Source organism: Nioella nitratireducens (assembly GCF_001879715.1).
Lineage (GTDB): Bacteria > Pseudomonadota > Alphaproteobacteria > Rhodobacterales > Rhodobacteraceae > Nioella > Nioella nitratireducens.
Window position 1 is genome coordinate 1 of the sequence record NZ_MNBW01000005.1, and the last position, 57,671, is coordinate 57,671.

49 protein-coding genes and 1 pseudogene (1 of these 50 running past the window's edge) are annotated in these 57,671 nt (G+C 64.8%); 20 read left to right on the forward strand and 30 right to left on the reverse strand.

Annotated elements, in window-relative coordinates; all coding sequences use genetic code 11:
• Positions 1-235 precede the first annotated feature (235 nt).
• Genes BKY27_RS05580 through BKY27_RS05615 form a run of 9 tightly spaced genes read right to left on the reverse strand, consistent with a single transcriptional unit; the run spans position 236 to position 7,050 of the window.
• Entirely contained in the window at positions 236-628 is a 393-nt protein-coding gene (locus tag BKY27_RS05580; RefSeq protein ID WP_071673471.1) for a CBS domain-containing protein, read from the reverse strand.
• A complete protein-coding gene (locus BKY27_RS20110) occupies positions 625-801 on the reverse strand; it encodes a hypothetical protein (protein ID WP_158514964.1) in 177 nt (58 codons plus the stop codon). The genes BKY27_RS05580 and BKY27_RS20110 overlap by 4 nt, the downstream gene beginning before the upstream one ends.
• Positions 798-1,775 carry an FAD:protein FMN transferase gene (locus BKY27_RS05585; RefSeq protein ID WP_084667869.1) on the reverse strand — a complete coding sequence of 326 codons (978 nt, stop codon included), beginning with the start codon at positions 1,773-1,775 and terminating at the stop codon, positions 798-800. Before BKY27_RS05585 ends, BKY27_RS20110 begins: the two co-directional genes overlap by 4 nt.
• A 3-nt stretch (positions 1,776-1,778) precedes the next feature.
• The gene (gene nqrF / locus BKY27_RS05590) at positions 1,779-3,002 is read right to left on the reverse strand and encodes an NADH:ubiquinone reductase (Na(+)-transporting) subunit F (RefSeq protein ID WP_071673472.1); all 1,224 of its coding nucleotides are present in this window, start codon (positions 3,000-3,002) and stop codon (positions 1,779-1,781) included.
• Entirely contained in the window at positions 2,999-3,610 is a 612-nt protein-coding gene (nqrE, locus tag BKY27_RS05595; protein WP_071673473.1) for an NADH:ubiquinone reductase (Na(+)-transporting) subunit E, read from the reverse strand. The genes nqrF and nqrE overlap by 4 nt, the downstream gene beginning before the upstream one ends.
• On the reverse strand, positions 3,607-4,272 hold the full coding sequence (locus BKY27_RS05600; protein ID WP_071673474.1) for an NADH:ubiquinone reductase (Na(+)-transporting) subunit D: 666 nt from the start codon (positions 4,270-4,272) through the stop codon (positions 3,607-3,609). The genes nqrE and BKY27_RS05600 overlap by 4 nt, the downstream gene beginning before the upstream one ends.
• Before the next feature lie 3 nt (positions 4,273-4,275).
• Positions 4,276-5,070 carry an FMN-binding protein gene (locus tag BKY27_RS05605; protein ID WP_071673475.1) on the reverse strand — a complete coding sequence of 265 codons (795 nt, stop codon included), beginning with the start codon at positions 5,068-5,070 and terminating at the stop codon, positions 4,276-4,278.
• Complete coding sequence (locus BKY27_RS05610) at positions 5,057-5,839, reverse strand: RnfABCDGE type electron transport complex subunit D (RefSeq protein WP_071673476.1); 783 nt, start codon at positions 5,837-5,839, stop codon at positions 5,057-5,059. The genes BKY27_RS05605 and BKY27_RS05610 overlap by 14 nt, the downstream gene beginning before the upstream one ends.
• On the reverse strand, positions 5,836-7,050 hold the full coding sequence (locus tag BKY27_RS05615; RefSeq protein WP_233491782.1) for a Na(+)-translocating NADH-quinone reductase subunit A: 1,215 nt from the start codon (positions 7,048-7,050) through the stop codon (positions 5,836-5,838). The genes BKY27_RS05610 and BKY27_RS05615 overlap by 4 nt, the downstream gene beginning before the upstream one ends.
• 164 nt (positions 7,051-7,214) lie before the next feature.
• On the opposite strand from BKY27_RS05615, the gene BKY27_RS05620 reads away from it, so the two are divergent.
• From BKY27_RS05620 to BKY27_RS05655, 8 genes are all read left to right on the forward strand, one after another.
• On the forward strand, positions 7,215-8,393 hold the full coding sequence (locus BKY27_RS05620) for a cytochrome c3 family protein (RefSeq protein WP_146636190.1): 1,179 nt from the start codon (positions 7,215-7,217) through the stop codon (positions 8,391-8,393).
• Positions 8,394-8,602: 209 nt separating this feature from the next.
• Positions 8,603-11,020: a glycogen/starch/alpha-glucan phosphorylase gene (locus BKY27_RS05625; protein ID WP_071673477.1), complete on the forward strand. Its 2,418-nt coding sequence runs from the start codon at positions 8,603-8,605 to the stop codon at positions 11,018-11,020.
• Between the two features lie 19 nt (positions 11,021-11,039).
• Complete coding sequence (glgB, locus tag BKY27_RS05630) at positions 11,040-13,241, forward strand: 1,4-alpha-glucan branching protein GlgB (protein ID WP_071673478.1); 2,202 nt, start codon at positions 11,040-11,042, stop codon at positions 13,239-13,241.
• 35 nt (positions 13,242-13,276) lie between these two features.
• The gene (gene glgC, locus BKY27_RS05635) at positions 13,277-14,536 is read left to right on the forward strand and encodes a glucose-1-phosphate adenylyltransferase (protein WP_071673479.1); all 1,260 of its coding nucleotides are present in this window, start codon (positions 13,277-13,279) and stop codon (positions 14,534-14,536) included.
• Between the two features lie 3 nt (positions 14,537-14,539).
• On the forward strand, positions 14,540-15,994 hold the full coding sequence (gene glgA, locus BKY27_RS05640; RefSeq protein ID WP_071673480.1) for a glycogen synthase GlgA: 1,455 nt from the start codon (positions 14,540-14,542) through the stop codon (positions 15,992-15,994).
• Complete coding sequence (glgX, locus tag BKY27_RS05645; RefSeq protein ID WP_071673481.1) at positions 15,991-18,084, forward strand: glycogen debranching protein GlgX; 2,094 nt, start codon at positions 15,991-15,993, stop codon at positions 18,082-18,084. Before glgA ends, glgX begins: the two co-directional genes overlap by 4 nt.
• Positions 18,081-20,126, forward strand: a complete 2,046-nt coding sequence (gene malQ / locus BKY27_RS05650; RefSeq protein ID WP_071673482.1) for a 4-alpha-glucanotransferase — start codon at positions 18,081-18,083, stop codon at positions 20,124-20,126. Before glgX ends, malQ begins: the two co-directional genes overlap by 4 nt.
• Positions 20,123-21,751 (forward strand): alpha-D-glucose phosphate-specific phosphoglucomutase, encoded by a 1,629-nt coding sequence (locus BKY27_RS05655; RefSeq protein ID WP_071673483.1) that lies wholly within the window; start codon positions 20,123-20,125, stop codon positions 21,749-21,751. Before malQ ends, BKY27_RS05655 begins: the two co-directional genes overlap by 4 nt.
• A 6-nt stretch (positions 21,752-21,757) precedes the next feature.
• Here BKY27_RS05655 and BKY27_RS05660 read toward each other — a convergent pair whose 3' ends face one another.
• From BKY27_RS05660 to BKY27_RS05675, 4 genes are read right to left on the reverse strand one after another with little or no spacing between them, the layout of a single operon-like run.
• The gene (locus tag BKY27_RS05660; protein ID WP_071673484.1) at positions 21,758-22,891 is read right to left on the reverse strand and encodes an ABC transporter permease; all 1,134 of its coding nucleotides are present in this window, start codon (positions 22,889-22,891) and stop codon (positions 21,758-21,760) included.
• Complete coding sequence (locus BKY27_RS05665) at positions 22,888-23,838, reverse strand: ABC transporter ATP-binding protein (protein WP_071673485.1); 951 nt, start codon at positions 23,836-23,838, stop codon at positions 22,888-22,890. The genes BKY27_RS05660 and BKY27_RS05665 overlap by 4 nt, the downstream gene beginning before the upstream one ends.
• A complete protein-coding gene (locus BKY27_RS05670; RefSeq protein WP_071673486.1) occupies positions 23,835-24,785 on the reverse strand; it encodes an HlyD family secretion protein in 951 nt (316 codons plus the stop codon). Before BKY27_RS05670 ends, BKY27_RS05665 begins: the two co-directional genes overlap by 4 nt.
• Complete coding sequence (locus tag BKY27_RS05675) at positions 24,782-25,429, reverse strand: TetR/AcrR family transcriptional regulator (RefSeq protein WP_071673487.1); 648 nt, start codon at positions 25,427-25,429, stop codon at positions 24,782-24,784. The genes BKY27_RS05670 and BKY27_RS05675 overlap by 4 nt, the downstream gene beginning before the upstream one ends.
• A gap of 210 nt (positions 25,430-25,639) precedes the next feature.
• On the opposite strand from BKY27_RS05675, the gene betC reads away from it, so the two are divergent.
• The gene (gene betC / locus BKY27_RS05680; RefSeq protein ID WP_071673488.1) at positions 25,640-27,139 is read left to right on the forward strand and encodes a choline-sulfatase; all 1,500 of its coding nucleotides are present in this window, start codon (positions 25,640-25,642) and stop codon (positions 27,137-27,139) included.
• Positions 27,140-27,209: 70 nt separating this feature from the next.
• Here betC and BKY27_RS05685 read toward each other — a convergent pair whose 3' ends face one another.
• The 3 genes from BKY27_RS05685 to BKY27_RS05695 all read right to left on the reverse strand — a co-directional run bounded on the left by BKY27_RS05685 (position 27,210) and on the right by BKY27_RS05695 (position 29,509).
• Positions 27,210-27,416: a cold-shock protein gene (locus BKY27_RS05685; RefSeq protein ID WP_071673489.1), complete on the reverse strand. Its 207-nt coding sequence runs from the start codon at positions 27,414-27,416 to the stop codon at positions 27,210-27,212.
• A gap of 276 nt (positions 27,417-27,692) precedes the next feature.
• The gene (locus BKY27_RS05690) at positions 27,693-28,121 is read right to left on the reverse strand and encodes a glyoxalase superfamily protein (RefSeq protein WP_071673490.1); all 429 of its coding nucleotides are present in this window, start codon (positions 28,119-28,121) and stop codon (positions 27,693-27,695) included.
• Positions 28,118-29,509, reverse strand: coding sequence for an MATE family efflux transporter (locus BKY27_RS05695; RefSeq protein ID WP_071673491.1), 1,392 nt, complete (start codon positions 29,507-29,509; stop codon positions 28,118-28,120). Before BKY27_RS05695 ends, BKY27_RS05690 begins: the two co-directional genes overlap by 4 nt.
• 305 nt (positions 29,510-29,814) lie before the next feature.
• On the opposite strand from BKY27_RS05695, the gene BKY27_RS05700 reads away from it, so the two are divergent.
• Positions 29,815-30,705 carry a cation diffusion facilitator family transporter gene (locus tag BKY27_RS05700; protein ID WP_324609985.1) on the forward strand — a complete coding sequence of 297 codons (891 nt, stop codon included), beginning with the start codon at positions 29,815-29,817 and terminating at the stop codon, positions 30,703-30,705.
• Between the two features lie 43 nt (positions 30,706-30,748).
• On the opposite strand, the gene BKY27_RS05705 is transcribed toward BKY27_RS05700, so the two are convergent.
• Entirely contained in the window at positions 30,749-31,207 is a 459-nt protein-coding gene (locus tag BKY27_RS05705; protein WP_071673493.1) for a hypothetical protein, read from the reverse strand.
• Positions 31,208-31,388: 181 nt separating this feature from the next.
• On the opposite strand from BKY27_RS05705, the gene eutB reads away from it, so the two are divergent.
• The 5 genes from eutB (at position 31,389) to BKY27_RS05730 (ending at position 36,889) form a co-directional block, all read left to right on the forward strand.
• Positions 31,389-32,393, forward strand: coding sequence for a hydroxyectoine utilization dehydratase EutB (eutB, locus tag BKY27_RS05710; RefSeq protein ID WP_071673494.1), 1,005 nt, complete (start codon positions 31,389-31,391; stop codon positions 32,391-32,393).
• A complete protein-coding gene (locus BKY27_RS05715) occupies positions 32,383-33,369 on the forward strand; it encodes a cyclodeaminase (protein ID WP_071673495.1) in 987 nt (328 codons plus the stop codon). Before eutB ends, BKY27_RS05715 begins: the two co-directional genes overlap by 11 nt.
• Positions 33,369-33,845: an Lrp/AsnC family transcriptional regulator gene (locus BKY27_RS05720; RefSeq protein WP_071673698.1), complete on the forward strand. Its 477-nt coding sequence runs from the start codon at positions 33,369-33,371 to the stop codon at positions 33,843-33,845. The genes BKY27_RS05715 and BKY27_RS05720 overlap by 1 nt, the downstream gene beginning before the upstream one ends.
• Before the next feature lie 122 nt (positions 33,846-33,967).
• Positions 33,968-35,443, forward strand: a complete 1,476-nt coding sequence (locus BKY27_RS05725) for an NAD-dependent succinate-semialdehyde dehydrogenase (RefSeq protein WP_071673496.1) — start codon at positions 33,968-33,970, stop codon at positions 35,441-35,443.
• A 75-nt stretch (positions 35,444-35,518) separates the two neighbouring features.
• Positions 35,519-36,889, forward strand: coding sequence for an aspartate aminotransferase family protein (locus tag BKY27_RS05730; protein ID WP_071673497.1), 1,371 nt, complete (start codon positions 35,519-35,521; stop codon positions 36,887-36,889).
• A gap of 341 nt (positions 36,890-37,230) precedes the next feature.
• Here the strand turns inward: BKY27_RS05730 and BKY27_RS05735 are convergent, their stop codons facing one another.
• The 4 genes from BKY27_RS05735 to BKY27_RS05750 all read right to left on the reverse strand — a co-directional run bounded on the left by BKY27_RS05735 (position 37,231) and on the right by BKY27_RS05750 (position 42,728).
• Entirely contained in the window at positions 37,231-38,190 is a 960-nt protein-coding gene (locus BKY27_RS05735) for an ABC transporter ATP-binding protein (protein ID WP_071673498.1), read from the reverse strand.
• Positions 38,187-40,073, reverse strand: a complete 1,887-nt coding sequence (locus tag BKY27_RS05740; protein ID WP_071673499.1) for a dipeptide/oligopeptide/nickel ABC transporter permease/ATP-binding protein — start codon at positions 40,071-40,073, stop codon at positions 38,187-38,189. The genes BKY27_RS05735 and BKY27_RS05740 overlap by 4 nt, the downstream gene beginning before the upstream one ends.
• Positions 40,070-41,017: an ABC transporter permease gene (locus BKY27_RS05745; RefSeq protein ID WP_071673500.1), complete on the reverse strand. Its 948-nt coding sequence runs from the start codon at positions 41,015-41,017 to the stop codon at positions 40,070-40,072. The genes BKY27_RS05740 and BKY27_RS05745 overlap by 4 nt, the downstream gene beginning before the upstream one ends.
• Positions 41,018-41,153: 136 nt before the next feature.
• Positions 41,154-42,728: an ABC transporter substrate-binding protein gene (locus tag BKY27_RS05750; RefSeq protein WP_071673501.1), complete on the reverse strand. Its 1,575-nt coding sequence runs from the start codon at positions 42,726-42,728 to the stop codon at positions 41,154-41,156.
• Between the two features lie 92 nt (positions 42,729-42,820).
• Between BKY27_RS05750 and BKY27_RS05755 the strand changes: the two genes are divergently transcribed.
• Positions 42,821-43,483: a DUF1028 domain-containing protein gene (locus BKY27_RS05755; protein WP_071673502.1), complete on the forward strand. Its 663-nt coding sequence runs from the start codon at positions 42,821-42,823 to the stop codon at positions 43,481-43,483.
• An 82-nt stretch (positions 43,484-43,565) separates the two neighbouring features.
• Here BKY27_RS05755 and BKY27_RS05760 read toward each other — a convergent pair whose 3' ends face one another.
• The 8 genes from BKY27_RS05760 to BKY27_RS05795 all read right to left on the reverse strand — a co-directional run bounded on the left by BKY27_RS05760 (position 43,566) and on the right by BKY27_RS05795 (position 52,651).
• The gene (locus BKY27_RS05760) at positions 43,566-44,327 is read right to left on the reverse strand and encodes a FadR/GntR family transcriptional regulator (RefSeq protein WP_071673503.1); all 762 of its coding nucleotides are present in this window, start codon (positions 44,325-44,327) and stop codon (positions 43,566-43,568) included.
• A gap of 99 nt (positions 44,328-44,426) precedes the next feature.
• Complete coding sequence (locus BKY27_RS05765; RefSeq protein WP_071673504.1) at positions 44,427-45,188, reverse strand: HpcH/HpaI aldolase family protein; 762 nt, start codon at positions 45,186-45,188, stop codon at positions 44,427-44,429.
• A gap of 64 nt (positions 45,189-45,252) precedes the next feature.
• Positions 45,253-45,912, reverse strand: a complete 660-nt coding sequence (locus BKY27_RS05770) for a class II aldolase/adducin family protein (RefSeq protein WP_071673505.1) — start codon at positions 45,910-45,912, stop codon at positions 45,253-45,255.
• Entirely contained in the window at positions 45,909-47,003 is a 1,095-nt protein-coding gene (gene mtnA, locus BKY27_RS05775; RefSeq protein WP_071673506.1) for an S-methyl-5-thioribose-1-phosphate isomerase, read from the reverse strand. Before mtnA ends, BKY27_RS05770 begins: the two co-directional genes overlap by 4 nt.
• 171 nt (positions 47,004-47,174) lie before the next feature.
• The gene (locus tag BKY27_RS05780) at positions 47,175-49,388 is read right to left on the reverse strand and encodes an NADP-dependent isocitrate dehydrogenase (protein WP_071673507.1); all 2,214 of its coding nucleotides are present in this window, start codon (positions 49,386-49,388) and stop codon (positions 47,175-47,177) included.
• 229 nt (positions 49,389-49,617) lie between these two features.
• Positions 49,618-50,811, reverse strand: coding sequence for a kynureninase (kynU, locus tag BKY27_RS05785; protein ID WP_071673508.1), 1,194 nt, complete (start codon positions 50,809-50,811; stop codon positions 49,618-49,620).
• 1 nt (position 50,812) lies between these two features.
• Positions 50,813-51,649, reverse strand: a complete 837-nt coding sequence (locus BKY27_RS05790; protein ID WP_071673509.1) for a tryptophan 2,3-dioxygenase — start codon at positions 51,647-51,649, stop codon at positions 50,813-50,815.
• A 48-nt stretch (positions 51,650-51,697) separates the two neighbouring features.
• Positions 51,698-52,651 (reverse strand): GlxA family transcriptional regulator, encoded by a 954-nt coding sequence (locus BKY27_RS05795; protein ID WP_233491783.1) that lies wholly within the window; start codon positions 52,649-52,651, stop codon positions 51,698-51,700.
• Between the two features lie 93 nt (positions 52,652-52,744).
• On the opposite strand from BKY27_RS05795, the gene BKY27_RS05800 reads away from it, so the two are divergent.
• The 4 genes and pseudogenes from BKY27_RS05800 to BKY27_RS20325 all read left to right on the forward strand — a co-directional run.
• Positions 52,745-53,905 (forward strand): acyl-CoA dehydrogenase family protein, encoded by a 1,161-nt coding sequence (locus BKY27_RS05800; RefSeq protein ID WP_071673511.1) that lies wholly within the window; start codon positions 52,745-52,747, stop codon positions 53,903-53,905.
• 134 nt (positions 53,906-54,039) lie between these two features.
• Positions 54,040-56,079, forward strand: coding sequence for an acetate--CoA ligase family protein (locus tag BKY27_RS05805; RefSeq protein ID WP_071673512.1), 2,040 nt, complete (start codon positions 54,040-54,042; stop codon positions 56,077-56,079).
• A complete protein-coding gene (locus BKY27_RS05810; protein WP_071673513.1) occupies positions 56,076-56,861 on the forward strand; it encodes a carnitinyl-CoA dehydratase in 786 nt (261 codons plus the stop codon). Before BKY27_RS05805 ends, BKY27_RS05810 begins: the two co-directional genes overlap by 4 nt.
• Before the next feature lie 152 nt (positions 56,862-57,013).
• Positions 57,014-57,130: pseudogene (locus BKY27_RS20325) on the forward strand (polyketide cyclase); the annotation flags it as partial.
• 94 nt (positions 57,131-57,224) lie between these two features.
• Here the strand turns inward: BKY27_RS20325 and phnF are convergent.
• On the reverse strand, positions 57,225-57,671 hold the 3' portion of the coding sequence (gene phnF, locus BKY27_RS05820; RefSeq protein ID WP_071673514.1) for a phosphonate metabolism transcriptional regulator PhnF. 264 nt of this gene lie beyond the right edge of the window; the window shows 447 of its 711 coding nt (coding positions 265-711); its start codon lies beyond the right edge, outside the window; its stop codon occupies positions 57,225-57,227.

Consider the following 57,671-nt stretch of genomic DNA (forward strand, 5'->3'; position numbering starts at 1 on the left):
GCGGGGTGGAGCAGCCCGGTAGCTCGTCAGGCTCATAACCTGAAGGTCGTAGGTTCAAATCCTACCCCCGCAACCAAAAAATTACCGACATATCAACACGTTACGCCCCACTCGCGCGGGGCCTTCTGCGTTGGCAATACAGCCGTGGAAGCACTTCGGATGGCGGCAAGCGAAAGATAAACCACAAGACCCTGCCATTGCAGGGCAGTGCGCAGCCAGAGCCGGATCGAACCGGCTACCCGTTTCGCGACAGCAGGGCCAAGACGTCGGAGCGGTGCAAGAGCCCGATCAACGTGGTGTCGTCCAATACTGGAAAGACCCGGTGCGGGGAGGACAGGAACATTTCCGCCGCCTGTATGATGTTCAACTGTGCCGAGATCCACACCACGTCCGACGTCATGTGCTCGGCCACGCGACCTGACCAATCTTGGTAGTAGCTTGCATGTAGCGCCGGACGAAAACAGTCTTTCTGGGTCAGGACGCCGGTCAACCGACCATCCTCGGTGATGACGGGGGCGGCTGGTTCGTTATGGTCCACCAGCAGTGACACGGCGCGCCGGATCGGCATGTCCGGGGTCAGGGTGACGATCTCGGTCCGGGTGATCGGGCTAATTGTCAGTTCGGTCATTCACTCGCCTCCCCGGTCGTCTTGCGATGGGGGCAGGCCGCGCAGGACAGGCCGGATTGGCAGGCCGACGCGCCGCAACTGGTCTTGGCCGGACCGCGCCCGAGGGCGAGGCCGATGCCGATGCCGCCTGCGGCCAGTGCAAAGACGATGATTGTGAAGAGAAACTCGATCACAGCACCACCTCGCCAATGGTCCCGGTCCGAACCTGTCGCAAGGCCTCGTTCTCTTCCACCAAAAACAGTGCGGCGATCCCGTGGCGGCGGGCCAGCTCCGGTCCCCGGATCTCGCCTGCCGCGAAGAGGGCCGTGGCCCATCCGTCGGCGATCATTGCCTCCGGGGCGATCACGCTGACCGACCGCAATCGGCCGGTGGCCGGGCTGTCTGTCGCGGGGTCGATGATATGGCCGTAGTCTCTGTCGCCAAGACGGTAGCTTTGCGTTCTCAGGCCCGAGGTTGCCACCGCCATCCCGTCAGCCAATTGCAGGATCGCGGGCGGTGTCATGCTGCCCAACGGATCTTCGACAGCCACCTGCCATGGACGGCCATCGGGGTGCGTCCCGATGGCACGAAGCTCGCCTCCCAGATCCATCAGCAGTTGATCGTGCCCGTCCTGTCGGGCCATGTCCAGCGCGCGGTCAAGGGCCCACCCCTTGGCGATCCCGCACAAATCCAGTGTAACCCCGGCGTGGAAGGTCGTCAGGTCAGCACCATCCACGGTGAGATCCCGCCAGTCGCACGTGTCGCTGCCGGTGATCGGACCGAAGCCCCACCGCGCCACCAGCGGGCCGACGGTCGGGTCGAATGCGCCGTCGCTGCTGGCCGCCAGATCAAGGGCCGCTCTGGTGACCGTGGCCATCTGGTCGGGCAGCCTGTGCACGCCCGGCGCCGCGGCGTTGACAGTGCTGATCGCGCTGTCGGGGCGCCACGGGGACATCTGGCGGTCGATCTCGGCAAACAGCTGGTCCAAGGCCGGGCGCAACGGGTCCAGCCGCGCGTCGGATCGTCCAGACAGGGACCAGCCGGTTCCGAAGGCGGCCCCGGTCATCGTGTCCAGAGGGCTGGCACGACCGATCACGGGCCAGGCCAAGGCGGCGCCGGTCAGCCCCAGAACACTGCGTCTATCGAGGCAGGAGAGAGAGGTCACCATGGGTCAAACTCCGAAATCGTCGTGGAAAATGGACCGTGGCTCCACGCCCAACCGGTCCAGCGTCGAGAGCACGGCCGAGATCATGACCGGCGGGCCACAAAGGTAGTATTCGCACTCTTCCGGGGCCGGATGCCCCTGCATGCTGCTTCTCAGGGTTTCGTGGATGAACCCGGTGCGCCCGGTCCAGCGATCACCGGGGGCGGGGTCCGACAGGGCCGGGAACCAAGAGAAATTGGGATGCCCGGCGGCAAGGGCCTCGAATTCTTCGGTATAGAACAGGTCCGAGGCCGTGCGTGCGCCGTAGAAATAGCGGATCTGCCGCGTCGTGCCGTGGCCAAGCTGTTCATGGATCATCGACCTGAGGGGCGCCATGCCGACCCCGCCCCCAACAAAAATCATGTCCCGCCCGGTTGGTTGCACATGGAAATCCCCGAACGGCCCCGAGGCGGTGATCGTATCGCCTTCGCTCAGGGAAAACAGGTATGACGAGACAATCCCCGGCGCGATCTCGGTTTCGCGCCCGGCGGGCGGCACGGCAAGACGGATGTTGAAGACCGCTTGCGCCGTGTCCTCGGCCCGGTTTGCCAGAGAATAGGCGCGCGTCACGGCGGTGGCCGAATTGACGGACAAACGGGTCCAGCCAGCCATAGCCCACGCGTCGCGGAAGGCGGGGGGCAGCGTGAAGGTGGAGAAATCCAGTGAAAAGGGCGGCGCGGTCAGCTGCATGAAGCCACCGGCGCGAAAGGAAAACGGCTGCTCTGGGGGCAGGTCCAGAACGATCTCGCGGATCAGGGGGGCCAGCATCCGGGTCGAGGCCACGGTGCATTGGAACCCGCCGCCACTGCTGAGGATGTCGTCGGGAACGGTGACAGCGCAATCGCCCCGCAGGCTGGTTTGGCAGGCCAGCCGCACATGTTCGCGCCGTTCCTTTGCCGACAGAACGCCGCGCTCGGTTGCCTGTGGCTCGCCCGCTCCCGCGCCGGTCACATGCACCCGGCACAGGCCGCAGGTGCCCGATCCGCCGCAGGCCGCCGGGATGCGAATGCCGCCATTGTGCAAAACCGACAGTAGCTTGGCGCCGCGCCCGGCGGTCAGATGCGTCGCCTCGTTCACGGTGACGTCAATGGCCCCTTGCGGCACCAGACGGCGGCGGGCCGCCAGCAACCCCAGCGACAGCCCCACGACGAGGATCACGATTATGGCGCTGGCGATAAGGATCTCGGTCATTGGGCCGCCATCTGCGCGAACGAGGAAAAGCCGAGCGACATCAGCCCGGCAAGGATGAACGTGATGCCAAGCCCCCTCAGCCCGGCGGGCAGATCGGCATAGGCCAGCCGCTTGCGCACCGCCGACAGCATGACCACCGCCACGGCAAACCCGACCCCGCTGCCGACCCCGAACACGGCGGATTCGGCCACGGTGTAGCGGCGTTCGACCATGAACAGGCTGCCGGCAAGAATGGCGCATTGCACGGTCAGCAGGGGCAGGAAGACCCCGAATGCCGCGTAGATCGCGGGAAAGAACCGGTCGAGCAGCATTTCCAGCAATTGCACGGTGGCCGCGATCACACCAATAAAGGCGATAAGCGCAAGATAGGACAGGTCAAGGTCGGGCATCCCGGCCCAGCCCCACGCGCCGGGGGCCAGAACGTAGGTATAAATCAGTTGATTGAGGGGAACCGTCACCCCCATCACCCCGGTGATGGCAACGCCGAGGCCGATGGCGCTTTCGGGGCGTTTTGACAGGGCCAGAAAGGTGCATAGGCCCAGAAACAGGCTGAGCGGCATGTTTTGCGCAAAGCTCGCGGACAGAAACAGCGCGCCGAGATCGGTCATTCTGCGGCCCCCCGGCGTTCAGTCGCGTCGAATTCCGGCGCTTCGGCCTGTTCGGGATAGATCGACCGGACCACCCATACGAGACCGCCAAGCAAGAAGAACGCGGAAGGGGCCAGCAACATCAGGCTCAGCGGCGTGAACCAGCCGCCACTATCGGCCAGTGGCAGGACGTTGTGGCCAAACAATTCTCCCTTGCCGAACAGCTCTCGCAGGCTGCCGATGATGATCAGCACAAGCGAATAACCCAGCCCGTTGCCGAACGCATCCACCATCGCAGGTCCGGGGGCGTTGTGGCGGGCAAAGGTTTCGGTCCGCCCAAGGACAAGGCAATTGGTCGTGATCAGCGCAACAAAGACCGACAGTGCGCGGCTGATTTCGGCGAAATAGGCTTGCAGGATCTGGTCAATCACGATCACGAGCGAGGCGACGATCACGATCTGCACGATCAGCCGGATCGTGTCCGGGATATGCCGCCGGATCAGGCTGATGACGCCAGCGGCCAAGGTGATCACCACCGTCAGCGAGGCCGCCATGGTCAATGCCGTGGCCAAAGAGGTGGTGACGGCAAGGGCCGAACAAATCCCGAGGATTTGCAGCGTCACCGGGTTCTGGCGGATCAGCGGGTCGGTCAGGGTCGACCAGAAGGCGAAGCGCGCGGCCATGGTTCAGAACTCCTGCCGCCGGATCGCGTCGATCAGCGGCCCATAGCCTTGATCGCCCAGCCAGAACCGGACGATCCGGGTGATGGCGTTGCTGGTGCGCGTGGCCCCGGTGATCCCATCGACCTCGTGGTTGCTCGACGCGGTGCCGCGGGCCACCGCGAAGCGGACGTTGCCCTCTTCGTCGCGGGTCAGCGTGCCGGGCCAGCTTGCCAGCCAAGCGGGCTCTTCGATCCGCCCGCCAAGGCCCGGAGTTTCGGAATGCCGGGTCACGGCGAGACCCGCAATGGTGTTCATGTCGCCCTGCATCGCCAGAACTGCGTCGATCCGCCCGTTATAGCCCTGTCCGCTGAGCGGCAGCAAAACCAGCGAAATCCGCTCGCCATCCCGCAGCATGTAGATCTGAACATAGTCCGGCCGCTGGCCGATCGACGCGATGTCGTCGCCGGGGCTGAGCGCCGTCCAGTTCGCGGGATCGGCGAGGGCGGTTTCCAGCGTGGCGGGCGTCACATCGGTCGCCGCGCGCCCGGTGTCGAGGTCGATGATGACCGTAGAAAGGGTGCCGCCGCTTTCCTCCAGCAAAGCCCCCATGCCCGGCACACCGCGCACCAGCGCTTCGATCCGGGCCTGTTCCTCTGCCGCGCGATTGGCGGCCTGGATCGGGCGCAACAGAACGGTCGCGCCACTGACCATCAAGGCACAGGCTGCCGAGACCAGAAAGGCCACGACAATGGTCTTGGTCCGGCTTTCGTTGGGAAGCGCGAGGAACCGGCGCAGGGGATTGCGTTCATGATCTGCCAAGGCGTCTTCTCCGGCGTAAGTGCCACATTTCGATAGCGGCCTCGTCAAACAAAGGGGCGGCAAGCGAGGACAGCAGCGCCGCGGCCACGGCCATTTGCAGCGGTGCGGCGCCGTCCCACCCATAGGCAAAGAGGCACACCAGCCCGCCAAAGAACGCCCCGTTCAGCCACCGGCCAAGCGCTGTCGCCGCGCTTGTCACAGGGTCGCAAACCAGCAAGACCAGAACAATGCCAGCAGCGGGCAGGACGGGGACGAGTGGCAGTCCGGCCGCAGCGGCAAGGCCCGTGACCACGGCGGCCCCCGCGATCACGGCGGCGGGCATCACACCGGTCGCCACGCCGATGGCCGCGGCGGGAAGGACCGCCCATATGACGGGTTGCACGAACTCGGGCCAGCCAAAGGCGGGAAAGCCGAAGCCGAGGAAGGACAGCGTCACCGTGGCGGGATTCACGACATTTCGGCCCCAGCCGCCAAAGATCAACTCGCCCATGACCGCGCCAAAGCTGATCCCGAGGGTCAGCCGGATCAGGCCAAGCTCCTCGGGGGCCAACATCGCCACGGCAAGGGCGCTGATCGCCCCGGCCAGCGATGGCGGCTGCGCGCGGGCCAGCATGAACACCAGATGCCAGCCGCCCGAGATGACAAGGGCCAGCACCAGACGCGCGGCCCCGTCCACCCCGTCGAACCAGAGCCAGACGATCGCCAATGGCGCGTAGGCGGCCATCAGCATCGTTGCCACGGTTTCCCGATCCCAAAGTCCCTTGGTCATGACGCGAACTCCGCCGCAATCCGGTCGAGCGCGGCCCGCAACAGCCTTGCCAGATCGGCCTCGCCGCCCAGAACGTAATCGGCCAGGGCGACATCTTCTTCCAGCAAAGACAGAACGCCCAGCTTCATCGCGGTTTCGTCATCGCCGCTCGCCAAGGCCCGCACGAGGGCGACGGCGGGCAGGGCGGCACCGAAAGCCTGCGTCAGGGCAGAGGTGGGAATAACCGGCTTGGGCAGGGCCGAGCGCGTCAGTGCTGTCAGGAACCAGTGGCGTTTGCCGGGGGCGGCCTCGCGTGGCAGTGCCGTCACCTGGCGGTCATTCGCGCCCAGCCAATGTGCCTGACGCCCGTCAAGGGCCGAACCCGACAACAGGATATGCGGGCCGGGTAGCATCAAGGATTGGCTGAGCCCGCGCAGATCCGCGCCCGGCTGTGTGCGATACACGCGGCTTTCGCGCAAAGCGGCGCCAGCCACCCGCACAAGCCGCGTCGCGGCGACATGACCGGTGGCCAGAAGGTCGCCAAGCGCGGCCACATCCTCGGCATGAATGTCCCAGACCGGGCAGTCCAGGGCGGCCGGGGTGTGGGCGTGAATGTGAAAGCCCGCCAATCCCTGCGGATGGCGCGGACCCGTTCCAACCGTCGTTATACGGCCCCCGGCCAGCCCTTTGTCGAAAAGGGCATCGCCCCGGGATTGACAAAGGATCACCGGCCCCTCGGTCAGCGTGGCCAGAGCGGCCAGCCCGCGCGAAAACGCCTCTTCGTGGCCCTTGAGTGCGCGGCGGGGATCGGGGGCATGCGGTCTGGTGTCCGCCGCCATGACGACCAGGGCGGACGGGGTTTCCGACGGGGCAGGCATTCCGCCGAAAGGGCGTCTGCGCAGCGATTGCCAAAGTCCGGCGCCTTGCATAAGCCTGCGCAGGGCTGCGGGTGTTTCGGCTTGGGTCGGGTGGTGGTGGCTGTCGCCGCCGCTGTCCCGAAAGAGCACGACTTCCGAAAGTTTCCGCCCCGGATGCAGCCGGATGCTGGCCACCGTCGCTGCCATTGGCGCGGTAAAACAGACCTCGGGATGATCGCGGCATCGCGCGACGGGCTGGCCATGGGCCACGCCCTCCCCTTCACCGACCAGCATCTCTACACGCAACGCGGCGCCCGCCGGGGCCGTGATCCCGGCCTCTTCGGTGATGTGCTCCTGCCCATCCGGCCCGGTCACGCAAGGTGACTGAATCCGCGGCGAAAGCCCTGCGCCAATTGCGAGGCATGGCATCATTGTCCCCCAGCCTTGATCTTGGTCATTCCGGCGTTTTGCATGAAACTGTAACACAGGTGTGTGTCTTTCATAGGGGCCGACACTTTCTTGGACCGAGGTATTTGACCATGAACAGAACGTCGTTTTTCTTCTTTCTTCCAGTGGCGATTGCCGCCCTGCTGCTATTGGGCGCGGTCAGTCAGCCCGCCTATACCCAAGGCGACGCGACTCCGGTCGCGGGGGACGATGCGGTTGTGCCCTTCGTGCTGCCTGAAGCCGGGCCATTTCATCCCGAACGGATCGAGATCGAAAACAATCAAGCGATCTCGGACTGGTACCGATCGGCCCATGCCGATGCGGCCTCTGAAGCGTTCCGCCATTGGGACGAAGAAGAGGAAATCCGCCCCGCCTGCGCCGTGTGTCACTCGGGCGAGGGGTTCCGGTCTTTCCACGGGCTGGACGGCAGCGCGCCGGGCTTGCCGGAGACCCCGGTGAATGTCGGTGGCGTGGTGGATTGCGGAACATGCCACAACGCTGGTCTTGCCAACGTGACAGAGGTCGTCTTCCCCAGCGGGGTTGCGCACCCCGTCACAGGGGTCGAGGCCGCGTGCATGACCTGCCACCAAGGGCGGTCGGCAGGGTCGACCGTGTCCGAGGCCGTCGCCGGAATGGACGAGGATCTGCCGAACGGCGATCTGCGGTTCATCAATCCGCACTACGCCACGGCCGCCGCCACATGGCTCGGCGGCTATGGCGGGGCGGGGTATCAATACGCAGGGCGTGAATATTCCAACCGGTTCTTCCACGCGCGCCCGATCTCGTCCTGTGTGTCGTGCCACGAACCCCACACGCTGGAGGTGGATTTCGAACCCTGCCAGACCTGCCATCAGGCCAACAGCATCGAGGAGATTAGGATTGCCCGGCAAAGCTATGACGGCAGCGGGGATCTCTCGGTCGGCATTCGGTCCGATATTCAGGCCAACGCGGCGCTTCTGCTCGACACGGTCGAGGCCTATGGCGCCCGGATTGCCGGGGTGCCGATCATCTACGATGGCAACCGCTACCCGTATTTCTTCGCGGATGCCAATGGTGACGGCATTGTCGATGACCGGGACGGCCAGCCGGTGGCCTATTCCAGCTGGACGCCGCGAATGTTGATCGCGGCCTATAACTGGAAGCTGGTGACAGCCGATCCGGGGGCGTTTGCCCACAATCCCTATTACGCGCTGGAATTGCTCTACGACTCGATCGAAGACCTGTCCGGCCCGCTGGGGATCGACATGGGAAGCCTGAACATCCTGCGGTAAGGGCCCCGGCAGCCGTTGCGATCCGCAACGATTGGCGCCGCCTTTGCCGTGCCCCCAACCGCCCTGTCCCGCCCGAGCGCTAGCCCGCCGGGCGGGCTTTTGCTCTTCCAATCCTCTGGCGAAGTGCTTACGACTTGGGGCAAGGCCCCTTGTTTCATAGGGCGCGCGGCCAGACGCGGCCGAAACGGGAACAGGACGGGAAAGACGGCATGTACGATCAGGGCGGCACCCCCGGCGGCGCCATCACGGCAGAACGGTTGCGCGACGCCATCTTGCGGCATCTCAAGACCTCGCAGGGGATCGACGCGGCCCATGCCACGACCTACCACTGGCGGATGGCCCTGTCCTTGTCGCTGCGCGATCTGGTGGTCGACCCGTGGTTCGCATCCACCCGCGCCACATACGCGGCCAAGGGCAAGCGCGTTTACTACCTGTCGATGGAATTCCTGATCGGTCGCCTGATAGAAGATGTGGCCGTCAATCTCGGCCTTGACGACACCGCCGCGCAGGCCATGAAGATGCTGGGGCAGGACTATGGTCGCGTCGTGGCAGACGAGCCGGACGCCGCGCTCGGGAATGGCGGTCTGGGGCGGCTTGCGGCCTGTTTCATGGACAGTCTTGCGACCCTTGGAATCCCGGCCTTCGGCTATGGCATCCGCTATGAACACGGCCTGTTCGAACAGCATTTCGAAGACGGCCGTCAGGTCGAAGTGGCCGAAACCTGGCTCAACCAGCGCTACGCTTGGGAATTCGAGCGCCCGGAAGTCACCTACACCATCGGGTTCGGCGGCACCCTGCACGAGACGGAGGCTGGTGTCGAATGGGCCAGCGCAGAGACTGTCATCGCATCGGCCTACGATACGCCGGTCGTCGGTTGGCAGGCGAAATGGGCCAACACCCTGCGCTTGTGGGCGGCAAAGCCGACCAAGGTGTTCGACCTCACCAGCTTCAACCGGGGCGACTACATCGGTGCAAGCCGACCCGAGGCCTTGGCGCGAACCATCTCGCGCGTGCTGTATCCCGACGACACCACCGAGACTGGCAAGGAACTGCGCCTCAAGCAGGAGTATTTCTTTACCGCGGCCTCGATCCAGGACTTGCTGCGGCGGTTCCTGTCAGAAGGCTACGCGATCGAGAGCCTGAGCGATCACGTCGCGATCCAGCTCAACGACACGCATCCGGCCATTGCGGGGCCTGAATTGGTGCGGCTGTTGGTGGATGGGCACGGGCTGACGATGGACAAGGCGATCAGCATTGCACGGAACTGCCTTGCCTATACCAATCACACGCTGCTGCCCGAGGCGCTGGAACGGTGGGATATCGGACTGTTCGAAAAAGTGCTGCCGCGCCACTTGCAGATCATCGAGGCGATCGAAGCCGATCATCTGGCCAAGACCGCCAGCCCCGTGCGCATCATCGAACATGGTAGCGTCAAGATGGGCGAACTGGCCTTCATCATGGGCCACAAGGTGAACGGCGTTTCGGCGCTGCATTCTGACCTTGTGAAACAAACCGTGTTCGCCGACCTCAACCGCGACTATCCCGACCGGATCATCAACGAAACCAATGGCATCACGCCGCGCCGCTGGCTGTATTCCTGCAACCCGCCCCTGCGCCGGTTGATCGACGACACCATCGGTACCGACTGGCCAGCCGATCTGGACAAGTTGCAGGGCCTTGTGCCGTTTGCAGGCGATGCCGGTTTTCAGGATCGGTTCCAGGCGGCGAAGGCCGAAAACAAGGTTGGGCTGGCCAATTGGCTGGCTTCGCGCGACGGCGTGACGATCAACCCGGCGGCCATGTTCGATGTGCAGATCAAGCGCATCCACGAATACAAACGCCAATTGATGAACATTCTGGAAACGGTCGCGCTCTGGAACGAGGTCCGGGAAAACCCGTCGGGCGACTGGACGCCGCGGGTCAAGATTTTCGGTGGCAAGGCGGCGCCGGGCTATGTCGTCGCCAAAGAGATCATCCACCTGATCAACAACGTGGCCAGAGTCCTCAATGCCGATCCGCAAACGCGGGATCTGCTTCAGGTCGTATTCCCCGAGAATTACAACGTCAGCATGGCCGAACTTCTTATCCCGGCCTCCGATCTGTCGGAACAGATTTCGACGGCGGGCAAGGAAGCGTCCGGCACAGGCAACATGAAATTCGCCCTCAACGGGGCGGCCACTATCGGCACCCTCGACGGGGCCAACGTGGAAATCCGGGACTGCGTTGGCGCGGAAAACTTCTTTCTCTTTGGCCTGACCGCTGCCGAAGTGGTTGCGCGCCGGGCCGAGCCGGGCTTTGCCCGCGCTGCCATCGCCGCCAGCCCGCGCCTGTCGCGGGTGCTCGACCAGATCGCTGGCGGGATGTTCTCGCCGGGTGAGCCAAGCCGCTTCGCAGGTCTGGTGCAGCGTCTCCACGACGACGACTATTTCCTCGTGACCTGCGATTTCGATGACTACTATCGTGCCCAACGCGAGGTGGATCAGGTCTACCGCGACACCGCACGCTGGACCGAGTTGACGGTGCTGAACACCGCGCGGGTCGGCTGGTTCTCGTCGGATCGCACGATTGCGGGCTACGCGCGGGACATTTGGGGGGCCAAGCCGCTTATCGGCCGGTCGGAGGGCTGAAGGAACAAGGGAAGATGCTGTGACGAAAACGGGCACCGAAGACCAAAAGGCCATTGCAGCGGGCACGCATGGAGACCCGTTTTCGGTTCTCGGGCTGCATGACCGTGATGGCGCCCTGACTCTCACTGCCTTTCATCCAGACGCCGACGGCATTGACGTCATCGACCCGAAAACCGACCGTGTGATCCTGTCATTGGCCCCGGTCGAAAATGCCCCCGGCGTCTTTTCCGGCGTGGCCGCCCGCCGCAGGAACCGGTTCGCCTATCGACTGCGCCTGTCCCGCAACGGGGTGACATGGATCGCCGACGATCCCTATCGGTTCGGCCCGGTTCTGGGCGATCTGGACGAACACCTGATCGGCGAAGGCGCGCACCACCGGCTCTGGACCGTGCTGGGTGCCCATGTGATGTCCCATGAGGGGGCCGAAGGCGTGCATTTCGCGGTCTGGGCCCCCAATGCCAAGCGGGTATCGGTCGTTGGCGAATTCAACGCATGGGACGGGCGGCGCACACCGATGCGGTTGCGCGGGCAGACCGGTGTCTGGGAGATCTTCGTGCCGGGCCTCAGTGCGGGCACGGCCTACAAATACGAACTGCTGGCCGCCGATGGCAAGCTGTTGCCGCAAAAGGCCGACCCGCTCGGTTTCGGGGCCGAGCATCCGCCACATACCGCGTCGATCGTGCGTGATCTGGGCCACCATCGGTGGGGCGATGCCGACTGGATGCAGGGTCGCGCCGCGCATCAGGCGATCGACAGTCCGATCTCGATCTACGAGGTGCATCTGGGATCGTGGCGGCGGGTCGCGGACGAGGGCAATCGTCCGTTATCCTATGATGAGCTGGCGCGCGAACTGGTGGCCTATGCCAAGGAGATGGGTTTTACCCATATCGAACTGCTGCCGGTGTCGGAATACCCGTTCGACGGGTCGTGGGGCTACCAGCCGGTCGGCCTCTATGCGCCGACGATTCGCCACGGCACGGCAGAAGAATTCCGCGCCTTTGTCGAAGCCTGCCATGCCGCCGGACTGGGGCTGATCCTTGACTGGGTGCCGGGCCACTTCCCCGAAGATGCGCACGGGCTTGGCCGGTTCGACGGCACCGCCCTATACGAGCACGCGGACCCCAAGGAGGGGTGGCATCCCGATTGGCGCACCCTGGTCTACAACTATGGCCGGGCCGAGGTGCGCAACTTCCTGATCGCCAATGCGCTTTACTGGTTCCAAGAACATCACGTCGACGGGCTGCGCGTCGATGCAGTGGCCTCGATGCTGTACCGCGACTATTCCCGCAAAGACGGCGAGTGGGTGCCCAACATCCATGGCGGGCGTGAAAATCTCGAAGCGATTTCCTTCCTGCAAGACATGAACGTCGCCGTCTATGGCGAGGTGCCGGGGATCATGACGGTGGCCGAGGAATCCACGGCCTTTCCGGGCGTCAGCGCGCCTGTGGATGCACGCGGGCTCGGGTTTGGGTTCAAGTGGAACATGGGCTGGATGAACGACACCCTGTCCTACATGCAAGAAGACCCGATCTATCGGAAATATCACCACTCCAAGATGACCTTCGGGCTGCACTACGCCTTTTCCGAGAATTTCGTTCTGCCGCTCAGCCATGACGAAGTGGTGCATGGCAAGGGCTCGCTTCTGGCCAAGATGCCGGGGCCGGAGGACGAGAAATTCGCCAACCTGCGCGCCTATTTCGGGTTCATGTGGGGCCATCCGGGCAAGAAGCTGCTCTTCATGGGGGGCGAGTTTGCGCAGGGCACCGAATGGAACCACGACAACAGCGTCGATTGGCATCTGCTGGACCGGCCAGCGCACAAGGGGGTGCAGACCCTGATCCGAGATCTCAACCGCCTGTATGCCGCGACGCCCGCGCTCTACCATTTCGACAGCAAGCCAGAGGGCTTCGAATGGATCGAGGACGGTGCAGACGAGGAATCCGTGCTGGCATGGGTCCGGCGGGGCAGGGACGACGAACCGCCGGTTCTGGTGGTCTGCAATTTCACACCGGTCGAACGCTCGGCTCGTCGCATCGGCGTGCCGGAACCGGGCCGGTGGCTGGAACGGATCAATACGGACGCAAGGTGCTATGGCGGAGGTGGCCGTGGCAACCTGGGCGCGGTGACGTCAGACGATGTCGCAGCGTCCGGACGGGCGCAGTCGCTGAGCCTGACCTTGCCACCGCTCTCAACCCTGATCTTCGCGTTGGAGAGAGGGTAGTTTCACCGGTCGATATCTAGTGGGAGGACCGAAGTATGGATAACGAATCTCAGCGTCTTGCGCAGCAATCCATGGCCTTTGTCTTGGCGGGCGGGCGGGGCAGTCGCCTGATGGAACTGACGGACAGGCGGGCCAAGCCAGCGGTCTATTTCGGTGGCAAGAGCCGGATCATCGACTTCGCCCTGTCCAACTCGATGAACTCGGGCATTCGCCGCATCTGCGTGGCCACCCAGTACAAGGCGCACAGCCTGATCCGCCATCTTCAACGCGGCTGGAGCTTCTTCCGCCCCGAACGCAACGAGTCGCTCGATATCCTGCCCGCGTCGCAACGCCTGGACGAAGAAAACTGGTACAAGGGCACCGCCGACGCGGTGACGCAGAACATCGACATCATCGAAAGCTACGCCCCCAAATATATCGTTATCCTCGCGGGCGATCACATCTACAAGCAAGACTATTCGCTGATGATCAAGCAGCATGTCGACAGCGGCGCCGAGGTGACGGTGGGCTGTATCGAGGTGCCGCTGGAAGACGCCAAGGGCTTTGGGGTGATGGCGGCGGATGCAAGCGACAAGATCACCGCGTTTGTCGAAAAGCCCGCGAACCCACCCGCGATGGCGGGGCGGCCCGACATGGCGCTGGCCAGCATGGGTATCTATGTTTTCGAGACCGAATTCCTGTTCCGTATCCTCAAGGAAGACGCCGCGGACGCTGCGTCCAGCCATGATTTCGGCAAGGACATCATCCCCGCGCTGGTGGCCAAGGGCACGGCAGTGGCGCATCCCTTCAGCCGCTCTTGTGTGATGACGGGCCTGGAAACCGAACCCTATTGGCGTGATGTGGGCACGGTGGATGCCTTCTGGCGGGCCAATATCGACCTGACCGATTTCACCCCGGCGCTCGACATCTATGACACCGAATGGCCGATCTGGACCTATCAGGAGCTGACCGCGCCCGCGAAATTCATTCACAACGAAGAGGGTCGGCGTGGGCTGGCGGTGTCGTCGATGGTGTCGGGGGGCTGCATCATTTCCGGCTCGCAACTGGAACGATGTCTGATGTTCACCGGGGTGCGCACGCATTCCTTCTCGCAACTCGAAGGGGTCGTCGCCTTGCCCTATGTCGAGATCGGGCGTAGCGCTCGGCTGACGAATGTGGTGATCGACCGGGGTGTCAAGATACCGGATGGCATGGTGGTGGGCGAAGACCCCGCCCTCGATGGCAAACGGTTCCGGCGTACCGAGAACGGGATTTGCCTGATCACCCAGGAAATGATGGATAGATTGGAGCCCTGACCCATGAACCTGCTGCTGGTCGCGTCCGAGTGCGTGCCCTTGATCAAAACCGGCGGTCTGGCCGATGTCATCGGCGCCTTGCCCAAGGCCTTGGCGCCGTTCGGGGTGCACGCGCGTATCCTGATGCCGTTGTATGCGGCGATCAGGGATGCGGCAGACGGCGCGGAATGCGTGCTGGACCTCGGGGCCGTGCACGGCGGGCCGGCGCGAATTCTGGCGACGACCTATAAGGGGCTCGACCTTCTGTTCCTCGACGCCCCGCACCTGTTCGATCGCAGCGGCTCGATCTACCTCAACGAGAAGGGCGAGGATTGGCCCGACAATCCCATCCGCTTCGGCGCGCTGTCGCTGGCGGGGGCGCGGGTCACGACCGAGGGGGTGGCCGGCTGGCGGCCCGATGTCGTCCATGTGCACGACTGGCACGCGGGGCTGGTCCCGGCCTATTTGCGGCAGGCAGGGGACATGACGCCCTGTGTGATGACCATCCACAACATCGCCTTTCAGGGCCTTTTCGAGCCGGAGGTCTGCGGGCCGCTTGGGCTGTCGCGCGATCTGTTCACCCCTGAGGGGATCGAGTTCTATGGCCGCGTCAGCTTTCTCAAGGCCGGGATCACCTATTCCGACAAGATCACCACGGTCAGCCCGACCTATGCCCGCGAATTGATGCTGCCCGAGTTTGGCGTCGGGCTGGAAGGGGTGCTGCAATCGCGCAAGCACGATTTGCTGGGCATTCTGAACGGCATCGACCTTGACCTCTGGAACCCCGAGACCGATCCCCATCTCGTGGCCCCCTATTCGGCCCGCAGCCTCAAACGCAAGGCCACGAACCGGACCGAGCTGGAAGAGCGGTTCGACCTTGTGGCCAACCCCGACGCCCCGCTCTTTTGCGTCATCAGCCGCCTGACCCAGCAAAAGGGCCTCGACCTGTTGCTCGATGTCTTGCCGCTTCTCGTGGACCGGGGTGCGCGGCTGGCCGTGCTCGGCAACGGGGAACCGGGGCTGGAGGCTGCGTTTCGCAAGGCCGCCATCGACTACAAAGGCTCGGTCGGGGTGATCATCGGCTATGACGAACCGCGCTCGCACCAGATGCAGGCCGGGGCGGATGCCATCCTTGTCCCCTCGCGGTTCGAGCCTTGCGGCCTGACGCAGCTTTACGGGTTGCGCTACGGCACCCTGCCCGTGGTCGCGCGCACCGGCGGGCTGGCCGATACGGTGATCGACGCGAACGAGGCGGCCTTGTCGGCGGCCTGTGCGACCGGCGTGCAGTTTTCGCCGGTCACGGCGGCGGCCTTGGGGCAGGCCATTGACCGAACCTGCGATCTCTTTGCCGACAAGACGCTGTGGCAAGGCATGATGCGACGCGCGATGCGCCATCCGGTCGGGTGGGACAAATCGGCCAAAGCCTATTCCCGGATGTTTGCCGGGCTGCCCGGCATCGCGGAGACCATCGGCGCATGAACCACCTGATTGCGGCAGGCTCTGCCACCCGCCTTGGGGCGCGGTTCGATGGGGACGGCACCAATTTCGCGGTCTTTTCGGCACATGCCAGCCAGATGGACCTGTGCCTGTTCTCGCCCGACGGACGCAAGGAAACCGCGCGTATCGCGTTGCCTGAATGCACGGGGCCGGTGTGGCACGGCTATATCCCCGGCCTCAAACCCGGCGCCCTATACGGCTTTCGCGCCCATGGCAGCTATGCCCCCGACCAAGGCCACAGGTTCAACCCCAACAAGTTGCTGCTCGATCCTTATACGCGCGAACTGGCGGGACGCTGGACCAACCACGACGCGACGCTCGGATATGTCAGGAAATCGGCCAAGGGCGATCTGTCCTTCGATCCGCGCGATAGCGCGCCCCACGTGCCGAAATCGGTCGTCTCCGATCCGGCCTTGCTGGATCGGTTGCGGGCCCATCCCGCCACCGACCGGACCGAGATGCTGATCTACGAAGCTCATGTGAAAGGGCTGACTCAGCAACACCCCAACGTGCCCGAGGCGTTGCGCGGCACCTACGAGGGGCTGGCCTCGGACGCGATGCTGGACCACCTGACCAAGCTGGGGGTGACGTCGGTCGAGTTGTTGCCGGTTCATGCCTTCGTCGATGACGGGTTTCTGCTGGAAAAGGGGCTGGTGAACTACTGGGGCTACAACAGCATCGGGTTTTTCGCCCCCGAACCGCGCTATTTCGGGCCTGCGGGCTTTGCCGGGGTCCGCGCCATGGTGGACCGGTTTCACGCTGCCGGGATCGAGGTGATCCTCGACGTGGTCTACAACCACACCGCCGAGGGTGACCACCGTGGCCCGACCTTGAGCTTTCGGGGCTTGGACAACGCCTCCTATTACCGGCTATCACATGGTCAGCCGCGCTATTACGTGAACGACACGGGCTGTGGAAACACGCTCAACGTGGCCCATCCCTTCGTGCTGCGGATGGTGATGGACAGCCTGCGTTTCTGGGTCGAGGGAATGGGCGTTGACGGCTTCCGCTTCGATCTGGCCACGACCTTGGGCCGGGAAGACAACGGGTTCGACCCCAATGGCGGGTTCCTCGATGCGCTGCGCCAAGACCCGGTTCTGGCAGGTGTTCACCTGATTGCAGAGCCGTGGGATATCGGCCCCGGCGGCTATCAGCTTGGCCGGTTTCCACCGGGGTTCGGGGAATGGAACGACCGGTTCCGCGACACCTCGCGCCGCTATTGGCGTGGCGACGATCACAGCGCACAGGATCTGGCGGCGTGCCTGCTTGGCTCGGCCGGGCATTTCGACCGCGGCGGGCGACGGGCGTGGTCGTCGGTCAACATGATCACGGCCCATGACGGGTTCACGCTGGCCGATGTGACCCGCTACGCCGAACGCCACAACCTTGCCAACCTGGAAGAGGGGCGTGACGGCCACCACGCAAATTTCAGCGACAATTGCGGGGTCGAGGGCGAGACCGACGATGCTGCGATCCTCGCCCGCAGGCAGCAGCGACAGCGAAACCTGTTGGCCACGATGTTTCTGGCACAGGGCACGCCGATGGTTCTGGCGGGGGACGAGATCGGCAACAGCCAGCAGGGCAACAACAACGCCTATTGTCAGGACAATCCGACAGGCTGGATCACATGGGACGAGGGCGACGAGACCCTCTTGGCATTCGTCACCCGGCTATCGGCCTTTCGCCGGGCGCATCCGGTTTTGCGGCAATCGCGGTTCCTGCATGGCGGCGAGCGTTTGCAGGACGCGCAGGCCGATGTGCAATGGATGGACCTGCGAGGCCGCCCGCTGCAATGGCGCGATCCCGGCCTGTCGACCTTTGCCCTGATCCTGCGCGCATCGGCAGAGGCGCCTGGGTATGCGGTCGATGACGACCCGGTCTTCCTGGTTTTCAACCGCGAGGATGCCTCGGCCAAGGCGACCTTGCCGCCGGCACCGGCGGGGCGGCAGTGGGTGCGGGCCATTGACACGGCAGCGCCCGAGGCAACAGCAAGCGTGGAAGAAACCCCGGATGCAGCGGCAGTGGCGGGCCAATCCGTGCTGGCCTTCGCCCTGACGGAGATCCCGGCATGAGCGGCCACGCGGCCCTCGATGCGCTTGCAGCCGCTTGCGGTGTGCTGCCGGAATTCATCGACCTTTGGGGCCAAGAACGTGTGACCCCGCCAGACACCAAGCGCGCGCTTCTGCGGGCCAATGGTCTGGCGGTGGACAGCGACGCGATGGTCGAAGAGGCGCTGGCGGATCTGCGGCAGCGGGACCGCACGCGGATCGCCCCGCCCGAAGTGGTGGGCGTGGCGGGAACGCCCACGATCATCGAAACCAGGGGACCGGTCGAATGGCGCGTGCTGCTGGAAGAGGGCGGCCTGCACGAGGGTTCTGCCGAGGGCCCACTCACCCTGCCGCCCCTGCCCGATGGCGTGCATGATCTGGTTCTTTCGCGCCCCGGCCAGCACCAGCGCGTGACTCTGATTCTTGCCCCCGCCCGCTTGCCATCGGTGCCGTCCGTCACCGGGCAGGACCGCATCTGGGGCGTCACGGCAGCGCTTTACGGGCTGCGGTCCGGGCGGACTGCGGGCTTGGGCGATTACGAAGATCTCGCGCGTCTGGCCGAAACCTTCGGTCAAGTCGGCGCAGGGTTTCTGGGGGTGAACCCGGTGCACAACTGGGGATGGGCCACCCCCGAGGCCATCAGCCCCTATTCTCCTTCGCATCGCGGGTATCTCAACACCGCCCACATTGCCGTGGATTGCGTGCCCGGATTGGACACCCACCCCGAAGCGCGGCGCATTTGTGCGGAGGTGCAGGGCGCTGCCGGTCAAGGCGCGCTTATCGACTATGCCGCTGCGACGGGGGCCGTGCGCCGCGCCTTGACCAAGCTTTACGCGCTGTTCCAATCCTCTGCCCCCGCCCCCGCGCAGGCGGCGTTCGACCGGTTTCGCGCCGCGGGGGGCGACGGGCTGGACCGGTTCGCGCAATTCGAGGCACTGAGCGAGCGCCACGGCGGCGACTGGCGCGACTGGCCCGAAGCGTTGCACGACATGTCCCTCCCATCGGTCGTGTCCGAGGCCGCGCCGCTGGCCAAGCGGCGGGCGTTCCATATGTGGCTGCAATGGGTCGCGGACCATCAGCTGAACGCGGCACAGACCCGCGCACAAGCCGCTGGAATGCTGCCGGGGCTGTATCTCGACCTTGCCGTGGGGCCGCGCCGTGGCGGGGCCGAAACATGGAGCGAGCGTGATATGGTGGCCGATGGGGTTTCGATCGGTGCGCCGCCCGATCAGCTCAGCCCCGGCGGGCAGGCGTGGGCCCTCGCGGCGATGTCGCCGGTCAAGCTGGCCCGCACCCGCTATCGCGGTCTGCGCGGCATCCTGCGCCGGACCATGCGCCACGCGGGCATCCTGCGGATCGACCATGTGCTGGGGTTCAACCGCAGCTTCTGGCTGCCCGATGATGGCAGCCCCGGCGCCTATATGCGCCAACCCATGCAGGCGCTGCTGGCCATCACCGCGATCGAGGCGGCGCGGGCGGGCACCGTCGTGGTGGGCGAAGACCTTGGGCTGGTGCCGCCGGGCTTTCGGGAGTCGATGGCCGAAAGAGGGGTCTACGGCTACTCGGTGCTGCAATTCGAAAAGGACGACAACGGCCGCTTTCGTCCCCCCGAGGATCTGCGCCCGCAAAGCCTTGCCTGTTTCGCCACCCATGACACGCCAACGCTCAACGGCTATTGGTCAGGGGCGGATATTGGCTGGTGGCGGCGGCTCGGCTGGGGTGCTGCCGACGCGGGGGATGACTTGATCGCACGGCGAGAGACGGAAAAGCAGGCGCTGCTGGACGCGATCGGCCCGACGGGCGGGCAGGATGTGTTTTGCCGGGTTCACGCGGCCTTGGCCCGTTCGCCGGCAGCGATGGTCGCGGTTCAGCTTGACGATCTGCTCGGGGTCACCGAGGCGCAGAACCTGCCGGGCACGACCGATGAACATCCCAACTGGCGGCGACGCTACGAGACACCTGTCGAAGCCATCGCCGCATCCGCCAATGTCCGGATCGCCGCGGACCTGATGCAGGGCGCGGGCAGACATTTATCGACGACTATTGATTGCGAGGATCAGCCATGAAGACCGACACCATCGCCACCGCCCCGATTGAAGGTCAGGCCCCCGGCACCTCGGGCCTGCGCAAGAAGACCCGCGTTTTCATGCAGCCTGGCTATCTGGAGAATTTCGTCCAGTCGGTGTTCAACGCCATCGGGGGCGCGGCGGACAAGACCTTTGTCGTGGGTGGCGACGGACGCTATTTCAACAAACCCGCGATCCAGACGATCCTGAAAATGGCGGCGGCGAACGGCGCGGCGCGGGCGATCGTGGGGCGGGGCGGGCTGCTGTCGACCCCTGCGGCCTCGAACCTCATTCGCCAGCGCGGCACCGATGGCGGGTTGATCCTGTCGGCCAGTCACAACCCCGGCGGCCTCGACGAGGATTTCGGGATCAAGTTCAACACCGCAAATGGCGGCCCGGCCCCCGAGGGCGTGACCGACTGCATCGTGACAGAGACCAAGCGGATCGAGCGCTATTCCATTGTCGATGCCACCGATCTGGACCTTGGCCTGATTGGTGAGCAGCAGCTTGGGGGCATGGTTGTCGAGGTGGTCGACCCGGTCGCGGATTACGCCGCGCTGATGCAGACGTTGTTTGATTTCGACAAGATCAGGGCGCTCTTTGCCTCGGGCTTTACCCTGCGCTTCGATGCCATGCATGCGATCACAGGCCCCTATGCCAAGGCGATCCTTGTCAATACGCTTGGCGCTGATCCGGCCTCGGTCATGAATGCCGTTCCGCGCGAAGATTTTGGCGGCGGCCACCCCGACCCCAACCCGACTTGGGCCAAGGATCTGATGGGATTGGTGATGACCGATCTCGGCCCGGATTTCGGCGCGGCCTCGGACGGCGATGGCGACCGCAACATGATCTTGGGGCGGAACTGCTATGTCTCCCCCTCCGACAGCCTCGCGGTGCTGACCGCTAACGCCCATCTTGCGCCGGGATATGCCGACGGATTGGCCGGTGTGGCGCGGTCGATGCCCACCAGCCTTGCGTGTGACCGGGTGGCCGAGGCCATGGGGATCGCCCATTTTGAAACGCCCACCGGCTGGAAATTCTTCGGCAACCTGCTGGACGCGGGCCGGGCCACGATCTGTGGCGAGGAAAGCTTTGGCACCGGGTCGGACCATGTGCGCGAAAAGGACGGCCTATGGGCGGTGCTGCTCTGGCTCAATATCCTTGCCGAGCGGCGGCAATCGGTGGCCGAGATCCTGTCCGATCACTGGAAGACCTACGGTCGCAACTACTATTCCCGCCACGATTACGAGGCGATCCCCAAGGACAAGGCCGACGCTCTGATGGCGGGGCTGCGTGACAAGCTGAGCGATCTGAAAGGGCAGGGCTTTGCCGGGCAGATCGTAACCGGGGCAGACGAGTTTTCCTACCACGACCCTGTCGATGGCTCGACCAGCGCCCGCCAAGGGGTGCGCCTGTTCTTCGAGGGCGGGGCACGGGCGGTCTTCCGCCTGTCCGGCACCGGCACCGAGGGTGCAACGTTGCGGATGTATCTGGAACGTCTGGAAACCGACCCGGACAACCTGTTTCTGGATACCCAGGCGGCGCTGGCCCCGATCCGGGACGCCGCGAAAGAGGCGTGCGACATCGGCCTGACCGGCCGCGATGCCCCTGACGTGGTGACCTGACGGGGGTCAGTCCAGCGTCCCGCGATACCGTTTCAACGCGATGAAGATCACCACCACCATGATGATGGAAATCGCGACCATGTTGCCCGCGACATCGGCCAGCGTCGCGCCCTTCAGCATGACCTTGCGGGTCAGCCGCAGGAAATGGGTGGCAGGAATTGCCGTGCCAAGCGTTTGTGCCCATGCGGGCATTGCGGCGAAGGGAAACATGAACCCCGACAGCAGGATCGTCGGCAGGATCGTGAAAAACGAAAGCTGCAAGGCCTGCATCTGCGACCGGGCCACCGTCGAGACGAGAAAGCCGATCGCCAGATTGACGAGGATATAGAGGTTGAACCCCGCGAAGAACGCCACCGGGCTGCCGATGAACGGCACCCCGAACAGCGTGCCCGCCGCCACAAGGAAGAGAGCCGTCTGCACATAGCCCACCACCACATAGGGAATGATCTTTCCCAGCATCACCTCCAACGGGCGCACGGGCGTGGCGATCAGCGCCTCCATCGTGCCCTTTTCGACCTCTCGCACGATGGCGACGGCGGTGATCATCACCATGGTCATCGACAGGATCACCGCCAGCAGCCCCGGCACGATATTGATCGCCGTCACCCCCTCGGGGTTGAATTGGCGATGGACGGTGACATCCACGGGCGGCGCGGTCTGCGCTGCATAGGCGAGCGGGCCGGTCAGGCTCTCGGTCATGGCCGTGTCCACGATGCCGCGAATGGCACCGACCGCCCCCGAGGCCGCGACCGGGTCGGACGCGTCGGCGGCCAGCAGGATCGTTGGCCGCAGCCCGCGCACCACGTCGCGCTCGAACCCCGGCGGGATCACCACCACAAAATTGGCAGTGCCGTCGCGCAACGCGCGATCGCCGTCTGCCTGACTGGTGACAACGCCCTGAAAGTCGAAGAAATCCGAGGTCTCCATCCCCATCAGGATCGCCCGAGTCACCGGGCCTTCATCGGCCATTTCCACCAGTGTCGGCAGGTTGTGCGGGTCGGTGTTGATCGCGTATCCAAAAAGCAGAAGTTGCATTACCGGCACGCCGATCATCATCGCAAATGTGACGCGGTCGCGCCGCATCTGGATGAACTCCTTGACCAGAACCGCCGCGAACCGGGCGAAAGAGAACAGTTTCATGCCGCCCCCTTGAGGCCGAAATTATCCTCGCTGCCGGTCATCAGGTAGATGAAGGCGTCTTCGAGGCCGGCCTCGCGTTCAACCCATTTTTGCGGGCCTTCGGCTTCGTATCGCGTTGCCAGCCGGTCAAGCGCGGCCTTGTCCGTGCCCGACACATGCAGTGCGTCGCCAAAGCGGGCGATCTGCGCCACGTCCGGCTCAGCCCTGAGCTTGGCTTCAAGCGGGCCAAGCGCCTCGCCCGTCACCCGCCAGGTCGTCAGGCCGACCATGCCGGGGATATCGCGCGAGGGGCCGGAAATCAGCTTTTTGCCGTAGGCGATGTAGGCGATGAAATCGCACTGCACCGCCTCGTCCATGTAGTGGGTCGAAACCAGAACCGTCACGCCCTTGGCCGAAAGGCGCCGGATTTCATCCCAGAAATCGCGCCGCGCCTTGGGGTCGACACCCGCCGTGGGCTCATCCAGCAGCAATAGCTGCGGCGTGTGGATCATGCAGGCTGCCAGTGACAGGCGCTGTTTCCAGCCGCCAGACAGCGTGCCCGCCAATTGCCCGGACCGGTTCGCGAGCCCCAGATCCTCCAACGCCCGACTGACCTTTTCCTTCCGGTGCGGCAGCCCGTACATCCGCGCCATGAAATCGAGGTTTTCGCGGATCGTCAGATCTTCGTAGAGCGAGAACCGCTGCGTCATGTAGCCGACACGGCGTTTGATCTCGCCTGCTTCGCGGTGAATGTCGTAGCCCAGACAGGTGCCGCTGCCGCCATCGGGCGTCAGCAGCCCGCACATCATGCGAATGGTCGTGGTCTTGCCGCTGCCGTTGGGGCCGAGAAAGCCATAGATCGCCCCGCGCGGCACCGACATGTCGAAGCCGTCCACCACCTTGCGACCGTCGAAAACCTTGGTCAGGCCCGAGACCTCGATGGCCGGAGCGTCTTGGCCCTCGGTCATGGCAGGGGCCTCACGGTGATGGGCTGGCCGGGCAACAGGCCGCTGCCCGTCGTCAGGTCGGCCTCGGCGCGAAACACAAGGCGCGCACGTTCCTGGCTGCTGTAGATGATCGGCGGCGTGTATTGCGGGGTCGAGGCAAGGCGTGTGATCGTTGCGGTCAGCCCCGGCTGGCATCCGTCGCAGGACACCGCCATTTCATCGCCCGGCCGATAGGACGAGCGGTCGTCTTGCGGAATGAAGAACAGCGCCGTCAGCCCGTCGGGCGGCAGGATCGCCACCACCGGCGTTCCGGCCCCCGCGACCTCTCCGTTGTCGAAAAAGACCCGGTCGATCAGCCCGCCATGGGGCGACAGAACCACCTGATCGTCCAGCGCCGAACGCGCCCTGTCCGCCTCGGCGCGGGCGGCGTCAAGCGCCGCCTCTGCCGCGACCACTTGCGCGGCACGGGCGGGCAGTTCGGCCACCGCCAGTTGCGCCCTCAATTCCGCCATGCGCGCGGCGGCGCTGTCAGTCGCGGCCTGATCGTCATCGACACGGGCCTGCGCGACCGAGCCACGGTCGAACAATTGCCGGGTCCGTTCAAGGCGTGACTGCGCCAGGTCCAGTTCGGTCTCGGCGCGGGCCAGTTCGGCGCGGATCACTTCGGTCTCTGCCTCGCGGCTGCCGGTCAGCAGGTTGTCCAGCACCGCCTGCGCCTGCGCCACTTGCGCCTGGGCGGCGCGCAGGGCGGCCTCCTGCTGGGTCGCGTCGAGCCGGAACAGAACCGTGCCCTCGGTGACTGCGGCCCCTTCGGTGACCGAGATATCGGTGATCCGTCCCGACGACGCGGCCGCGGCGTAGACGTAATCGCCCTCGATATAGCCGTTATAGCTGTGCGGCGGCGGTGCCTCGATCTGTGGGTAGACAAGGGCGATCACGGCGATCAGCCAGTCGGGCAGGGTGCTCATGGCGTGTCTCCTGACACCGGGGCCAACCCGGCAAAGAGAATGGACAGGTGGTTGTCGATCAGGGCCTCCAGCCGCAGCCCGTCCTTGGGCGTGATGTCGAAGACATCGGCCAGCAGCAGGTGCATCAGGATCGGGCCAAGGATGGTGCGCACGGTCATTTCGGGGTCGATCGGGCGGATGAATCCGCCATCCACCCCCTGCGACAGCAGGCTGACAAGGGCTGGCAGCACCCGGTCGATCACCGCGTCGCGATACATCGCTGCCAGTTCCGGCTTGCCCACGGCCTCGCGGATCACCAGCTTGGGGATCGCCAGCGTATGCTCATCCGCCAACCCTGCCCGCAGCAATTGCGCCAGGCGCACCAGCATCGGGCGCGGATCGCCGCTATGCGCGCGCAGCATCGCCGCAGCCTGATCGGTCAGCGGTGTGAGGGCGCGGCGCACCAGACCTTCCAGAACGGCATCTTTCGACGGGAAGTAGAGATAGACCGCGCCTTTCGACAATCCGGCCTGCCGCGCGATCTGCTCGACCGTGGTAGCCGCAAAGCCCTGCGTTTCAAACAGCGTCAGCGCGGCATCGAGTATTTCGTCGGGGCGGGCCTCGGCCCGGCGACGGAATTTCGGTTCAGGGTCGGGTGCGGTCATGAGTGGCCTTCGGCGTCCGAGTTCCTCCTTAATAACTGACTGGTCAGTTACTAGCAAGAGTGGCGTGCAATCTCTGCCTGTTCTGCCAAGTCTATCCTTCAAAAGCGGTCAGCTTTATCCCAGAGTGTGGGCCTCTGCCATCTTGGAAAGGGCAGGGCCGCGCGGGCCGGGATGTCCGCCAATCCGTCCGATTCCAGCAGGGGTGCGCCAATGAATATCCTGATCCTCATGGTCGACCAGTTGACCGGCACGCTGTTTCCCGATGGGCCTGCCGACTGGCTGCACACGCCCAACCTGCGGCGGTTGGCGGATCGTTCGGCACGGTTTTCCACCTGCTACACGGCCTCGCCCCTGTGTGGGCCAAGCCGGGCGAGTTTCATGACCGGGAAACTGCCCTCGGGAACCGGGGTCTATGACAACGCCGCCGAACTGCGCGCCGACATGCCGACTTATGCCCACCACCTGCGCCGGGCGGGTTATCAGACCAGCCTGTCGGGCAAGATGCATTTCGTTGGCCCCGACCAGTTGCACGGGTTCGAAGAGCGTCTGACCACAGACATCTACCCCGCCGATTTCGGCTGGACCCCGGATTACCGCAAACCGGGCGAGCGTATCGACTGGTGGTATCACAACATGGGGTCAGTGACCGGTGCGGGCGTGGCCGAGATCACCAACCAAATGGAATATGACGACGAGGTTGCCTACAACGCCTGCAACAAGCTCTACGATCTGTCGCGCGGCCATGACGACCGCCCGTGGTGCCTGACGGTCAGCTTCACGCACCCGCATGACCCGTATGTCGCCCGCCGGAAATACTGGGATCTCTACGAGGATTGCGACCACCTGGAACCGCAGGTCGGCCCGATCCCCTACGACGATCAAGACGCCCATTCCAAACGCATCTTCGACGCCAACGACTACCATAATTTCGAGATTTCGGACACGGATGTCCGCCGCTCCCGCCAGGCCTATCTGGCCAATATCAGCTATCTCGACGACAAGGTGGGCGAGATCCTCGACGTGTTGGAGCGGACCGGACAAGAGGCCGCCATCGTTTTCACGTCGGATCACGGCGACATGCTGGGCGAGCGCGGGTTGTGGTTCAAGATGAGCTTTTACGAAAATTCGTCCCGCGTGCCGCTGATGATCTCGGCGCCGGGAATTGCGCCCGGCCGGGTCGATTCGCCGGTCTCGACCATCGACATCTGCCCGACACTGGCCGCACTGGCGGGCATCCCCGAGGGCGAGGTGTCGCCATGGGTCGAGGGCGAAAACCTCTTGCCCGTCATCGACGGCATCCATCCACGCGCGCCGGTGCCGATGGAATATGCGGCCGAGGCCAGCTATGCGCCCCTCGTGGCGCTGCGTGACGGGCGCTACAAGTATATCCGCTGCGCGCTCGACCCCGATCTGCTTTACGATCTGGAGGCCGACCCGCAGGAACTGACCAACCTTGCCCAAAATCCGGCCCATGCCGAGCAGTTGGCAGGTCTCAGGGCGCAGGCCGAGGATCGGTGGGATCTGGACGCTTTCGACCAACAGGTGCGCGACAGTCAGGCCCGCCGCTGGATCACCTACGAGGCGCTGCGCACCGGCGCCTACAAGCCATGGGATTTCCAGCCGTTCAAGGACGCCTCGAACCGCTATATGCGCAATCACATGGATCTGAATGTCGTTGAAGAAAACCAGCGCTTTCCAAGGGGGGAATAAGGGCTGGCCCAAAAGAAAACGCAGGGCAACCGAAGTTGCCCTGCGCTTGGTCGTTCAGATGATCGGATGATCAGGCGAGCGACAGGTTGACTGCGGATTCGCGACCGTCACGGCCTGCTTCCACGTCAAAAGTCACTTTCTGGTTGTCATCCAGGCCGGTCAGACCGGAACGCTCGACGGCAGAGATGTGGACGAAAACGTCCTTGCCACCGGTTTCCGGTGCGATGAAGCCGAAGCCTTTGGTTGCGTTAAACCATTTCACGGTGCCATTGGCCATATCCGTGGTCTCCTTTGATAAATACTGCCCGCAGTGTGCGGCAGTCCGGCATCGTCAGTCCGTATCGATCAACTGAGAGCCGTTTATCGGAGGCAGAAGGTTCGAAAAGAAAAGCGTAGCACCCCCGATATAGTGGAGATTCTCATTTAAGCAAGAGAAACCGGTGCCGATGTGAAATTGGCCTGACGATGCGTGCACTGTCACAAGGGGGCAAGTGACCTCGGCATGCAAGGTGGTCAGGGGCGGCCCGGATCGGGCCGCCCCCGGTTGCAAGGCTCAGATCTCCAGCTCCAGATGCGGCTGCCCGCCAGACGTGCGTTCCTTCGACAGACCAGACGGCCCGACCACCCCGCGAATGCGTTTGCGAAAGTTCGAGAAACTGTCGAACGTCACCACGTCCACCGCTTCGTCCAGATCCAGCTCCAGCCGGAACCATCCGGGCGACAACGACTCGACCCCCACGACCGTGGCGGCAAAGGGCTGGCCCAGATAGCGGCCCTCGATCCGGCCACCGACGGCAAACCCTTCGGGCGGGCGGTTGCCGATGGCCGCGTGCAGCGTGTTCCAGTCCCGAAAGCCAAGCTGATGAGCCACCAGTTCCAGCGACCGGGCATGGCCGATCTCGGTGCCGTCCTCGGCCAGTTTGACGCGCAGCCGCTTGGCCTGCGCCTTGGCCTCGGCAAGGGTGGGAAGCGAGCGGGTCATATCCGCACCTCCTTGGGGTCGGTGAACACGCCCAACCGCCGCGCGTTTCGTCGGGCGTTGCGCGATAATACCACGATCGTCAGGCACAGCAGACCCGCCTCGGCCAAGGGCCCCGTCCACCAGATCGCCCCGGCGCCGAAGAGGGCAGGCAGGGTAAAGGTCAGCGGAATGGCGAAGAGATAGGGTTTCGCCAGCCCCAGCACAGCAGCCCGAGGCGCATCGCCAATCGCCTGAAAGTGCGCGCCGACCATCATCAGCGGCCCCGACAGCAGGAACAGGGCGACCATCTCCGGCAGGATCGTTGCAACTTTGGCCACAACCGCCGGGTCTGCGACGAACCTGGCCCCGATCCATGGCGCGGTCAGCGTCAGTGTCCCCTGCACGACGGCACAGAAGATCAGCGCAGCCGTCAGCGCCACCCGCAGGCTGGCATCGGTGCGGGCGGCCTGACCCGCGCCATGGTTGTTGCCGGTGATCGACTGCATCGCCTGCGACAACCCGATCAGCGGAAGAATGGCAAAGGTCAGCACCCGAGTGACAATCCCGTAGGCCGACACCGTGACCGCATAGTTCGGCGCCCGCGACAGTTGCAGCGCCGTCAGGATCGCGGTGGACCCAAGCGCCACCCCGATAAACCCAAGACTCTGCGGTGCCCCGAGCGCCAGAATGCCCCGCCACCCATCGGCGGTCAGGTTCCGCACCACGTCGCGTGGGTGCAGCGCGGTCTGGCCCCGGCTGCGGTAGATCAGCAGCAGGGCCAGCGCGACCGCCTGTGCCAGCACGGTGCCATAGGCCGACCCGGCAACGCCAAGCTCCAGACGGGCGATCAGCACGTAGTTGAAGCCGATATTGGCCAGGGACACCAACAGGCTCAGCCCGGCCATCGCGCCGACCCGGCCTTCGTTGCGCAGCGCGTCGGAATTGACCGACAGCACGAACATCAGCGGTGCGGCCAGCACCAGAACCCGCAGGTAGGCGTCGGACATGGCGGCAAGGCCGGTGTCGCCATCGGCGGCCAGCAGGACCGCCCGCTGACCAAGCAACAGGTATATGCCGATCAGCCCGCCCCCGACGCTCAGCGCCAGCCAGTGCGCGCTGGCAAAGAGCCGCCGGGCGTCACCCATGCGGCCCGCGCCCAGATGACGGGCCAATCCGCTGGACATGCCGCTGGCCACCAGCGTCGCCAGCGCGACGATCAGCATGTAGGGCGGGAACATCAGGGTCACGGCGGCCAGTGCCCTTTCCCCGACATAGTGCCCCAGAAACAGGGCGTCGGCGACGGTCAGCAGGCCATTCATGCTCATCACGAAGATAATGGGCAGGGCGGTGCGTAGAAACAGGGCCGGCAAAGGCCCGTCAAGATAGGTATTGTGAGGCGAATGCGACATCGCTCTCTCGCTCCTCTAACGGGTCTCGCAGGAATGGATGGGGTCCGCATTGCCACCCGCGCGAGACGCGGAGGGAAGAGAAGGATGTCTTTCACAGAACTTCACCGGAACGCGGGCGCGTTTGCGGATGGCGGGCGTCTGTAGCCGTGGCGGCAGATAGCCTGCCGGGCCGGTGCGGTCAAGGGCTGTGAATTGCGCCCATCCGGCAACGCTCGTGTTTCGGTCGGCCTATCCGGCCCCGCACGCTTGCCGGACTCGGGTCGGGCTGCTACATGCCCGGCTCAACCGCAGAGGGGCCGTGATCCGTGCCAACCACCATGAAACTCGCCGTCGGTAGCCTCGTGGTCGGTGTCATCGTTTTGGCGCTCAAGGGGCTGGCCTACTGGATCACCGGTTCAATCGCGCTGTTCTCGGATGCGCTGGAAAGCACAGTGAATGTCGCAACGGCGCTGGCCGCCTTGCTGGCGATCCGGGTTGCGGCGCTGCCTGCGGATACCAACCACCCCTACGGCCACCACAAGGCCGAGTTCCTCAGTGCCGTTCTGGAAGGCATGTTGATCGTCGGCGCGGCGCTGCTGATCCTGCATCAGGCCTATGAGGGAATCATGTCCCCGCGGACGATCTCGGCACCGTTGGATGGCCTTCTGGTCAACGGGGTGGCGACGGTGCTGAACGGGCTGTGGTGCTGGGTTTTGCTGACAAGGGGCCGGGCCGAACGCTCGCCCGCGCTTGTGGCCGATGGCAAGCATTTGCTGGCCGATGTCGTGACCTCGGCGGGCGTGGCGGTCGGGTTTCTGATGGCGGTCGCCACCGGCTGGTGGATTCTTGATCCGATCATGGCCGCGCTGGTCGCCGTCAACATCCTTTGGTCCGGCAGCCGCGTCATTCGCGACTCGGTCAGCGGCCTGTTGGACGAAGCGGTGCCAGAAGACACGCTGGCCCGCATCCGCGACGTGATCTCGACCGAAGCGGGCGGCGCGATGGAGGCGCATGACCTGCGCACGCGCCACGCCGGCAAGATGACCTTCATCGACTTCCACCTGGTGATGCCCGGCGACACCACCGTTCAGGACGCCCATGAAATCTGCGACCGGGTGGAAGGAGCGCTGAAACGGGCGGTGCCCGACGCCAATATCACCATCCACGTCGAGCCTGAACACAAGGCCAAGCATTCCGGCATCGTGGTGCTGGACTAAGTTGGCAGGGACAGGGCCGCGGCGCGGCCCCGTCCCACCTGTCTTACCAGGTTTCCAGATGCAGGTTGGCCGGGCAGGCGCTGCCGTCATAAGAGCCGACCCACACATCCAGACGCCCGTCGGAAATCTGGTTGATCCGCAGGGTCGGTTGCAGGTTGCCCGCGCTGTCGTCGTCATGCAGCCATGCCCCGGTGGGCGTATTCACCAACAGAACGGTGTCGCAGCTTCCCTCGGCGGTGACTTCAAGGTCGTATCCTCCCATGCCACTCAGGTAAAAGCTGAAATCGGGCACCGTGACGACATAGCCCGCGCCGGACACGCCGGGAATGTTGCAATTGGCGATGCTGTTGCTGCCACCAGCGGTGACCGACAGGTCGAACCCGGAATAGAGCTGATCGCCGGTGGCGTTGTAGGTTTCGCCGGTCTGGCTGTAGTCGGGGCAGGCAAAGGCCGAGGTTGCGGCGGCCATCAAGATGGCGCCGGAGAACAGGGCAAGTTTCATTTTATCTCAAGTCCTTATGGCAGGGGGCCCGGTGGCCGGGCCACTTTTTGGTCAGTGTGATACCACGCGGTCAGCTTGTAAGTGTGTAAATCACATTTATCAAGTGGGCGTTTTGAAAATTTGATAGTGGCACGGGTTCCTATGGTTCCATCGTCCGCCGAAATCTGCATGAGTGGTCGCCATGACAGTCAGCCTCGCCGATATCTTCGCCGCCCGCCTGACCCTGCGCGGGCAGGCCGACGCAACGCCCTTCGTGCCGTCGCCCTACATGACGGCACGCGCCGGGCATGACGTCCTGATGAAGCTGGAAACCTGTCAGCCCATCGGTGCCTTCAAGCTGCGCGGCGCAGTGAACGCGGTGATGAACCTGCCCGAGGGCGTGGCAGGCGTGACCTGCTGTTCCACCGGCAACCACGGGCGCGGCGTGGCCTATGCCGCCGCGCGCCGGGGCATCCGCGCGGTCATCTGCATGTCCGAGCTTGTTCCCCAGGCCAAGGTCGACGGCATCCGCGCCCTCGGGGCCGAGGTCTGCATCATCGGCCGAAGCCAAGACGACGCGCTGGCCCAAAGCCTGCGTCTTGTCGCGGCCGAAGGGCTGGTTGAAATCTCGCCCTTCGATGATCCAAAGGTGATCGCCGGGCAGGGCACCATTGGCCTTGAGATGATCGAGGCCCGCCCCGACCTGTCCATGGCGTTGGTGCCACTCTCGGGTGGCGGCTTGGCGGCAGGTGTCGCCGTGGCGGTGAAGGCGGTGAACCCCGCCGTGCAGGTCATCGGCATCACGATGGACCGGGGCGCGGCCATGCACGCCTCGATTGCCGCTGGCCACCCGGTCGAGGTGGAAGAAGTGCCCAGCCTCGCGGACTCTCTCGGCGGAGGCATCGGCATGGACAACCGGCTGTCCTTCCCGCTCTGCCGTGACCATCTCGACGGCACCATCCTTGTGACCGAAGAGGACATCCGCGACGCCATGCAGGTGTTGTTCTACGAAGACCGCATGGTCGCCGAGGGCGCCAGCGTCGTGGGGCTGGCCGCCATACTCTCGGGCAAGGTGCGGCCGCAGGGCCCCGTCGGCACCATCATCACCGGTCGCAATCTGGATATGGGCATGTTCCATCGCATCATGGCGGGCGAGGACATTGATCTGGGCGACCGGACTCTGAAAGGAAAACGCTATGGCGCATGACATCCGTATTGTCACGGAATCCGAGCTTCGCGGTGCGGTCGCGCTCGACCTGACCACGGTCGACGTGATCGAACGGGCCTTTGCCGCGCTTGCCTCGGGCAGTGTCGTCATGCCGCCGATCCTGTCGATGGATCTGGCAGAGGCCAACGGCGAGGTCGACGTGAAGACCGCCTATATCCCCGGCTTTGACGGCTTCGCCATCAAGGTCAGCCCCGGCTTTTTCGACAACCCCACCCTCGGCCTGCCCAGCCTCAACGGGTTGATGATCCTGTTCTCGGCCAAGACCGGGCTGGTCGAAGCGGTTTTCCTGGACAACGGCTACCTGACCGATATCCGCACCGCCGCCGCAGGGGCCGTCGCCGCGCGCCATCTGGCACCGGAAACGGTCGAAACGGCGGGCGTGATCGGCACCGGCGTGCAGGCCCGCCTTCAGATGCAGGCGGCGCATCTGGTGCGCCCCCTTCAGCGTCTGCTGGTTTGGGGCCGCGATCCTGTGAAATCCGCCGATTGCGCCGACGACCTGCGCCGCGATCTGGGGATAGAGGTCGAGGCGGTCGCCGATCCGGCCGCCCTTGTCGCCGAAAGCCAACTGGTTGTGACCACCACCCCCGCGCGCGCGCCAATCATCCGCGCCGATTGGCTGCACCCCGGTCTGCACATCACCGCCATCGGGTCGGACCAATCCGGCAAGACCGAGATCGACCCGCAGTCTCTTGTCGCCGCCGACGCCTATATCTGTGACAGCGTCCGCCAATGCGAGGTGTCGGGAGAGCTGGAGGCCGCGCTTGCCGCCGGTGTCTGGACCAAGGGCACCCCGACCGAGCTTGGGGCCGTCATCACCGGCGCGGCGACGGGCCGAACCTCGCCCGAGGCGGTGACCATCTGCGACCTTACCGGCACCGGCGCGCAGGACACCGCGATTGCCACCCATGTCGCCCGGACCCTTGGCGATGCCGGGACGCTGATCCGCACATGATCCGCCTCGATGACCGCGATATTCGCATCCTGACGGTGCTGTCCCAGAACGGACGCATCACCAAATCGGCCCTTGCCGAGGCCGTCGGCCTGTCGGCCACACCCTGTTGGGAACGGCTGAAAAAGCTGGAAAAGGCCGGGCTGATCGCGCGCTACCGGGCCGAGATCGACCTCAAGAAACTCGGGCCGCATGTCACCGTCTTCGTGGCCGCCGAACTGACCGACCACACGGCGGCCAGTATGCAGGCTTTCGAACGGGCCATGCAGGCCTATGACGAGGTTGTGGCCTGTTGGGCCTTGGGCGGCGGCTTCGACTACCTGATGCAGATCGTCACCCGCGATATCGACGCCTATCAACGCCTCATCGACGCGATGCTGGAGGCCCGGATCGGGCTGGCCCGGTACTTTACCTATATCGTGACCAAGCCGGTGAAATCTCCGGGTGCGCTGCCACTGGATTTGCTGCTCAAGGGTTAAAACCAAAGGTTTGGTCTGCCATCGTGCTTGTTTCCAGATGAATATTCTGAATCACCCGGCAAGAACGGTCTCATAGCCTCTGCCATCCGGGGCATTTTGCCCCCAATCATGGAGGTTTCACTATGTCTCAAACGGTTCTCTCCGCGCGCGCAGAGATCGAGGACAAGGCGCTTGTGCGCAGTTTTTCCTATGTCGGCGGCAAATGGGTCGCGGCAGAGGATAACGCCGTTCTGCGGGTGACTGACCCGGCCACCGGCGATCTGGTGGGCGAGGTGGCGAGCCTGTCCGAGGCCGACAGCGCCGCTGCGGTGGATGCGGCGCAGGCGGCCTTTGCTGATTGGGCGCACACCCTGCCACAAGAGCGCTCCACCCTGCTGCGCCGCTGGTTCGACCTGATGATCGCCCACAAGGAAGACCTCGCGCGGATCATGGTGCTGGAACAAGGCAAGCCGCTGTCCGAGGCGCGCGGCGAAATCGACTATGCCGCCAGCTTCGTCGAATACTACGCCGAAGAGGCCAAGCGCCCGAATATCGAAGGCGTCACCAGCCACCTGCCCGATGCCGAGGTGGAGCTGTGGCTGGAGCCGGTGGGCGTTGCTGCCCTGATCACCCCGTGGAATTTCCCTTCCGCCATGCTGACCCGCAAGGCCGCCGCCGCGCTGGCCGCCGGTTGCACCGTGGTCTCTCATCCCAGCCACGAAACGCCGTTCTCGGCCCTCGCGCTGGCCGAACTGGCGGAACGGGCAGGCTTCCCTCCGGGTGTGTTCAACGTGGTCACCGGTCGCGCCAGCATCGTCGTGCCGCCCTGGACCGATGACAAGCGGGTGCGCGCCCTGTCCTTCACCGGCTCGACCGAGGTCGGGCGGCTGCTCTACCGAGCCTCTGCCGAAACCATCAAGCGGCTGGTAATGGAGCTTGGCGGTCACGCCCCCGTCATCGTGTTCAAGAACACCGATCTGGATGAGGCCGTGGCCGAAACCATCAAGGCCAAGTTCGCCACCTCGGGGCAAGATTGCCTTGGGGCCAACCGCATCTATGTAGAGCGCGCAGTCTACGATTCCTTCTGCGAAAAATTCGTTGCGGCAACCAAGGCGCTTTCCATCGGGGCAGGCATGGACGACCCCGAAATCGGCCCCCTAATGAACGAGGCCGCCGTCGCCAAGCAGGAAGAGCATGTGGCCGACGCGCTGGCCAAGGGGGCCAAGCTGGCCTGCGGCGGCAAGCGTCACGCCCTCGGCCCGCTCTTCTATGAACCTACCGTGCTGACCGATGTGCCGGATGAGGCAAAGATCATGTCCGAGGAAACCTTTGGCCCGGTTGCACCGATCACGCCCTTCGATACCGAAGACGAGGTGGTCGCCCGCGCGAACGCTACCGAATACGGGCTGGTCGCCTACGTTCACTCGATGGACCCGCGCCGCATCTACCGGCTCAGCCGCGCGCTGCAATTCGGCATGGTCGCGGTGAACCGCACCAAGGTTACTGGCGCGCCGATTCCCTTTGGCGGCACCAAGCAATCCGGCCTTGGCCGCGAAGGGGCCCGGCGTGGGATGGAAGAGTTCATGGATATCAAATACGTCTGCCGGGATTGGGCCTGACGACCACACACGCGGCCCCAAGGGCTTCTGGACGCCCCGCACGGGGCCGCACCGCAAACGAGAGAAGGAAAGAAAATGCTGAAAAATGACCAACTCGATCAATGGGATCGTGACAACTTCTTCCACCCGTCCACCCACCTTGCCGAATTCGCGCGGGGCAACGTGCCCAACCGCGTCATCACCGGTGGCTCGGGCTGCCATATCGAGGATCGCGACGGCAACCGCCTGCTCGACGCCTTCGCCGGGCTCTACTGTGTCAACGTGGGCTATGGCCGTCAGGACATCGCCGAGGCCATCGCCGCGCAGGCCAAGGAACTGGCCTACTATCACGCCTATGTCGGCCACGGCACCGAGGCCTCCATCACGCTCTCAAAGATGATCCTCGACCGCGCGCCCGAGAACATGTCCAAGGTCTATTTCGGCCTCGGCGGGTCCGATGCGAACGAGACCAACATCAAGCTGGTCTGGTACTACAACAATATCCTTGGCCGCCCCGAAAAGAAGAAGATCATCTCGCGTTGGCGCGGCTATCACGGCTCGGGCCTGATGACCGGGTCGCTGACCGGGCTGGAACTCTTCCACAAGAAATTTGACCTGCCGCTGACCCAAGTGATCCACACGGAAGCGCCCTACTATTTCCGCCGCCCCGATCTGGACATGTCGGAAGAGGCCTTCACCACCCACTGCGTGGCCGAACTTGAAGCGCTGATCGAGCGTGAGGGGGCCGACACCATCGCCGCCTTCATCGGTGAGCCGGTTCTGGGCACCGGTGGCATCGTGCCGCCCCCGGCAGGCTACTGGGACGCAATCCAGAAAGTCCTTGAAAAGCACGACATCCTGCTGATCGCGGATGAGGTCGTGACCGGCTTCGGCCGCCTCGGCACCATGTTCGGCTCCACCCATTACGGCATCAAACCCGACCTTATCACCATCGCCAAGGGCCTGACCTCGGCCTATGCGCCGCTGTCTGGCTCCATCGTCGGCGACAAGATGTGGAAAGTGCTGGAACAGGGCACCGACGAAAACGGCCCCATAGGCCACGGCTGGACCTATTCCGCCCACCCGATCGGTGCGGCGGCGGGCGTTGCCAACCTCAAGCTCATCGACGAGTTGAACCTCGTCCATAACGCGGGCGAGGTGGGCAACTACCTGACCACCACCATGACCGCCGCCCTGGCCGATCACGCCCATGTGGGCGAAGTCCGGGGCGAGGGCATGATGTGCGCGGTCGAGTTCGTTAAGGACAAGGGCAGCAACAGCCTGTTCGACGCGTCCGAAAAGGTCGGCCCGCAAATCGCTTCGGCGCTGCTGGCGGAAAACGTCATCGGCCGCGCCATGCCGCAGGGCGACATCCTCGGCTTCGCGCCGCCCTTCTGCCTGACCAAGGAAGAAGCGGACGAGGTCGTGGGCAAGACCGTCAAGGCCGTGACCTCGGTTCTCGGCTGACTCTGGTGCTCAAACGGCTCGGGGCGGGCATGGTCCGCTTCGAGCCCTTGCCGTACATTCGATCGAGCGCCCCGCGCGAATAGCGCCGAAGGCGCCACGCATCGTCATGCCGAAGGCATGCCTCCGGCATGACGCCGCCCCCCGGCACGGCGATTTGGTGAAGCTCAACGCATCGCTCTGATGTTATGCGGATTTGGCAGGCATAAAGTGCCGCAGACCAACCGTCGGCTCGCCGCACCGCGGCCCGTCGATGCGCGTCTTGGCAAGGGTCCGATCCGTGCCGCATAGCTGCCATCGACTCCTGATCGCGGGGATTGAACGAAGTCAGTGTCAATTGAGGCCTACCCTTCCAACGGGTGGAAACAAGCCGCCGCCACGCCGCTGCCCTTGTCTTCCAGCACCGGCACCTCTGCCCGGCACCGCTCGGTCGCGCGCGGGCAGCGGGCGGCAAAGGAACAGCCGGGCGGCGGGTTCAGCGGATCGGGCAGCTCGGTTTCCTTGCCTTCGGGCGCCGACAGGTCACGGCCCACCACCGGCGCACTGTCCGCCAAGAGCTTGGTATAGGGATGGCGCGGCGCGTTGAAGATGCGTTCCGCCGGTCCGAGTTCCACCAGTGCGCCGAAGTACAGCACCGCGATGCGGTCGCTCACCGCCTCCACCACCGCGAGGTCATGGGTAATGAACAGATAGGTCAGCCCGAATTCGGTCTTCAGGTCTGCCAGCAGGTTCAGCACCTGCGCCTGCACCGAGACATCCAGCGCCGACACAGGTTCGTCCAGGATCAGAATCCGCGCCTCGGCGGCCAGCGCCCGCGCAATCCCGATCCGCTGCGCCTGCCCGCCGGAAAACTCGTGCGGGTAGCGGTCGAGGAACTCTTCCCGCAGGTTCACCGCGGCAAATATCTGCGCAATCCGCTTGCGCCGCGCCGGGGCCGCCATCCCGTGCAGGTTCTTCAGCGGCGCGTCCATGATTTGCCGGATCGTCTTGCGCGGGTTGAGCGACGAGAGCGGGTCTTGAAACACATACTGGATCTTTTTGCCGAATTCGGCAGGGTTGGCGGCGTTCAACGCCTCGCCCTCGATCTCGATGGCCCCTTCGGTTGGCGGCAAAAGCCCCACCAGCATCCGCGCCAGCGTGGACTTGCCGCAGCCGGACTCGCCCACGATGCCGAGGGTTTCGCCGGTCTCCACATCCAGCGTCACGGGTTGCACCGCGTGAACCACCGCGCGCGGTGGCCCCAGCAGGCGCTTGCCGACGGGGAAATCCTTGGTCAGCCCGGTCAGTTTCAGCGCAAGGCTCATGCCGACGCCTCCTGCAATTCTGGGTCGATGCAACGCACGCGCCGTGTGGCCCCCAGCGGATCGAGCGGGATGGTGCCCTGTCGGCAGGCGTCGCGCGCCTTGTCGCAGCGGTCGGCAAAGGCGCAGCCATCGGGCAGGTTGTCCACGACGGGCGGCAGGCCGGGAATGGCCTCCAGCCGCCTGCGTCCGCCGCCCAGTTCCGGCACGCAGGCCATCAGCCGCTTGGTATAGGGATGCGCGGGCGCAGCCAGGATGTCGTCCACCGTGCCGTCCTCGACGATGCGGCCCGCATACATCACCGCCACCCGGTCGCAAAGCTGCGCGACCACGCCAAAATCATGGGTGATGAACAGAATGGCCAGCCCCCGATCGCGCCGCAGGTCATCCAGCAGGGTCAGGATCTGCGCCTGCACCGTCACGTCGAGCGCGGTCGTCGGTTCATCGGCGATGATCACTTCGGGGTCATTGGCCAGCGCCATGGCGATGCCGACCCGCTGGCGCATCCCGCCCGACAATTCGTGCGGGTAGCTGTCCACGCGGTCGGCGGCATTGGGGATGCGCACCGCGCGCAACAACTCGATGGCATGGGCGCGCGCCTCGGACTTTGGCACGTTGCGGTGGCAGCGCACGGCCTCGATCAGCTGATCGCCAACGGTATAGAGCGGATGCAGCGTGGCCAGCGGGTCCTGAAAGATATAGGCCACCCGCCGCCCGCGCAGGCTGCGCAGCCGCTCATAAGGCGCGCCGACCAGATCCTGCCCCTTGTAAAACACCGAGCCGCCGGTGATCTTGCCGGGCGGCGAGGCCACAAGCCCCATGATCGACAGTGCAGTCACCGACTTGCCCGATCCGCTTTCCCCGATCAGCCCCACGCATTCGCCGGGGCTGATTTGCAGATCGACCCCACCCACGGCGCGGTAAGTCCGCCGCCCGACATGAAACTGCGTTTCCAGCCCGGCCAGTTGCAGCACCGCCTCGCCGTCCGGCGCGGGGGCCGTATAGCCCGCAGGCCGCGCGACCAGCGTCGCCGGCAACGGCCGGTTCAGCGCGCCCGATTTCAGCCGTGGGTCCAGCGCATCGCGCACCCCGTCGCCCAGCAGGTTGATCGCCATCACGATGATTAGGATCATCACCCCCGGCACGATCGAGGTATGCGGGTTCGTGATCAGCGCGTTGCGCGCCTCGCCCAGCATCGAGCCCAGATCGGCCTGCGGTGGCTGCGAGCCAAGGCCGAGGAAGGACAGACCGGCGGTTTCAAGGATCATCCAGCCCACGGTGGTGGACATGGCGATAACGATCACCGGCAGCACATTTGGCAAGATCTCGGTCAAGATGATCTTGGCATCCGACAACCCCGCCAGCCGCGCCGCATCGACGAATTCCTTATGCGCGATGCCGACGGTGATGCCCCGGATATTCCGCGCAAAAAACGGGATGTTCACGGCCGCCACCGCGATCAGCGCGTTCATCAGACCGGGGCCGAGAGCGGCCACGATGGCCAGCGCCAGCAGGATATAGGGGAACGCCATCAAGACATCGACGAAACGCATGATGATGTTGTCCACCCGCCCCCCGTAAAAGCCCGAGATGATGCCGATGGCAGCGCCGAGGGTGGCGGCAATCGTCGCGGCGGCAAAGCCCACGGCAAGCGACAGCCGCGTGCCCCACATCAGGCGCGACAGCAGATCGCGCCCCAGATGGTCGGTGCCCAGCCACGCGCCCTCGGAAAACGGCGGGGTAAAGCGGGCAGGGGTGTTGGTCACGTCCGGGTCGGCCAACGGCAACAGCGGCGTCAGCAGCGCCAGCACCACGACGATGCCCATCACGATCAGCCCCGCGAGGGCCAGCTGGTTGCGGGCGAGCAGTTTTAGAAAGGCGCTCATGTCTTGATCCGCGGGTCGAGCAGGCTCTGCGCCACGTCGACGATGATGTTGAACAGGACATAGCAGGCGGCAACGAAGACCACGCCGCCCTGCACCAGCAGGATGTCGCGGCGCAGGATCGCGTCGACCAGCATCTGCCCTATGCCCGGCCACTGGAACACGCGCTCGATATAAACCGCACCCGACAGCACGAAGCCCGCCTGAATCCCAAGCACGGGAATGATCGAGACCATCGCGGCGCGCAGCGCGTGGCGCCAGATGATGCTGCGTTCATGCACGCCCTTGGCGCGCGCGGTGCGGATGAAATCCTGCCGCAGTACCTCCAGCATGGCCGAGCGCGACAGCCGCGCCACGACGCCGGTCGCCACCACCGACAGCGCCAGTGCGGGCATGGTCAGGTGATCAATCAGCGCCCAGATGTCCCGCGTGCCGTAAATGGGCCACATGCCCGAGACCGGGAACCATCGCAGATTGACCGCGAAAATCAGGATCATCATCATGCCGAGGAAGAAGGAAGGGATTGAAATCCCTAGCAAAACCGCGAAAGTGATCGCCTTGTCCGCAATCCCGTATTGGCGCGCGGCGGAAATCACGCCCGCCGCGATACCCAGAACCGAGCACAGCACGAACGACGTTCCGGCAAGTATCAGCGTCGCGTTGAAGCGTTCAAGCACCTCGTCCAGCACCGGCCGGTTAAGGTTGAACGACCGCCCCAGATCACCCTGCATCAGGTTGCTGAGCCAGATAAAATACCGTTGCACCAAAGGCTTATCGAGACCGAGGTCGCGGTTCAGCTCGGCCACGTTTTCCGGCGTTGCATAGCTGCCGAGAATGGCGGTGGCGGGATCGCCGGGGATCATCGCCATGATCAGGAAGACCACGATCGAGATGCCGATCAGCACCGGGATCGCGGAAATCAGGCGTTTGAGGATGTAACCGGTCATGAAACCTCTGGCCGTTCATGGGCGCAAATTCGGGGCGTCACCCCCCGTGCACCGGGCGTACACCCCCCGTACACCCCCCGTGCAGACAAAATGGCCGTGGCGGGGGAAGGGAGGCCCCCGCCACGGCGCGCATTGTTCAGTTCTTCACCACGTCATGCAGCAGCAGGAAGAACGAGGGTTCGAGCGCGAAGTTCTCGACCCGGTCGGACGTGACCGCGTTCTGCACCCAGTTGGCCACGAAGACCCACGGGGCGTCTTCCTGCACGATTTCCTGCATCTGACGATACAGTTCCGCGCGGCGGTCCTGATCGGTCGAGGTGCGGGCCTCTTCCAGCAGGGCGTCGACCTCGGGGTTGGAATAGTAGCCCGAGTTGAAGCCGCCCTGATCGGGCCACGCGTCTGTGCGCAGCGCCAGGTAGGGCAGGGTGTCGGGGTCGTTGGTCATCCATGCCATCTCGGCCATGTCGGCTTCCCCCTCCAGCCCGGGGTTCACGCGGCCAAGAAAGGTGTTCCACTCGTAGGTTTCGATGGTTACGTCAAAACCCACGGCCTCCAGGTCCGCCTGAATCGCGGTGCCCATGGCGATGGGGTCCAGCATCCCCGATCCGCCCTCGGTGACGTAGAAAGTGATCGAGGGGTTCTCGACCCCGGCCTCGGCCAGCAATGCGCGGGCGCGGTCGGGGTCATAGGGGTATGGATCGAGATCTTCGTTATAGGCCCATGCAAAGGCGGGCGGGGTCGGGCCTGCCGCCACGGCGGCGGTGCCTTCCAGCACGTCATTCACGATGGCGTCCTTGTTGACCGCGTAGTTCGCGGCCTGACGCACGCGCACATCGGCGAACGGGCCTTCGGCGGCGTTCAGGATCAGGAACCAGACGTGGGGGCCGGCCTGTTCGACGATGTTGAACGCGTCACCCTGAAATTCCGACAGCGACACGGGCGGCACTTCGACCATCATGTCGATTCCGCCTGCCAGCATCTCGGCGGTGCGGGTGTTGGCATCGGTGATCGGGCGGAACACCACGGCCTCCAACGCGGGCGCGCCATCCCAGTAATCGGGGTTGCCGGTCACGACCACGGCCTCGTTGGCGCGCCATTCCTCGAACTGGAACGCGCCGGTGCCGACGGGGTGACGCCCGAAATCCTGCCCGTATTGCATGACGGCAGCGGGCGAGACGATCAGGCCGGTGGGATAGGCGAGGTTCGACAGGAACGGCGCATAGGGCGCGTTCAGCGTGAACTGCACTGTCATGTCATCCAGCGCCTCGACCGTGTCCACCGCCGAGAAGAAGAAGGACAGCGGGAAAGGGCCGGTGTCGTGGTAGGGATGATCGTCGTTCAGCATCCGCTCGAAGTTGAACACCACGGCCTCGGCATTGAACGGCGTGCCGTCGTGGAAAGTCACGCCCTCGCGCAGGTGAAAGGTGTAGACGGTGCCGTCATCGGACACCTCCCACGAGGTGGCCAGCGCCGGTTCGACCTCTAGCGTGCCGGGGGCGTAGCGCACCAGCCCGTCATAGATGTTCATCAGGATGCGGAAGTCGTTGACCGCCGTCACTGCATGGGGGTCGAGCGCCTGCGGTTCGGCAATCTGTCCGACAACCAGCACGCCGGGCGGGGTTTGCGCGGCAGCGGGATCAGCCCCGAAGGCCAATGCCGAAGCCGCCACGGCAGCGAGCAACGCGCGCCGCGTCATGGTCAGCAATCTCATGGTGGTTCCTTCCCTGTGAATTTATCATGATGAATTGCATTCACGCAAATGATCATGATAAATTCAAGACAAAATATTCCACGGAGCAGCGGATGACTTTTTCGATCCTTGCGTATGACCAGAAATCAGGCACATACGCTGCCGCGGCGGCAACAGGCAGCCTGTGCGTGGGGGGATGGGTCATTCGCGGCGATATCGAGGCCGGTTTGGTGGCCTCGCAAGGCACCGCCCCCAGCACCTTTTGGCGCGACGATGGGATTCGGCTGATGCATGGCGGGGTCAAGGCAGGCGATGCCGTTTTCGCCGTGACCGAAAATGACGCGGGCCGGGGCCACCGGCAGATGACCGCGCTGGACCGTGATGGGCGCACCAGTGGCTTCACCGGCGGCAAAAGCGTGCCCGTGGCCGCGCACCGCTGCACGCCGGGGCTGGCGGTGGCGGGCAATATGCTGACCTCCGAGGCGGTGCTTGACGCGATGGTCGCCCGGTATCAGGCGGGCGCCGCCGATCTGGCGGATCTCATGCTGTCGGTCCTGCGCGCCGCCGAAGGGGCGGGCGGCGATTCCCGTGGGCTGTTGTCTGCGGCGATTCTGGTGTTGCGCCCCGATGCGCCGCCGCTCGATCTCAGGATCGATCACAGCGCGCGACCGCTGGATGATCTCGGGGCGTTGCTGACGGCAGCGCGCGGCTCGCCCTATGCCGACTGGCTGCATGTGGTGCCGGTGGTGGGCGACAAGTCCCGCGCGCCAGAGTGACCTCTGCCGCGCCTCTGTGATTTGATCCGAAAAACCGACAACCCTGTCAGAAATAACCGACAAGACCGTCGGAAATTCGCGGTCACACTGCCATGAACCGCCGCATGACGCGGGCCTCTTGTGCCTGCATCAGCCGTTCTGCCCCCTCCATGTGAGAGCGCATGATTGCCGAGGCGCGCTCGGCCTCCCCGGCCTCAAGTGCGTCTACCAGATCGAGCTGATGCCGACGCCCTCGCGCCCAAAGCTCGACGTTATGCGGCTCGTAAAGTCGGCGGTAGACCGTCAGGTCGGTCAATATACGGGCCATGAACGACACCATGAAGGTCAGGAGGGGATTGGCCGAGTATTCCGCCAGCTTGGCATGGAACCGCAGCGAGGCAATGTGCTGGTCGCGCTCTTCCTCGGGCGATTGCGCGGGGGCTGGGTATTCCTGCACCAAAAGGCGCAATTCCTTGATCTGCGCCGGTGACAGCTTGCCCGCCAGTGATGCGGCCAGTTCCGGTTCGACCACCTTACGCATCTGGTAGACGTCAGAGACGGATAAATCCTGAAAATAGAAATAGTTGGCTAGCAGGGACTTGGCCCGCTCCAAGCTGACCTCACCAACGAAACTGCCGCCCCCCGGCCCGGTCCGGGTGACGATCAACCCCTGCGCTTCAAGGATGCGCATGGCCTCGCGCACGGTGCCTTTGGACACCCGGAAAAGGGCGATCATCTCGGCCTCGTTGGGCAGTTTGGCACCCTGTTTCAGGTCGCGTTCGACCACCCAGTCCTTGATCTGGTCGGCGACCTGAACGGGACGGGAACGGCGCGGGCGCGCAGGGGATGGGGCGGGATCGGACATGTGGTGGGCCTGTATTTATCATGAGGAATGTAGCCGCGCGCCAGAGATTTTCCTAGCGCGGATTGCCTCACGATACCGGGATCGACCCCGGTGGCCGGGTCAGCCCCACCGCTGCCGCGCGGCCAGAGCGCCACGGCGCAGCAGGGCCATATCCACATCTATTGCGATGAATTTCCCGCCCGCCTCTGCAACGTCGCCAAGAAACGCAGGGTCAAGCGACAGGATCCCCGGCGGCAGTCCCGCCGCGGCGATGCGGCGGGTGGCGTCCAGAACGGCGGCCTTGACCTTGGGGTGGCCGGGCTGGCCCGGATAGCCCATCGAGGCCGCCAGATCGGCCGGACCGATGAAGATGCCATCCACCCCGTCAACGGCGGCAATAGCCTCGATCCGGGCCAGCGCGTCGGCGGTTTCGACCTGTACCAGCAGGCAAATCTCTTGCTCGGCATGGATCGCGTAATCCTTGACGGCGCCGTAGCGGCTGGCGCGGGTGGTGCCAGCGACACCCCGGATGCCCTTGGGTGGGTAACGAACAGCCGCCACGGCTGCCGCGGCCTCGTCAGCGGTCTGGACATAGGGGATCAGCAGGCTCTGCGCGCCGCAATCGAGCAGTTTCTTGATCTCGACCGGGTCGTTCCAGCCGGGCCTCACGATGGTCGTGACGGGATAGGCGGCGGCTGCCTGCATCAACGCCAACGTATCGACGGCCCCCATGGCCGAATGCTCGGTATCCAGCAGCAGCCAGTCATAGCCCGCGCCCGCCAGCATCTCGACCACACCCTTGTCGGGGATGGTGACCCACATGCCGATCTGGGTGCGGCCCTCTTGCAAGGCGGCCTTGAAGGCGTTGCGGGGCAAGTCCATGGCGATCTCCTCCGTCGCATTTGCTTCACATGTGTAGCATTTAGTCCGCGACCGGGAAAGGCCCTCAATCGCGCGGGCCGTAATCGGCAAAGGCGGCAAGGGCCTCTTCTATCTGGAACCGGTCGAGCACATGTGGCGTGCCTGCGGACAGGGACAGGACATAGCCGCGTGCCAGCGTTTCCAGTTCCTCCATCCGCCACAGCGCCTTGTCCAGCGTCTCGCCCACCACCGTCGCACCGTGATTGGCCATCAGGCAGGCGTGGCGGCCGGTCATGGCATTGACCACATTTTTCGCCAGCTCTTCCCCGCCGAACAGCGCGTATCCCGCGAGTGGCACGTCATGGCCGCCGAAGGCCGCCACCATGTAGTGCACCGCCGGGATCGGTTGCCGATTCTGGGCCAACGCCGTGCAATGGACCGGATGGGCATGAACGATGGCATGACTGTCGGGCTTGGCCGTCAGCAGCGCCTGATGAAAGCGCCATTCCGACGAGGGTTTGAGCGGCCCCCGTGCCGTGGGCGTGGCGTCGAGCGGGACCGATTGAATCATGTCCGGGGTCATGTCGGAATAGGGAATGCCCGAGGGGGTGATCAGCATCGACGCCCCCGCCCTGACCGAGACATTGCCCGAGGTGCCCTGATTGATGCCCTTGGCGTTCAGATGCAGGCAGGCGTCTATGATGGCCTGCCGCACCTCGGGGCAATCGGAATAGGGGGCGGTCATCGGGTGGCCCTGTCGGGGAACAGCCCGGCAAGGCCGTCTGTGGACGCGTCGCAAATGCCCCGCTCGGTGATCAGGCCGGTGACAAGGCGGGCGGGTGTCACGTCAAAGGCGGGGTTACCGCCGGGGGTTCCTTGGGGCGTGACCTGAACCGATGCGATCCCGGCGTCGGTCTGGCCCTGCACATGGGTGACTTCACGCTCGGACCGGTCCTCGATCGGGATCTCTGCAATCCCATCTGTCACGGTCCAGTCGATGGTGGGCGAGGGCAGGGCGACATAGAAGGGCACGCCGTTGTCATGGGCCGCGAGCGCCTTGAGATAGGTGCCGATCTTGTTGCAGACATCGCCCGCGCGGGTGGTGCGGTCGGTGCCGGTGATGACCAGATCGACCTGCCCCCGCTGCATCAGGTGCCCGCCCGCATTGTCGGTGATGTAGTTGTGGGAAATGCCGTGGCTGCCAAGTTCCCACGCCGTCAGCGCGCCTTGGTTCCGGGGTCGGGTTTCATCCACCCAGACATGGATCGGCAGCCCGGCGTCATGGGCGTGATACATCGGGCTGGTGGCGGTGCCCCAGTCGACAGTGGCAAGCCAGCCTGCATTGCAATGGGTCAGCAGGCGCACCGGCTCGCCCTTCGGCTTCCTTGCGGCAATGGCGCGGATAAGAGTCAGCCCATGGACCCCGATGCGGCGGTTGATCTCGACATCTTCGTCGGCAATCTCATGGGCGAGAGCGAATGCGGCGGCGGCGCGGGCGCCCTCGGGCAAGGGCGCAACGGCGGCCTGCATCCGGTCAAGCGCCCATTTGAGGTTTATCGCCGTCGGCCGGGTGGCGTGAAGCGTGGTATACGCCTCGGCCATGGCCGCGTCAGACGGGGCCTGTCGCAGCGCGAAAGCCAGGCCATAGGCCGCTGTCGCCCCAATGAGCGGCGCGCCGCGCACATGCATGTCGCGGATCGCGGTCGCGTAGTCGGGCAGGCTGTCGAGCTGCTGAATGCGGAAGTCATGTGGAAGCCAGCGCTGGTCGATGATTTGCAGCGCGTCTGCGTCTTGATCCCACCAGAGAGAGCGGTACGGGGTGCCATTCACTTTCATGGGTCCGACATGGGCGCAAGCGGGGGCGGGGTCAAGCGCTTCCGGCGTAGGCTGGCCGGGGCGTCGTCTCGCGCGCAAGGGGTGATCCCCCCGTAGGACAGTGGCGCAAGGAATTAAGGCCACCCCGGCGGTCGGGGTGGCCCTGTTGGTGTCGCGGCGCCTGGTGGCGGCTTAGCCGAAGATGGCGTTCAGCGTGGCCGAGGGGCGCATGACGGCGGCCTTCTTGGCGGCGTCGGGCTTGTAGTATCCGCCGATATCGGCGGGCTTGCCTTGGGCGTCGGCCAGTTCAGCGACGATCTGGGCCTCTTTCTCGGCCAGTGCCTTGGCGACGGGCGCGAAATAGGCCGCGATCTCGGCGTCGTCGGTCTGGGCGGCGAGCGCTTCGGCCCAATAGCGGGCGAACCAGTAGTGGCTGTCGCGGTTGTCGGGTTCGCCGGCCTTGCGGCTGGGGCTTCGGTCATTGTCCAGAATGCCTTGCGTCGCGGCCTCGGCCCCCGCGGCCAGAACCCCGGCCTTGGCGTTGCCCTTGCTGTCGGCAAGGAAATTCAGCGATTCCGAGAGTGCGCAGAATTCGCCCATCGAGTCCCACCGCAGGTGGTTCTGCTCGACAAGCTGCTGCACATGCTTGGGGGCCGAGCCACCGGCGCCGGTTTCGAACAGGCCGCCGCCGTTCATCAGCTTGACGATCGACAGCATCTTGGCCGAAGTGCCCAGTTCGAGGATCGGGAACAGGTCGGTCAGGTAGTCGCGCAGCACGTTGCCGGTGATGGCGATGCTGTCCTTTCCGGCGGTGATGGTTTCCAGCGAAGCGCGGGTGGCTTCGCGCGGGGCCATGATCTGGAACTTGTCGGCCACGCCAGCGGCGGCGAGGGCCGGTTCCACGCATTTGATCAACTCGGCGTCATGGGCACGGTTCGCGTCGAGCCAGAAGATCGCCTGTGCGCCGGTCAGGCGCTGGCGGTCGATGGCCAGTTGAATCCAGTTTTCGATCGGGGCCTGATTGGCGGTGCAGGCGCGCCAGATGTCGCCAGCTTCGACCGCGTGGCTGTGCAGGGTCTCGCCATCGGCCAGCACCACGCGGATGGTGCCATCTGCGGGGGCCTCGAACGTGGTCGGGTGGGAGCCGTATTCCTCGGCCTTCTGGGCCATCAGGCCGACGTTCTGAACGGTGCCTGCTGTGGCCACGTCGAGTGCGCCGTTGGCTTTGAAGAAATTGATGGCTTCGTCATAGACGGTTGCATAGCAGTTGTCGGGGATGACGCAGTTGCTGTCGCCTTCGTTTCCGTCGGGGCCCCAGCCTTTGCCGCCTGCGCGGATCAGGGCGGGCATGGAGGCGTCGATGATTACGTCAGAGGGGACGTGCAGGTTGGTGATGCCCTTGTCGGAATCGACCATGTACATCGGCGGACGCTCGGCGCGGACGGCTTCGATCGCGGCCATGATCTCGGGCTGGTCCTTCACGCGGGCCAGCAGGTCGCCCATGCCAGAGTTGGGGTTGACGCCGAGGGCCTTCATCTCGTCGCCGTATTTGTCAAAGACCGGGGCGAGCCATGCGCGCACGGCGTGGCCGAAGATGATCGGGTCCGAGACCTTCATCATGGTGGCCTTCATGTGCAGCGAGAAAAGGGTGCCGTCTTTCTTGGTGTCCTCGATGGCGTCTGCAAGGAAGGATGAAAGCGCCTTGGCGGACATGAAGGTTGCGTCGACCACGGTGCCGGCGCCCAGTTGCCAGCCGTCCTTCAGGACCGAGACGGTGCCATCGGTGCCGACAAATTCGATCCGGGCAGGACCGGCCTGTTCGGCAGTCAGCGTGGCCGACACCTCGTTGGCGTAGAAGTCATTGCCCGGCATGGACGAGACCTTGGTCTTGCTGTCGGACGACCATTTGCCCATGCGGTGCGGGTTGTTCTGGGCGTAGGTCTTGACGGCCTTTGCGGCGCGGCGGTCGGAATTGCCCTCGCGCAAGACCGGGTTTACGGCCGAACCCTTGATCGAGTCATACTTGGCGCGGACGGCCTTTTCTTCGTCGGTCGAGGGGTCATACGGGTAGTCGGGCAGCGCGTAGCCCTTGCCCTGAAGCTCGGTCACGGCTGCAACCAGTTGCGGCACCGAGGCCGAGATGTTCGGCAGCTTGATGACATTGGCGTCGGGGGTTTTCACCAGTTGACCGAGTTCGGCCAGATCATCGGACTGGCGCTGGTCTTCGGTCAACGCTTCGGGGAAGGTCGCAAGGATGCGGCCCGCCAGCGAGATATCCTTGGTGCCCACGGTGACGCCTGCCGCATCGGCGAAAGAGCGGATGATCGGCAGGAAAGAGCCCGAGGCCAGTTCGGGCGCTTCGTCTACAATGGTATACACAATGTCAGGTTGTTTTTGATCTGCCATGGTCCGTTCCCTTTTTCAAAGTTCAGAGGGGTGGGCCCCCATGGACGGCCCCGTCATGGGGGGCGTCCTGCATCAATTGCGGGGACCCGGAAAGTCGCCGTTCTCGGGTTCGGCGCACGCCTAGAACAGAGTGCGGCGCGGATCAACAGGACAAAGGCGCGCGCGGGGGATTTGCGTGCCTTTCGTCGACGGACAGCGGGTTGCCACCCGCCGACGGAGGGCGTCGCGCCTAGGTCACGCGCGATCGCGTCTGGTAGTCGGGATGCTCGTAGACGCGGTCCTTGATCACGGTTTCGATGATTTCGGCCGCGCGGATCACGTCGGCCTCGTCCAGATAGAGCGGAGTGAAGCCGAACCGCATGATGTCCGGCGCGCGGAAATCGCCGATCACGCCACGCGCGATCAGGGCCTGCATGGCAGCGTAGCCCTGTTCAAAGGCGAAGGAAACCTGGCTGCCGCGTAGTGCCGGATCGGCGGGGGAGGCAAGCGTCAGCTCGGGGCAGCGGGCCGAGACCTCCTTGATGAACCGCTCGGACAGGGCAAGCGAGGCGGCGCGCAGGTCGGCCATCTCGACCCCGTCCCAGACCTTGAGCGCCTCTTGCAGCACGGCCAGTTGAAGGATCGGCGGGGTGCCGACGCGCAGCCGTTCGGTGGCCATGGCGGGGCGATAGCCCAGTTCCATGGCAAAGGGCGCGTCATGGCCAAGCCAGCCGGACAGCGCTGGTTGCACATCGTCGATGATATCGGGGCGGGCATAGATGAAGGCCGGCGCGCCGGGGCCGCCATTGAGGTATTTGTAGCTGCACCCCACCGCGAATTCGGCGTTGCAGGCCGTGAGGTCCACCGGCACCGCGCCCGCCGAATGGGCCAGATCCCAGATCATCACCGCGCCCACGGCATGGGCCTTTTCGGTAATCGCTTTCATGTCGTGCATCCGGCCCGAGCGGTAGTCGACCTGCGTCAGCATCACCACGGCCATCTCGTCGGTGATCGCGTCGGCCACGTCCTCGGGGGCGGGGGTGCGCAACTCGTAGCCCTTGTCGATGGTGTCGATCAACCCCTGCGCCATATACAGGTCGGACGGGAAATTGCCGTTATCCGACAGGATCACCCGGCGGTTCGGGCGCATCTTGAGGGCGGCGGCGAGTGCCTGGTAGACCTTGATCGAGAGCGTATCGCCGGTGGCCACCGACCCAGCGGGCGCGCCAAGCAAGGCGGCGATCCGGTCGCCCACGACGCGGGGCAGGTCCATCCACCCGGCGCTGTTCCACGCGCGGATCAGTTGATCGCCCCATTCCTGTTCGATGACGGTCGTGGCGCGCGCCGCTGCCCCCTTGGGCATGACACCGAGCGAATTTCCGTCGAGATAGATCACCCCCTCGGGGATTTCGAACATCTCTTTTCGAGGCAGCGATACGCCCATCTCACAAGTCTCCTCTGACATGCCAAAGCTCGGGGAACAGTTCCACCTCCAGCATTCGGCGCAGGTATTGCACGCCAGACGTGCCCCCGGTGCCGCGCTTGAAGCCGATGACCCGTTCCACCGTGGTCACATGGTTGAACCGCCAGCGGCGGAAGTAGTCCTCAAGATCCACCAGCTTTTCACCCAGTTCATAGAGCGTCCAGTAGCGGTCGATATCTTCGTAGACGGTCTGCCAGAGTGCCTGCACCTCGGGCAGTGCATTGTGGGGCGCGGACAGGTTGGGCGCAGGGGCTGGACCGGCGCCCTCGACCGTGGCGAACAGCAGCGCGATCACTTCGTCATAGAAACAGGGACGGGCGAGTTCGGCCTCCAGCATGGCCTTGACCTTGGGCACATGGGCGTGGGGTTTCAGCATGTTGGGGTTGCGGTTGCCAAGGATGTATTCGATCAGCCGGTATTGATAGGATTGAAACCCCGACGAGGGGCCGAGTGTTTCGCGGAAGCGGGTGTAGTCGGCGGGCGTCATCGTGCGCAGCACGTCCCACGCGCTGTTCAACTGCTCGAAAATGCGGGTCACGCGGGCCAGCATCTTGAACATTTGCGCGGTCTGTCCCGTGGTGAGCGCCGCACGCGCCGCCGAAAGTTCATGAATTGCCTGTTTCATCCACAGTTCGCTGGTCTGGTGCTGGATGATGAACAGCATTTCGTCATGGGCGTCCGACAGCGGGTGTTGCTGGGTCAGGATGCCGTCGAGATGCAGGTAGTCCCCGTAGGACATGGCGCTGCGAAAATCCATCCGCGCGCCGTCGGGTCCGGGGTTGTAGGGCTGGTCGCTCATGGCGCGGGCTCCTGTTTGGTCTGGGCGGACCCTACGGCCAGTGGATTTTTATTTCAAGCTTGAAACACCTGTCGGACGGTGGCGGCGCAAGGCCGTGGGCGGTTGGCCGAATTCGCGCCGGAACGCGCGGGTCATGGCGCTGGCGTCGGTATAGCCGCAGCGGGTGGCGATCTCGACCATGCCAAGGCTGGTGCGCTCGACCAGCAACTGCACCGCCCGCAGGCGCAGGGCGGTATAGACGGCGCGTGGGGTCATGCCGGTCTCGGCCGCGAAATGCGCCTCCAGCCCGCGCTGGCTGAGCCGCAGGCGCGCGGCGACCTCGCCAATAGGCAGGGGGACTTCGATGTTGCGGCGCATGATCGACACGGCGGCCTGCACCAGACGGTCGCCGGGCAGGCGCAGCATCGGGTCGGCGCGCGGGTCCGCCTCGCCATGCATGAAGAGGGCCGCCACCTCCAACCGCAGCAGCGCGCCGTGATGCTGGCCGATCAGGTCGAGCATCAACTCAAAGGTGGTCGTGGTGCCGCCGCAGGTGATGCGCGTGCCGTCGATCACGAACCTGTCTTCGATTACCTCCACCTCGGGAAAGCTCTCGGCGAGGTTTTCCATTTCGTCCCAGTGGATCGTCGCGGGCCGCCCGTCCAGCAAACCCGCCGCCGCCATCAGCCAACTGCCGGTATCAAGGCCAACCACGGTCTTGAACCGCCCCGCCGCTGCCCGAAGCGCGCGTTTCGTGGCAGGGGTCGCGTGGCGTTCGAAGTCGTAGCTTGGCATGACCAGCAGGTAGTCACCGCCCGGATGGTTGGACAGGCGCGCCTCGGGTTGCACGGTCAGCCCGGAAGAGGAGGCCACGCCTGCGCCATCGAGGCTGAGGAACTGCCAGTCATAGAGTGTCCGGCGCGACAGGGTGTTCGCGCCGCGCAGCGGTTCGACTGCATTGGCAAGGCAATGGTTTGAAAAGGCCGGAAACAGCAGCACGCCAACGCTGCGGGGCGGCGACATCTGTTGCGGGTTCTGCATGGTTTTTGATTAATCCTGCACAATTCTTGTGTGCGCATCTTCCATAGTCAGGCCAACAGGACAAGGGAGAGCCCCATGCATTTCGGCCTGACCGATGAACAGGAAATGATCGTCTCGACCGTGCGCAGCTTCGTCGAGAAGGAGATTTACCCGCACGAAGACGCGGTGGAGCGCAGCGGTGAAGTGCCGAAAGAGGTGGCCGACGAGATCAAGCGCAAGACCATCGAGATTGGCTTTTACGCCTGCAACTTTCCCGAAGAGGTCGGCGGCGCCGGGCTGAGCCACCTTGATTTCGCTCTGGTGGAGCGGGAATTGGGGCGCGGGTCCATGGCGCTCAACCATTTCTTCGGGCGACCGCAGAACATCCTGATGGCCTGCGAGGGCGAGCAGAGGGACCGCTACCTGCTGCCTGCCGTGCGCGGCGAACGGATGGACGCGCTGGCAATGACCGAACCGGGGGCCGGGTCGGACGTGCGGGGGATGAAATGTTCCGCGGTGCGCGATGGTGGGGATTGGGTTGTGAATGGCACCAAGCACTTCATTTCCGGCGCGGACCATGCGGATTTCATCATCGTCTTCATCGCCACGGGTGAGGATCAGACGCCGAAGGGCCCGAAAAAGCGGATCACGGCGTTTCTGGTGGATCGAGGCACGCCCGGTTTCACCATCCGCGACGGCTACAAATCGGTCAGCCATCGGGGCTACAAGAACATGGTGCTGGAGTTCGACGATTGCCGGCTGCCCGACGCGCAGGTCTTGGGGGAGGTCGATGGTGGGTTCGAAGTGATGAACACCTGGCTCTATGCCACGCGGATCACGGTTGCCACCATGAGCGTCGGTCGCGCCCGGCGGGTTTTCGACTACGCGCTGAATTATGCGGCAGAGCGGGAACAGTTCGGGCAGCAGATTGCAAAATTTCAGGGCGTGAGCTTTCAGATCGCGGATATGATCACCGAGATTGATGCGGCGGACCTGCTGACGCTGAATGCGGCCTGGCGGCTGGATCAGGGGTTGCCTGCGAACCGGGAGATTGCCTCGGCCAAGGTTTATGCATCCGAGATGCTGGCGCGGGTCACGGATACGGCGATGCAAATCTATGGCGGCATGGGGTTGATGAGTGACTATCCGATCGAGCGGTTCTGGCGCGATGCGCGGGTGGAGCGGATCTGGGACGGGACCAGCGAAATCCAGCGCCACATCATCAGCCGGGAGCTGTTCCGGCCTTTGGGTGCGTGATGAAGGGGGGTTCGCCGCGCTGTCGCGCGTCGATCCGCGCGCGACCGTGCCGGTCGCGCGGGTGGGGGCGCTGCCCCCCGTCGCCTGACGGCGACCCCCCCCCGGAGTATTTTTGCCAAGAAGAAGGGGGCGTTATGCGTAACCTCGACCGATTGCTGAGGCCCCGGAGCATTGCCGTTGTCGGCGGCGGGGCGTGGTGTGCGAATGTTCTTCGTGAATGCCGCAAGATCGGGTTTTCCGGCGACTTGTGGCCGGTACATCCGCGCCGTACCGAAATGGCGGGGCTGCCGGTCTTTTCGCATGTCGAAGACCTGCCGGGGGCACCGGACGCGGTCTTTGTCGGGGTAAACCGGTATGTGACCGTCGAGACCGTGGCATTGCTGTCGGGTATGGGCGCTGGCGGCGCGATCTGTTTTGCCAGCGGCTTTGCAGAGGCCGAGCGGGAACTCGCGGATGGGCCGGAGCTGCAGCGGGCGCTGATCGACGCTGCGGGGGATATGCCGATCCTCGGGCCGAATTGTTATGGGCTGCTGAATGCGCTGGATGGGGCGGTGCTGTGGCCGGACCAGCATGGGCTGGTTCCCGTCGAACGTGGCGTGGCCTTCGTGCTGCAAAGCTCCAACATCGCGTGCAATATCTCGATGCAGGCGCGGGGGCTGCCGATTGCCTATATCCTGACGGCGGGCAACCAGGCCCAGACCGATTTGGCCGAAATGGGGCGCGGCTTGCTGGCCGACCCCCGAGTGACAGCGCTTGGCCTGCATATCGAGGGGATTGCGGACCTGCGGGGGCTGGAGGCCCTGTCGCGTGAGGCGCGGGCCGTGGGCAAATCCATTGTTGCGCTGAAGGTGGGGGCGTCCGACCAGGCACGGGCGGCGACGGTGTCGCATACCGCCTCGGTCGCTGGCAGTGACGCGGGCGGTCGGGCGGTGTTGGCACGGCTCGGGATCGCGCAGGCGCGGACCCTGTCGGACATGCTGGAGACGCTGAAGATCCTGCATGCGGGCGGGCCCTTGGCGTCGAACCGGATCGCGTCGATGTCGTGTTCCGGCGGCGAGGCCAGCCTGATGGCCGATCTGGCGCTGGACACGGGGCTGGTCTTTCCGGCGTTGCAACCGGAGCAGGCGATGGCCCTGGCCGAGGCGTTGGGGCCCAAGGTTGCGCTGGCCAACCCGTTGGATTACCACACCTATATATGGGGCGATGGCCCGGCGACGGCATCCTGTTTCAGGGCCATGATGCAAGGCGATCTGGCCATGGGCTGCGCGGTCCTGGACTTCCCCAGACCGGACCGCTGTGATGGCACGGATTGGCACAAGGTGGTCGAGGCCGCGGTCGCAACGCAAGCTGCCACTGGCAAGCGCATGGCGGTGCTGGGAAGCATTCCCGAAACCATGCCGGAAGCGGTTGCCGATGCGGCGATGGCGCAGGGGATCGTTCCGTTCTGCGGCATGGGAGAGGCGCTGGCGGCGATGGACCTGGCGGCGTGGCTGGGAGAGGCGCGCGAAGATCAGGGGCCTGTCCTGATGCCGGGGCGGCCGGTTGCGGCGCAGGTCTTGAGCGAGGCCGAGGCCAAGGCGCGGCTGGCGGCGCATGGGGTGCGGGTGCCGCGGGCGGGACGGGCCGCGTCGCCGGAGGCGGCGGCGCGCGTTGCGCAGAGCATAGGATTCCCCGTGGTCCTGAAGGGCGAGGGCGTTGCCCACAAGACCGAAGCTGGGGCGATCGCCTTGAACCTGCGCGATGCGGCGGCGGTCGGGACGGCGGTGCGCGGGATGGGGGCGGAAAGCGTCCTCGTCGAGGAAATGGTAAGCGGTGGTTTGGTCGAATTGCTGGTGGGCGTGGTGCGCGACCCGGCGCATGGGTTCGTGCTGACCCTGGGCGCGGGCGGGACGCTGACCGAAATCCTGAAAGACACGGCCTCGCTGCTGCTGCCTGCGTCACGCGGCGCGGTGCAAGAGGCGTTGAGCCGCCTGAAAATCGCGCCGCTTCTGGCTGGCTATCGGGGGGCGGCGGCGGTTAACATGGCGGCGGTGCTCGATACGGTCATGGCCGTACAAGCCTTTGTCACGGAAGAGGCTTCCTGGCTTGAAGAGGTGGAAATCAACCCCTTGATCTGCACGGGCGCAGGGGCGATTGCCGCCGATGCGCTGATCACGATTGGAGAGAAAACATGACGGACAATCCCATTCGCGCGGAGCGGCGCGGGCATGTGTTGGAGGTCACTCTGGACCGGCCCAAGGCCAATGCGATCGACCTGAAAACCAGTGTGATCATGGGCGAGGTCTTTACTGGGTTTCGGGACGATCCCGAGTTGCGGGTGGCGATTGTCACCGGGGCGGGCGAAAAGTTCTTTTGCCCTGGCTGGGACTTGAAGGCGGCGGCGGGTGGCGATGCCGTGGATGGCGACTACGGGAAGGGTGGTTTCGGCGGGTTGCAGGAACTCAGGGGGTTGAATAAGCCTGTGATTTCAGCGGTTAACGGGATCTGCTGCGGCGGCGGGCTGGAACTGGCCTTGTCAGGTGACATCATTCTGGCGGCCGAGCACGCGACCTTTGCCTTGCCGGAAATCCGGTCGGGCACGGTGGCGGACGCGGCCAGCATCAAGCTGCCCAAACGCATCCCCTATCACATCGCCATGGAGATGCTGTTCACCGGCCGATGGATCGACGCCGAAGAGGCGGCGCGGTGGGGGATGATCAACCATATTTACCCATCGAATCAATTGCTTGCCAAGGCGCGCGAGATGGCGGACCTTCTGGCCTCGGGGCCGCCGCTGGTCTATGCGGCGATCAAGGAAATCGTGCGCGAGGCGGAGGCCATGAGCTTTCAGGACGCGATGAACCGGATCACCAAAAGCCAGTTCGAGACGGTCGAAACGCTCTACCGGTCCGAGGATCAGAGGGAGGGGGCGCGGGCCTTTTCCGAGGGGCGCGACCCGGTCTGGAAAGGGCGCTGACGCCCGAAAAAACCCCCGTCGCCCCCCGTACACCGGGCGTACACCCCCTGTGCACCCCCCGTACACCGGATTGGCGGCTTTCCGGGGTCGGCGTCAAATAAGAGAGGTCCCCGCTTGCGCGGGGATGACAGAGCAGGGGTGATAACGACGTTGCCCGTCACCGCAGCCCCGAGGCGCGGCAGGGGCATGAGGAGATGGGGTTCTCCGATGGCTGGGGGACGGTGGTCACCCAGCTTGAAGGCTATGCCAGGGGGCTGATGGCGCGCTGAGGCCCTGCGGGATCGTCGGCTGACGCCGCCGATCCGGGCGAGGGGGCGCTGCCCCCTCGCGCTCCCCCGGAGTATTTTTGCCAAGAAGAAGGGATCAGGGTTCGCCCATGGTCAGGGTGACGCGGTCGCCTGCGAACCATGTGCGGCCATATTCCACCGGCGTACCCGCGGCATCGACATTGATGCTGACCGCGCGCAGGATCGGGGCGCCGGGTTGCAGGCGCAGGTGCACGGCCTGGGTGGGCGAGGCCGTCTTGGCGGTGATCCGGGTCGAGGCGCGGGTATAGTCGGCCAATCCCTGGGCCCTGAAGGCTGCCGTGACCGAGCGGTGGTGGCGCAGGTCGTCCAGCATGGTGGGGAAGCGGTCGGCGGGAAAGACCGAGCGGGCGAGCGCGATGGGCTGGTCGTCTGAAAACGAGAGCCCTTCATAGGCATGGACGGCAGCGCCGGGCGCGAGGCCAAGTGCCAGAGCCTCGCGCGCATCGGCGGCGCGGGTGGCGAGGTGCAGGATTTCGCGCCCCGGCACCCGGCCCGAGGCCAT

Coding starts and splice junctions, on each gene's coding strand:
- nqrF (WP_071673472.1), bottom strand. CDS start 3,002: ATGACCGAGATCCTTATCGCCAGCGCCATAATCGTGATCCTCGTCGTG.
- BKY27_RS05750 (WP_071673501.1), bottom strand. CDS start 42,728: ATGAGATTGCTGACCATGACGCGGCGCGCGTTGCTCGCTGCCGTGGCG.
- malQ (WP_071673482.1), top strand. CDS start 18,081: ATGAGCGGCCACGCGGCCCTCGATGCGCTTGCAGCCGCTTGCGGTGTG.
- BKY27_RS05730 (WP_071673497.1), top strand. CDS start 35,519: ATGCTGAAAAATGACCAACTCGATCAATGGGATCGTGACAACTTCTTC.
- BKY27_RS05715 (WP_071673495.1), top strand. CDS start 32,383: ATGGCGCATGACATCCGTATTGTCACGGAATCCGAGCTTCGCGGTGCG.
- BKY27_RS05690 (WP_071673490.1), bottom strand. CDS start 28,121: ATGACCCGCTCGCTTCCCACCCTTGCCGAGGCCAAGGCGCAGGCCAAG.
- BKY27_RS05770 (WP_071673505.1), bottom strand. CDS start 45,912: ATGACCGCCCCCTATTCCGATTGCCCCGAGGTGCGGCAGGCCATCATA.
- BKY27_RS05670 (WP_071673486.1), bottom strand. CDS start 24,785: ATGAGCACCCTGCCCGACTGGCTGATCGCCGTGATCGCCCTTGTCTAC.
- BKY27_RS05790 (WP_071673509.1), bottom strand. CDS start 51,649: ATGAGCGACCAGCCCTACAACCCCGGACCCGACGGCGCGCGGATGGAT.
- BKY27_RS05655 (WP_071673483.1), top strand. CDS start 20,123: ATGAAGACCGACACCATCGCCACCGCCCCGATTGAAGGTCAGGCCCCC.
- BKY27_RS05660 (WP_071673484.1), bottom strand. CDS start 22,891: ATGAAACTGTTCTCTTTCGCCCGGTTCGCGGCGGTTCTGGTCAAGGAG.
- glgX (WP_071673481.1), top strand. CDS start 15,991: ATGAACCACCTGATTGCGGCAGGCTCTGCCACCCGCCTTGGGGCGCGG.
- kynU (WP_071673508.1), bottom strand. CDS start 50,811: ATGGGCGTATCGCTGCCTCGAAAAGAGATGTTCGAAATCCCCGAGGGG.
- BKY27_RS05735 (WP_071673498.1), bottom strand. CDS start 38,190: ATGAGCCTTGCGCTGAAACTGACCGGGCTGACCAAGGATTTCCCCGTC.
- BKY27_RS05765 (WP_071673504.1), bottom strand. CDS start 45,188: ATGGACTTGCCCCGCAACGCCTTCAAGGCCGCCTTGCAAGAGGGCCGC.
- nqrE (WP_071673473.1), bottom strand. CDS start 3,610: ATGACCGATCTCGGCGCGCTGTTTCTGTCCGCGAGCTTTGCGCAAAAC.
- mtnA (WP_071673506.1), bottom strand. CDS start 47,003: ATGAAAGTGAATGGCACCCCGTACCGCTCTCTCTGGTGGGATCAAGAC.
- BKY27_RS05755 (WP_071673502.1), top strand. CDS start 42,821: ATGACTTTTTCGATCCTTGCGTATGACCAGAAATCAGGCACATACGCT.
- BKY27_RS05810 (WP_071673513.1), top strand. CDS start 56,076: ATGACGGACAATCCCATTCGCGCGGAGCGGCGCGGGCATGTGTTGGAG.
- BKY27_RS05685 (WP_071673489.1), bottom strand. CDS start 27,416: ATGGCCAATGGCACCGTGAAATGGTTTAACGCAACCAAAGGCTTCGGC.
- BKY27_RS05695 (WP_071673491.1), bottom strand. CDS start 29,509: ATGTCGCATTCGCCTCACAATACCTATCTTGACGGGCCTTTGCCGGCC.
- BKY27_RS05600 (WP_071673474.1), bottom strand. CDS start 4,272: ATGGCCGCGCGCTTCGCCTTCTGGTCGACCCTGACCGACCCGCTGATC.
- BKY27_RS05760 (WP_071673503.1), bottom strand. CDS start 44,327: ATGTCCGATCCCGCCCCATCCCCTGCGCGCCCGCGCCGTTCCCGTCCC.
- betC (WP_071673488.1), top strand. CDS start 25,640: ATGAATATCCTGATCCTCATGGTCGACCAGTTGACCGGCACGCTGTTT.
- BKY27_RS05705 (WP_071673493.1), bottom strand. CDS start 31,207: ATGAAACTTGCCCTGTTCTCCGGCGCCATCTTGATGGCCGCCGCAACC.
- BKY27_RS05725 (WP_071673496.1), top strand. CDS start 33,968: ATGTCTCAAACGGTTCTCTCCGCGCGCGCAGAGATCGAGGACAAGGCG.
- BKY27_RS05745 (WP_071673500.1), bottom strand. CDS start 41,017: ATGACCGGTTACATCCTCAAACGCCTGATTTCCGCGATCCCGGTGCTG.
- BKY27_RS05665 (WP_071673485.1), bottom strand. CDS start 23,838: ATGACCGAGGGCCAAGACGCTCCGGCCATCGAGGTCTCGGGCCTGACC.
- glgA (WP_071673480.1), top strand. CDS start 14,540: ATGAACCTGCTGCTGGTCGCGTCCGAGTGCGTGCCCTTGATCAAAACC.
- BKY27_RS05800 (WP_071673511.1), top strand. CDS start 52,745: ATGCATTTCGGCCTGACCGATGAACAGGAAATGATCGTCTCGACCGTG.
- BKY27_RS05625 (WP_071673477.1), top strand. CDS start 8,603: ATGTACGATCAGGGCGGCACCCCCGGCGGCGCCATCACGGCAGAACGG.
- BKY27_RS05740 (WP_071673499.1), bottom strand. CDS start 40,073: ATGAGCGCCTTTCTAAAACTGCTCGCCCGCAACCAGCTGGCCCTCGCG.
- BKY27_RS05795 (WP_233491783.1), bottom strand. CDS start 52,651: ATGTCGCCGCCCCGCAGCGTTGGCGTGCTGCTGTTTCCGGCCTTTTCA.
- glgC (WP_071673479.1), top strand. CDS start 13,277: ATGGATAACGAATCTCAGCGTCTTGCGCAGCAATCCATGGCCTTTGTC.
- BKY27_RS05780 (WP_071673507.1), bottom strand. CDS start 49,388: ATGGCAGATCAAAAACAACCTGACATTGTGTATACCATTGTAGACGAA.
- BKY27_RS05675 (WP_071673487.1), bottom strand. CDS start 25,429: ATGACCGCACCCGACCCTGAACCGAAATTCCGTCGCCGGGCCGAGGCC.
- BKY27_RS05620 (WP_146636190.1), top strand. CDS start 7,215: ATGAACAGAACGTCGTTTTTCTTCTTTCTTCCAGTGGCGATTGCCGCC.
- BKY27_RS05580 (WP_071673471.1), bottom strand. CDS start 628: ATGACCGAACTGACAATTAGCCCGATCACCCGGACCGAGATCGTCACC.
- BKY27_RS05805 (WP_071673512.1), top strand. CDS start 54,040: ATGCGTAACCTCGACCGATTGCTGAGGCCCCGGAGCATTGCCGTTGTC.
- BKY27_RS05585 (WP_084667869.1), bottom strand. CDS start 1,775: ATGGTGACCTCTCTCTCCTGCCTCGATAGACGCAGTGTTCTGGGGCTG.
- eutB (WP_071673494.1), top strand. CDS start 31,389: ATGACAGTCAGCCTCGCCGATATCTTCGCCGCCCGCCTGACCCTGCGC.
- BKY27_RS05610 (WP_071673476.1), bottom strand. CDS start 5,839: ATGACCAAGGGACTTTGGGATCGGGAAACCGTGGCAACGATGCTGATG.